General features: G+C 74.1%; 49 protein-coding genes and 1 pseudogene (1 of these 50 cut by a window edge). 30 read left to right on the forward strand and 20 right to left on the reverse strand.

Annotated elements, in window-relative coordinates:
• The 3 genes from ACZ4YY_RS17400 to ACZ4YY_RS17410 form a co-directional block, all read left to right on the forward strand.
• Positions 1-3595 (forward strand): HAMP domain-containing protein (locus tag ACZ4YY_RS17400; protein WP_468290250.1); only part of this gene is annotated, 3595 nt, incomplete at its 5' end.
• Positions 3596-3647: 52 nt separating this feature from the next.
• Entirely contained in the window at positions 3648-6131 is a 2484-nt protein-coding gene (locus tag ACZ4YY_RS17405; RefSeq protein WP_468290253.1) for a SpoIIE family protein phosphatase, read from the forward strand.
• Positions 6132-6564: 433 nt separating this feature from the next.
• Entirely contained in the window at positions 6565-6957 is a 393-nt protein-coding gene (locus ACZ4YY_RS17410) for an STAS domain-containing protein (RefSeq protein ID WP_468290255.1), read from the forward strand.
• Between the two features lie 157 nt (positions 6958-7114).
• Here ACZ4YY_RS17410 and ACZ4YY_RS17415 read toward each other — a convergent pair whose 3' ends face one another.
• Positions 7115-7543 carry a MarR family transcriptional regulator gene (locus ACZ4YY_RS17415; RefSeq protein ID WP_468290258.1) on the reverse strand — a complete coding sequence of 143 codons (429 nt, stop codon included), beginning with the start codon at positions 7541-7543 and terminating at the stop codon, positions 7115-7117.
• Positions 7544-7882: 339 nt separating this feature from the next.
• Between ACZ4YY_RS17415 and ACZ4YY_RS17420 the strand changes: the two genes are divergently transcribed.
• The 5 genes from ACZ4YY_RS17420 to ACZ4YY_RS17440 are packed head-to-tail and all read left to right on the forward strand — an operon-like array spanning position 7883 to position 12390.
• Positions 7883-8782, forward strand: a complete 900-nt coding sequence (locus tag ACZ4YY_RS17420) for an STAS domain-containing protein (RefSeq protein WP_468290261.1) — start codon at positions 7883-7885, stop codon at positions 8780-8782.
• On the forward strand, positions 8779-9198 hold the full coding sequence (locus ACZ4YY_RS17425) for an STAS domain-containing protein (RefSeq protein ID WP_468290264.1): 420 nt from the start codon (positions 8779-8781) through the stop codon (positions 9196-9198). Before ACZ4YY_RS17420 ends, ACZ4YY_RS17425 begins: the two co-directional genes overlap by 4 nt.
• Positions 9195-9638, forward strand: a complete 444-nt coding sequence (locus tag ACZ4YY_RS17430) for an anti-sigma regulatory factor (RefSeq protein ID WP_468290267.1) — start codon at positions 9195-9197, stop codon at positions 9636-9638. The genes ACZ4YY_RS17425 and ACZ4YY_RS17430 overlap by 4 nt, the downstream gene beginning before the upstream one ends.
• The gene (locus ACZ4YY_RS17435; RefSeq protein WP_468290270.1) at positions 9638-10684 is read left to right on the forward strand and encodes an anti-sigma regulatory factor; all 1047 of its coding nucleotides are present in this window, start codon (positions 9638-9640) and stop codon (positions 10682-10684) included. The genes ACZ4YY_RS17430 and ACZ4YY_RS17435 overlap by 1 nt, the downstream gene beginning before the upstream one ends.
• Positions 10681-12390 carry a PP2C family protein-serine/threonine phosphatase gene (locus ACZ4YY_RS17440; RefSeq protein WP_468290273.1) on the forward strand — a complete coding sequence of 570 codons (1710 nt, stop codon included), beginning with the start codon at positions 10681-10683 and terminating at the stop codon, positions 12388-12390. The genes ACZ4YY_RS17435 and ACZ4YY_RS17440 overlap by 4 nt, the downstream gene beginning before the upstream one ends.
• 7 nt (positions 12391-12397) lie before the next feature.
• On the opposite strand, the gene ACZ4YY_RS17445 is transcribed toward ACZ4YY_RS17440, so the two are convergent.
• Positions 12398-12886, reverse strand: coding sequence for a MarR family winged helix-turn-helix transcriptional regulator (locus tag ACZ4YY_RS17445; RefSeq protein WP_468290275.1), 489 nt, complete (start codon positions 12884-12886; stop codon positions 12398-12400).
• Positions 12887-13127: 241 nt separating this feature from the next.
• Between ACZ4YY_RS17445 and ACZ4YY_RS17450 the strand changes: the two genes are divergently transcribed.
• Both ACZ4YY_RS17450 and ACZ4YY_RS17455 read left to right on the forward strand, forming a co-directional pair.
• On the forward strand, positions 13128-14531 hold the full coding sequence (locus ACZ4YY_RS17450; protein WP_468290278.1) for an NAD(P)/FAD-dependent oxidoreductase: 1404 nt from the start codon (positions 13128-13130) through the stop codon (positions 14529-14531).
• 26 nt (positions 14532-14557) lie between these two features.
• The gene (locus ACZ4YY_RS17455) at positions 14558-16807 is read left to right on the forward strand and encodes an FUSC family protein (protein ID WP_468290279.1); all 2250 of its coding nucleotides are present in this window, start codon (positions 14558-14560) and stop codon (positions 16805-16807) included.
• A 21-nt stretch (positions 16808-16828) separates the two neighbouring features.
• Here the strand turns inward: ACZ4YY_RS17455 and ACZ4YY_RS17460 are convergent, their stop codons facing one another.
• The 5 genes from ACZ4YY_RS17460 to ACZ4YY_RS17480 form a co-directional block, all read right to left on the reverse strand.
• Complete coding sequence (locus ACZ4YY_RS17460) at positions 16829-17260, reverse strand: hypothetical protein (protein WP_468290281.1); 432 nt, start codon at positions 17258-17260, stop codon at positions 16829-16831.
• Between the two features lie 29 nt (positions 17261-17289).
• The gene (locus ACZ4YY_RS17465; RefSeq protein ID WP_468290284.1) at positions 17290-18129 is read right to left on the reverse strand and encodes a DUF1206 domain-containing protein; all 840 of its coding nucleotides are present in this window, start codon (positions 18127-18129) and stop codon (positions 17290-17292) included.
• Positions 18130-18486: 357 nt separating this feature from the next.
• The gene (locus tag ACZ4YY_RS17470) at positions 18487-18741 is read right to left on the reverse strand and encodes a DUF5133 domain-containing protein (protein ID WP_468290287.1); all 255 of its coding nucleotides are present in this window, start codon (positions 18739-18741) and stop codon (positions 18487-18489) included.
• Positions 18742-18804: 63 nt separating this feature from the next.
• Positions 18805-19644: a SigB/SigF/SigG family RNA polymerase sigma factor gene (locus ACZ4YY_RS17475; protein ID WP_468290289.1), complete on the reverse strand. Its 840-nt coding sequence runs from the start codon at positions 19642-19644 to the stop codon at positions 18805-18807.
• An 885-nt stretch (positions 19645-20529) separates the two neighbouring features.
• On the reverse strand, positions 20530-20973 hold the full coding sequence (locus ACZ4YY_RS17480) for an ATP-binding protein (RefSeq protein ID WP_468290291.1): 444 nt from the start codon (positions 20971-20973) through the stop codon (positions 20530-20532).
• A gap of 264 nt (positions 20974-21237) precedes the next feature.
• Here ACZ4YY_RS17480 and ACZ4YY_RS17485 point away from each other — a divergent pair, with 264 nt between their 5' ends.
• From ACZ4YY_RS17485 to ACZ4YY_RS17495, 3 genes are all read left to right on the forward strand, one after another.
• Positions 21238-21456, forward strand: a complete 219-nt coding sequence (locus ACZ4YY_RS17485; RefSeq protein WP_468290294.1) for a hypothetical protein — start codon at positions 21238-21240, stop codon at positions 21454-21456.
• Positions 21457-21524: 68 nt separating this feature from the next.
• Complete coding sequence (locus tag ACZ4YY_RS17490; RefSeq protein WP_468290297.1) at positions 21525-23003, forward strand: aminotransferase class I/II-fold pyridoxal phosphate-dependent enzyme; 1479 nt, start codon at positions 21525-21527, stop codon at positions 23001-23003.
• 345 nt (positions 23004-23348) lie between these two features.
• Complete coding sequence (locus ACZ4YY_RS17495) at positions 23349-23804, forward strand: cyclic nucleotide-binding domain-containing protein (protein WP_468290299.1); 456 nt, start codon at positions 23349-23351, stop codon at positions 23802-23804.
• A 477-nt stretch (positions 23805-24281) separates the two neighbouring features.
• Here the strand turns inward: ACZ4YY_RS17495 and ACZ4YY_RS17500 are convergent, their stop codons facing one another.
• Both ACZ4YY_RS17500 and ACZ4YY_RS17505 read right to left on the reverse strand, forming a co-directional pair.
• Positions 24282-25583, reverse strand: coding sequence for an MFS transporter (locus tag ACZ4YY_RS17500; RefSeq protein WP_468290302.1), 1302 nt, complete (start codon positions 25581-25583; stop codon positions 24282-24284).
• A 248-nt stretch (positions 25584-25831) separates the two neighbouring features.
• Positions 25832-26449: a LysE/ArgO family amino acid transporter gene (locus tag ACZ4YY_RS17505; protein ID WP_468290305.1), complete on the reverse strand. Its 618-nt coding sequence runs from the start codon at positions 26447-26449 to the stop codon at positions 25832-25834.
• A 69-nt stretch (positions 26450-26518) separates the two neighbouring features.
• Between ACZ4YY_RS17505 and ACZ4YY_RS17510 the strand changes: the two genes are divergently transcribed.
• The gene (locus ACZ4YY_RS17510; protein ID WP_468290917.1) at positions 26519-27421 is read left to right on the forward strand and encodes a LysR family transcriptional regulator ArgP; all 903 of its coding nucleotides are present in this window, start codon (positions 26519-26521) and stop codon (positions 27419-27421) included.
• Positions 27422-27425: 4 nt separating this feature from the next.
• Here ACZ4YY_RS17510 and ACZ4YY_RS17515 read toward each other — a convergent pair.
• Positions 27426-27668: pseudogene (locus tag ACZ4YY_RS17515) on the reverse strand (TetR/AcrR family transcriptional regulator); the annotation flags it as partial.
• Positions 27669-27772: 104 nt separating this feature from the next.
• On the opposite strand from ACZ4YY_RS17515, the gene ACZ4YY_RS17520 reads away from it, so the two are divergent.
• Positions 27773-27910, forward strand: coding sequence for a hypothetical protein (locus tag ACZ4YY_RS17520; RefSeq protein ID WP_468290955.1), 138 nt, complete (start codon positions 27773-27775; stop codon positions 27908-27910).
• A 108-nt stretch (positions 27911-28018) separates the two neighbouring features.
• Positions 28019-28270, forward strand: coding sequence for a WhiB family transcriptional regulator (locus ACZ4YY_RS17525; protein WP_468290308.1), 252 nt, complete (start codon positions 28019-28021; stop codon positions 28268-28270).
• A 33-nt stretch (positions 28271-28303) separates the two neighbouring features.
• Here the strand turns inward: ACZ4YY_RS17525 and ACZ4YY_RS17530 are convergent, their stop codons facing one another.
• The 4 genes from ACZ4YY_RS17530 to ACZ4YY_RS17545 all read right to left on the reverse strand — a co-directional run bounded on the left by ACZ4YY_RS17530 (position 28304) and on the right by ACZ4YY_RS17545 (position 32339).
• Positions 28304-28759, reverse strand: a complete 456-nt coding sequence (locus tag ACZ4YY_RS17530) for a DUF6098 family protein (protein ID WP_468290311.1) — start codon at positions 28757-28759, stop codon at positions 28304-28306.
• Between the two features lie 130 nt (positions 28760-28889).
• Entirely contained in the window at positions 28890-30740 is a 1851-nt protein-coding gene (locus tag ACZ4YY_RS17535) for a sensor histidine kinase (RefSeq protein WP_468290314.1), read from the reverse strand.
• Positions 30737-31435, reverse strand: a complete 699-nt coding sequence (locus ACZ4YY_RS17540; RefSeq protein ID WP_468290317.1) for a response regulator — start codon at positions 31433-31435, stop codon at positions 30737-30739. The genes ACZ4YY_RS17535 and ACZ4YY_RS17540 overlap by 4 nt, the downstream gene beginning before the upstream one ends.
• A 145-nt stretch (positions 31436-31580) precedes the next feature.
• A complete protein-coding gene (locus ACZ4YY_RS17545) occupies positions 31581-32339 on the reverse strand; it encodes a hypothetical protein (protein ID WP_468290320.1) in 759 nt (252 codons plus the stop codon).
• Positions 32340-32967: 628 nt separating this feature from the next.
• Here ACZ4YY_RS17545 and ACZ4YY_RS17550 point away from each other — a divergent pair.
• Positions 32968-33315 carry a DUF488 domain-containing protein gene (locus ACZ4YY_RS17550; protein ID WP_468290323.1) on the forward strand — a complete coding sequence of 116 codons (348 nt, stop codon included), beginning with the start codon at positions 32968-32970 and terminating at the stop codon, positions 33313-33315.
• 3 nt (positions 33316-33318) lie between these two features.
• On the opposite strand, the gene ACZ4YY_RS17555 is transcribed toward ACZ4YY_RS17550, so the two are convergent.
• On the reverse strand, positions 33319-34992 hold the full coding sequence (locus ACZ4YY_RS17555) for an FAD-binding dehydrogenase (RefSeq protein ID WP_468290920.1): 1674 nt from the start codon (positions 34990-34992) through the stop codon (positions 33319-33321).
• 47 nt (positions 34993-35039) lie between these two features.
• Positions 35040-35690, reverse strand: coding sequence for a TetR/AcrR family transcriptional regulator (locus ACZ4YY_RS17560; RefSeq protein ID WP_468290325.1), 651 nt, complete (start codon positions 35688-35690; stop codon positions 35040-35042).
• A 96-nt stretch (positions 35691-35786) separates the two neighbouring features.
• Here ACZ4YY_RS17560 and ACZ4YY_RS17565 point away from each other — a divergent pair, with 96 nt between their 5' ends.
• From ACZ4YY_RS17565 to ACZ4YY_RS17580, 4 genes are all read left to right on the forward strand, one after another.
• Complete coding sequence (locus ACZ4YY_RS17565) at positions 35787-36416, forward strand: alpha-ketoglutarate-dependent dioxygenase AlkB (protein WP_468290327.1); 630 nt, start codon at positions 35787-35789, stop codon at positions 36414-36416.
• 336 nt (positions 36417-36752) lie between these two features.
• Complete coding sequence (locus tag ACZ4YY_RS17570; protein ID WP_468290330.1) at positions 36753-37337, forward strand: hypothetical protein; 585 nt, start codon at positions 36753-36755, stop codon at positions 37335-37337.
• Positions 37338-37470: 133 nt separating this feature from the next.
• A complete protein-coding gene (locus ACZ4YY_RS17575) occupies positions 37471-38220 on the forward strand; it encodes an MBL fold metallo-hydrolase (RefSeq protein WP_468290332.1) in 750 nt (249 codons plus the stop codon).
• Positions 38221-38229: 9 nt separating this feature from the next.
• A complete protein-coding gene (locus ACZ4YY_RS17580; protein ID WP_468290335.1) occupies positions 38230-39465 on the forward strand; it encodes a DUF4032 domain-containing protein in 1236 nt (411 codons plus the stop codon).
• Between the two features lie 100 nt (positions 39466-39565).
• On the opposite strand, the gene ACZ4YY_RS17585 is transcribed toward ACZ4YY_RS17580, so the two are convergent.
• Complete coding sequence (locus ACZ4YY_RS17585; protein ID WP_468290337.1) at positions 39566-40438, reverse strand: universal stress protein; 873 nt, start codon at positions 40436-40438, stop codon at positions 39566-39568.
• 572 nt (positions 40439-41010) lie between these two features.
• On the opposite strand from ACZ4YY_RS17585, the gene ACZ4YY_RS17590 reads away from it, so the two are divergent.
• From ACZ4YY_RS17590 to ACZ4YY_RS17620, 7 genes are all read left to right on the forward strand, one after another.
• Positions 41011-42687 (forward strand): NAD(P)/FAD-dependent oxidoreductase, encoded by a 1677-nt coding sequence (locus ACZ4YY_RS17590; RefSeq protein ID WP_468290340.1) that lies wholly within the window; start codon positions 41011-41013, stop codon positions 42685-42687.
• Complete coding sequence (locus ACZ4YY_RS17595) at positions 42684-44153, forward strand: ATP-binding protein (RefSeq protein WP_468290343.1); 1470 nt, start codon at positions 42684-42686, stop codon at positions 44151-44153. Before ACZ4YY_RS17590 ends, ACZ4YY_RS17595 begins: the two co-directional genes overlap by 4 nt.
• Positions 44150-44503, forward strand: a complete 354-nt coding sequence (locus ACZ4YY_RS17600) for a UBP-type zinc finger domain-containing protein (RefSeq protein WP_468290346.1) — start codon at positions 44150-44152, stop codon at positions 44501-44503. The genes ACZ4YY_RS17595 and ACZ4YY_RS17600 overlap by 4 nt, the downstream gene beginning before the upstream one ends.
• Positions 44504-44660: 157 nt before the next feature.
• Positions 44661-47693: a helix-turn-helix transcriptional regulator gene (locus tag ACZ4YY_RS17605; RefSeq protein WP_468290349.1), complete on the forward strand. Its 3033-nt coding sequence runs from the start codon at positions 44661-44663 to the stop codon at positions 47691-47693.
• Positions 47694-47801: 108 nt separating this feature from the next.
• Entirely contained in the window at positions 47802-49166 is a 1365-nt protein-coding gene (locus ACZ4YY_RS17610; RefSeq protein WP_468290352.1) for a CAP domain-containing protein, read from the forward strand.
• Between the two features lie 344 nt (positions 49167-49510).
• A complete protein-coding gene (locus tag ACZ4YY_RS17615; RefSeq protein ID WP_468290354.1) occupies positions 49511-50470 on the forward strand; it encodes a threonine/serine dehydratase in 960 nt (319 codons plus the stop codon).
• A gap of 257 nt (positions 50471-50727) precedes the next feature.
• On the forward strand, positions 50728-52374 hold the full coding sequence (locus ACZ4YY_RS17620) for a protein kinase domain-containing protein (protein WP_468290923.1): 1647 nt from the start codon (positions 50728-50730) through the stop codon (positions 52372-52374).
• Positions 52375-52399: 25 nt separating this feature from the next.
• On the opposite strand, the gene ACZ4YY_RS17625 is transcribed toward ACZ4YY_RS17620, so the two are convergent.
• Positions 52400-53848: a serine hydrolase domain-containing protein gene (locus ACZ4YY_RS17625; RefSeq protein ID WP_468290357.1), complete on the reverse strand. Its 1449-nt coding sequence runs from the start codon at positions 53846-53848 to the stop codon at positions 52400-52402.
• A 75-nt stretch (positions 53849-53923) separates the two neighbouring features.
• Between ACZ4YY_RS17625 and ACZ4YY_RS17630 the strand changes: the two genes are divergently transcribed.
• The gene (locus ACZ4YY_RS17630) at positions 53924-54895 is read left to right on the forward strand and encodes an LLM class F420-dependent oxidoreductase (RefSeq protein ID WP_468290360.1); all 972 of its coding nucleotides are present in this window, start codon (positions 53924-53926) and stop codon (positions 54893-54895) included.
• Between the two features lie 81 nt (positions 54896-54976).
• Here the strand turns inward: ACZ4YY_RS17630 and ACZ4YY_RS17635 are convergent, their stop codons facing one another.
• Together ACZ4YY_RS17635 and ACZ4YY_RS17640 are read right to left on the reverse strand one after the other, a co-directional pair.
• Positions 54977-55474, reverse strand: a complete 498-nt coding sequence (locus ACZ4YY_RS17635) for a DUF6328 family protein (RefSeq protein WP_468290363.1) — start codon at positions 55472-55474, stop codon at positions 54977-54979.
• Between the two features lie 90 nt (positions 55475-55564).
• A complete protein-coding gene (locus ACZ4YY_RS17640; RefSeq protein ID WP_468290367.1) occupies positions 55565-56548 on the reverse strand; it encodes an aldo/keto reductase in 984 nt (327 codons plus the stop codon).
• A gap of 135 nt (positions 56549-56683) precedes the next feature.
• Here ACZ4YY_RS17640 and ACZ4YY_RS17645 point away from each other — a divergent pair, with 135 nt between their 5' ends.
• Positions 56684-56865, forward strand: the 5' end (the start) of a protein-coding gene (locus tag ACZ4YY_RS17645; RefSeq protein ID WP_468290370.1) for a cholesterol oxidase substrate-binding domain-containing protein. It continues 1540 nt past the right edge of the window; 182 of the gene's 1722 nt are visible here — the first part of the coding sequence; its start codon is at positions 56684-56686; the stop codon falls past the right edge of the window.

Consider the following 56865-nt stretch of genomic DNA (forward strand, 5'->3'; position numbering starts at 1 on the left):
CGAGATCCTCGAGCTGAAGAACACCATCAACACGATGGTCGACCAGCTCTCCGCCTTCGCCGACGAGGTCACCCGCGTCGCCCGCGAGGTCGGCACCGAGGGCCGCCTCGGCGGACAGGCCGACGTCAAGGGCGTCAAGGGCACCTGGCGGGACCTGACCGACTCGGTGAACTTCATGGCGGGCAACCTCACGGCGCAGGTCCGCAACGTCGCCCAGGTGGCGACCGCGGTGGCGCAGGGCGACCTGTCGCAGAAGATCACCGTGGACGCCCGGGGCGAGATCCTCGAGCTGAAGAACACCATCAACACGATGGTCGACCAGCTCTCCGCCTTCGCCGACGAGGTCACCCGCGTCGCCCGCGAGGTCGGCACGGCCGGCAACCTCGGCGGTCAGGCCACGGTCCGGGGTGTCTCGGGCACCTGGAAGGACCTCACCGACAACGTCAACGTGATGGCGTCGAACCTGACCGGCCAGGTGCGCTCCATCGCCCAGGTGGCCACGGCGGTGGCGCGCGGCGACCTGTCGCAGAAGATCACCGTCGAGGCCAAGGGCGAGGTCGCCGCACTGGCGGACGTCATCAACACGATGGTGGACACGCTGTCGGCGTTCGCCGACGAGGTCACCCGCGTCGCCCGCGAGGTCGGCACCGAGGGCCGCCTCGGCGGCCAGGCGCACGTGCCGAACGTGGCCGGCACCTGGAAGGACCTCACCGACAACGTCAACTCGATGGCGAACAACCTCACCGGCCAGGTCCGCAACATCGCGCTGGTGACGACAGCGGTGGCCAAGGGCGACCTGTCGAAGAAGATCGACGTCGACGCCCGGGGCGAGATCCTCGAGCTCAAGACGACCATCAACACGATGGTCGACCAGCTCTCCGCCTTCGCCGACGAGGTCACCCGCGTCGCCCGCGAGGTCGGCACCGAGGGCCGCCTCGGCGGCCAGGCCGAGGTGGAGGGCGTCTCGGGCACCTGGAAGCGGCTGACGGAGAACGTCAACGAGCTGGCCGGCAACCTGACCCGGCAGGTGCGGGCCATCGCCGAGGTCACGAGCGCGGTCGCCGAGGGCGACCTGACCCGGTCGATCAACGTGGAGGCCTCCGGGGAGGTCGCCGAGCTCAAGGACAACATCAACTCGATGGTGGAGTCCCTGCGCGAGACCACCCGGGCCAACCAGGAGCAGGACTGGCTCAAGACCAACCTCGCCCGGATCTCGGGCCTCATGCAGGGTCACCGTGACCTGCCGGTGGTGGCCGAGCTGATCATGGACGAGCTGGTGCCGCTGGTCTCCGCCCAGTACGGCGCCTTCTACCTCGCAGAGGACGGCGCGGACGGCCCGGAGCTGCGGCTCGTGGGCGCCTACGGCTTCCCCGACGGCGACTCCCGGCCCGCCCGGATCCCGTTCGGCCGTTCGCTGGTCGGTCAGGCCGCGAGAAGCCGCCGTACGATCACCGTCGACGATCTGCCCGCCGGGTACGTCGTCATCTCCTCCGGGCTCGGGCAGGTGGAGCCCGGAGCGCTGGTGCTGCTGCCGATCCTGTTCGAGGGGCAGGTGCTCGGGGTCATCGAGGTGGCGTCGGTGACCGCGTTCACGCAGATCCACCGGGACTTCCTGGAACAGTTGCGGGAGACCATCGGGGTCAACGTCAACACGATCGTGGCGAACGCCCGCACCGACGAACTGCTCGACGAGTCCCAGCGGCTGACCGCCGAACTCCAGGCCCGCTCGGCCGAGTTGCAGGCGCAGCAGGAGGAGTTGCAGCGCTCCAACGCCGAGCTGGAGGAGAAGGCCTCCCTGCTGGTGGCGCAGAACCGGGACATCGAGGCGAAGAACCTGCAGATCGAGCAGGCGCGGCAGGAGCTGGAGGCGCGGGCGCAGCAGCTGTCGCTCGCGTCGAAGTACAAGTCGGAGTTCCTGGCCAACATGAGCCACGAGCTGCGCACCCCGCTCAACAGCCTGCTGATCCTGGCCCAGCTGCTCGCCCAGAACCCCTCACGCAACCTGACCCCGAAGCAGGTCGAGTACGCGGGGATCATCCACTCCGCCGGCTCGGACCTGCTCCAGTTGATCAACGACATCCTGGACCTGTCGAAGGTCGAGGCGGGCAAGATGGACGTCTCGCCGGAGCGGGTGCCGCTGCGACAGCTCATCGAGTACGTCGAGGCGACGTTCCGTCCGATGACGACGCAGAAGAGCCTCGACTTCACGATCAGCACGGCCGCCGGGGCCCCCGCCGACCTGCTCACCGACGACTCCCGGCTGCGTCAGGTGCTGCGCAACCTGCTGTCCAACGCGGTGAAGTTCACCGAGCAGGGCAGTGTGGAGCTGCGCATCGAGCCGGTGGCGTCCGAGGAGGTGCCCCAGGGCGTGGTCCGGGGCGGCACGGTGGTCGCCTTCCGGGTCAAGGACACCGGCATCGGCATCCCGGAGCAGCAGCTGGAGACCATCTTCGGCGCCTTCCAGCAGGCGGACGGCACCACGAGCCGCAAGTACGGGGGCACCGGTCTCGGGCTGTCGATCACCCGGGAGATCGCGCAGTTGCTCGGCGGCGCGGTGACGGTGGACAGCACGCCCGGCCGGGGCAGCACCTTCACGCTCTTCCTGCCGGTCGCCCGCGGTGACTTCGAGGAGCTGATCGGCAGCGGACGGCAGGTGGATCGCGACCCGGACACCGAGGCCCTGCCGCTCACGGCGGCCTCCCCCGGACTGCCGCTGGCGACGGGCTCCTCCAGTCGGCGGCCCCGCCGGCTGCTGGTGGTGGAGGAACGGCCGCGCGGTCTGCTGACCCTGGTCGCCGAGAGCGTGGTCGCGGACATGGCGCGCGGCCGGGACGACGGCACCCCACCGCCGGTCGACATCGTCACCGCCGTCGGGGCGCAGGAGGCCGCGGGGGCACTGGCCGCCGAACCGTGCCACTGCGTGGTGCTGGAGCTCGGCATGCCCGACGCGGAGGCCTCCCGCTTCCTGGACGCGCTCCAGGGCGACTCGGCGCTGGCCGGCGTGCCGGTCCTCGTGCACAGCGGTCACCGCGCCGACCTCGCCCAGGAGCGGACGCTGCACTCGCGTGCGGCGGGCCGGCCGCTGGAGTTCCTGTCCAGCCTGGACGAGCTGCGCGAGCGCATCACGCTGCACCTGTCGGCCGAGCAGCCCGGCGACGTCCTCGCCCTGGTACGCGCGGACGAGCCGCGTCCGGTCGCGCCCCAGCCGGTCGACGACGCCGTCGTGGGCCGTACGGTCCTCGTCGTGGACGACGACGCGCGCAACCTCTTCGCGCTGAGCGGGATCCTGGAGCTGCACGGCATCCGGGTCCTGCACGCGGAGAACGGGCGGGAGGGCATCGAGACGCTGCGCACCCACCCGGACGTCGCACTCGTGCTGATGGATGTGATGATGCCGGAGATGGACGGGTACACGGCGACGGCGGAGATCCGCACCATGCCGCAGTACGCTGACCTGCCCATCATCGCGGTGACGGCGAAGGCGATGCCCGGAGACCGGGAGAAGAGTCTCGCCTCGGGGGCCAGCGACTACGTCACCAAGCCCGTCGACACCCAGGACCTGATGTCCTGTGTCCGCCGCTGGCTGACCGCGTGAGCGCGCCCGTCCCGGCGGTTGCCGGGCGGTCCTGCCGAGGAGTCGTCACACCGTGAGCATTCCCGAACAGCCGCACGACAGGACCGACGGTCCGCCCGACCGGGCGCCGGCGGTGCAGGACGTCCCCGACGTCCTGTCCGCCGTGCCCGGCGCTACCCTGGCGCCGCCCTCCGCACAGGATTCGGCGCCCGGGTCCTCCGCCGACTCCTCCTCCCCCGTGGGCCGTCTCGCGGCCACCGTGCAGCGTCTGCGGCGGGAGGTACGGGAGGCACAGGCCGAGGCCGAGGGGCGGGCGCTGGTCGAGCTGGCCAAGGGCATCCTGGTCGAGCGCCTGGGATGCGGGCCGGCCGAGGCGGCCCGGCAGCTCACCGAGCTGGCCCAGCAGGCCGGGGTGAGTCCGCTGGAGTTCGCGGTGGACGTCATCAACCAGGCCGCCAGGGACCGGCTGTCGGAGTTGACCGACGCGTTCCTCGCCACGGTCTCGGACTCCGGTACGTCGGCCGAGTCCTCGCCCGCGGTGCGGCTGCGCGCCGCCGAGAGCGCGGCGCTCGCGGCGCACGACACGCAGGCCGTCGCCGACTCGCTGCTGCAGCACGCGCTCGGCCCGCTGGGCGCGGTGGCCGTGGCGATCTGGGCGGCGGGTTCCGACGGATCGCTGACCCTGGCCGGCACTGCCGGCTTCGCCCCCACGGAGGCCTCGCGCTGGCGCTATGTTCCTCCGGACGTCGCCACGGTGGCGCGCCGCGGGCTGACCGAGCTCGCTGGGCAGTGGATCGGCTCCCTCGCCGAGACCGGGCTGCCCACCATCGGCCGGCACACCTATCCCGACGGCGGCCGGGTCGCCCTGCCCGCCGGGACCGGGGGGCGGGTGCACGGAGTGCTGGAGATCGCCTGGCCCGCTCCGCTGGAACCGCAGCCGCCGCAGGTGGTGCGTCAGGTGGAGGCGCTGGCGGAGCTGTGCGCGCACACGCTCCAGTCGTATCCCCTCGCCGAGGGGGCCGAGCAGGAGCCGCGGGTGCTGCCGGACGCCGCGGAGCTGATGGACCTGGCGGACGGGCTGCACGATCCGGCTCTCGTCCTCGTCCCGCACATCGACGCGTCGGGGCAGCTGGTGGACTTCCGCATCCAGCACGTCAACGACCGCTTCCTCGACCCGGCGGGCCGGCCGCGCGCGGTGGTGAACGGGGCGCTGCTGCTGGAGGCCTATCCGATGGCCGCCGGCGGCAGCGACCTGTTCCAGCGCATCGAGCGCGTCCACGCCACCGGGGAGCCGTTCCGGGCCCGCCGGATGAGCCTGACCGCGCTCGTCGACGAGGTGCCGTTGTCGGCGGTCGCGGACCTGAGCATCAGCCGGCACGGCAGCTGTGTGCTGCTGATCTGGCGCATCGAGGACGAGACGGCCCGGCTGGCGAGTCTGCTGCAGCACGCGCAGCGCCTCGGCCGGATCGGCGGCTTCGAGGAGAACGTCCTCACCGGCGAGATCACGTGGAACGGGCAGTTGTTCGCCCTCTACGGCCGGGCGCCGTCGAGCGCGCCGGTGCCGATCGAGGAGCTGGCGGCACACGCCCACCCCGACGACGGCGTCGCCATCGGGCGGTTCCTGCGCACGCTGATGCACCACCGGCGTCCGGCCTCGGCGGCCTTCCGGCTCCAGCGGCCCGACGGGGTGACCCGGCACATGCGGATCGTCTCCGAGCCGGTCCTGGACACCGACGGGCGGCTGGTCGCCGTCCGGGGGGCCTACCAGGACATCTCCGCGCAGCACTGGACGGAGGTCGCGCTCGCCGCCACCCGCGACCAGCTCGCGCAGACCGAACAGCACGCGAGTGAGCGGGGGCGGCTGGCGCTCCAGCTCCAGCAGGCGATCATGCCGCCCTCCCGGGCGCCGCTGGAGGTTCCCGGTCTGCAGGTGGCGGTGCGCTACCGGCCGGCCGAGGAGGAGCAGCTCGTGGGCGGCGACTGGTACGACGCCGTGGTGCTGCCGTCCGGGCTGGTGATGCTGTCGGTGGGCGACGTGGCCGGGCACGGCATCGAGGCGGCCACCAGCATGGTGGTGCTGCGCAACGCGCTGCGCGGGCTTGCGGTGACCGGCGCCGGGCCGGGCCAGCTGCTGTCGTGGCTCAACATCGTGGCGCACCACCTCACGGGCGCCGTCACCGCGACGGCGGTGTGCGGGCTGTACGACCCGGTGCGGCGCACCCTGCGCTGGGCGCGGGCAGGTCATCTGCCGCCCGTCCTGGTGCGCGAGTCGGGTGCCGCGCCGCTTCCGCTGCTGAGGGGACTGCTGCTGGGTGCGGTGCCGGAGACGGCGTACGAGGAGACCGAGATCCAGTTGGCGGCCGGGGACACGCTGCTGATGTACACCGACGGTCTGATCGAGCGGCGGGACCGGTCGGTGGAGGAGTCCCTGACGCATCTGCTGAGCCAGGCGAGCACCGTTCCGAAGTCGCTGGACCAGCAGCTGGACCGGCTGCTCACCTACAGCCGGTCCGACACGGACGACGACACCTGCATCGTGGGCATGAGGCTGGGTTAGCCGGTCTTCCGACGGGCCGGCACGCCGGGAGCCGGTTCTCCCGGCGGTCCGGCGCGCCGCCGTGGGCGGCTCTTCCGGCCGGCCCGGTGCGCCGGGCGGTGGTCTTCCGGTGGGCCGGTACGCGGGGCGGTCGGCTCCTCGGCCGGGCCCGGTGCGCCGGTCGGCCGTCGGCTCCTTCCGGTGAGCCCGGTGCGTCGGGCCGGTCGGCTCTTCCCGTGGGCCGGTGCGCAGGTCGGGCGGCTCTTCCCGTGGGCCGGTGCATGAGCTTCCGGTTCCGGGGTAGCCGCTCGGGCGCGGTGCGACGTTGCGGGCCGCGGGTGGAAGGGGGTGCCGACGTGACCAGGTGTCGTAGGCCCCCGCCGCCCGCGCCCGCGTCGTACCGCAGTCGCCCGCCGGGGTACGCAGCCCGGACCCTCAGTCTTCGGAGGTACTCGTGTCCATCGCCCAGAACCCGTTGTCCGTCGAGGTCACCCTTCCCCGTGAGGACGTGGCCCTGGTCACGGTCGAGGGGCATCTGGATCTCGACACCGCGACCGAGTTCCAGGCCCATCTGGCGAACCAGCTCCATCACGGCAGGCGGCACTTCCTGCTGGATCTCTCGGCGGTGCCGTTCATGGACTCGTCCGGGATGAACATCATCCTGCGGGTGTACCAGGAGGCGCGCGGTCTGCCCGGCAGCGTGCATGTGATCAATCCGACGCCCGCCGTGCGCCGGGTTCTGGACCTTACCGGAGTCAGCCTCACGGTCCCGGTCTCCGACAAGGTGGACGAGGCGCTGGCGCTGATCGACGGTTCACGGCAGGCACCGGGGGACGTGGAGGCCTGACCGGCCGCGCGCCGCGCCCGTGATCGCGCGAAGGCGCGGCCGTCCGCGCTCCAATACTTGTCATTTGACAACAGTACGGATGAGGAAACACAGTGTGGGTCGGTCAGCGGGGAGGGATCACGGAGGCAGGCGTGGGCGGGATGGGCGGGGAGAACCGTCAGGCCGTGCGGGCGTCCGGGGCGTCGGGTTCGTGGATCCGCGCGGCCGCGGCGTCGCAGAAGGCCTCCAGCCCTCGCAGCAGCGCCGTGCGACCCGCGGCCGGCATCTGCGCGAGGACGGCCTCCAGCGCGTTCTCGCGGCGCGAGCGCAGATCGGCGAGGAAAGCCCGGCCGGACCGGCTCAGGAACAACTGGAGTTCCCGGCGGCTGTCGGCGGGCCTGCGCTCGACGAAGCCCACGGCCTGGAGACGGTCGCACAGCCGGCTCGTGGACGGCGGTGTGGAGCCGAGCGACTCGGCGAGCGTGCGGAGGTTGATGCCCTCATGGTGTTCGAGGATGAAGAGCACGCGCAGTTGCGAGGCGGACACCGGCGCCGTGGAGGCGCGGCCCCACAGGACCTCCAGCAGCTCCGCGCTCTGTGCGGTCACCCGCGCCACCTCTCGGGGCCGCGGTCGCGGGGAGGGCGAGGAGGGGGACGTCACGGTCACACTCTCGCAGGCTTCCCGTCCGCTGTCAGCCCGCGCCCCCGCCGGGCGCGCCCCCGTACGCCGCGGCCCCGGTGCCCCTCCGGTCGCCTCGGTGATCGAACAGCGGTCGCCCCTTCGGGCGGCCGTCCCCTTCGGTGCCGCACGGGCGGGCCGACGGGGCGGAGCGGGGTGTCGCAGCCGAGCGGCCGGTGGTTAGGGTTGTCGTCCGGCAAGGGTCACAGGGCCGTCCCGTCGCCGCGGCGGAGTCGCGGCGCAGGACGCAGATGGAGGAGTGAAGCAGTGCCGGAGCACGAAGCGGCCGCGCAGCACGGAACGCCGACGGAGGAGGTCGGGGCCTTCCTGAGCCGCCGCCGTGAGCAGATCGCCCAGCGGTGGGCCGACGAACCCCTGTTCCGGACGGTGTTCACCGTCTCGCGGGACGAGGCGGTGGAGGCGGGCAGGAGCGTGGTGGACGCCCTCGCCCAGGTCGCCCTGGCGGGGCGGATGGAGGACTCCGACGGCGCCGGGTTCACGGTGGTGCGCGAGCAACTGGCCCGGATGACGGCCGCCCGCTCCCGTTCCGGCCTGAGCACCGCGCAGGTGTCCGGCGAGGTGGACGCCCTGCGGGCGCCGGTGGTCAACCTTCTGGTCGCCGACCTGCCCGACGCGCCGCCCGAGCACCTCCGGGAGTGTGCGACGGCTCTGACGGTCCTCATGGGCACGCTGCGGCTGGTGGTCATGGAGACCGCGCTGACCGAGGTGCAGGCCCTGATCGACCGGCAGCAGATGCAGTTGCTGGAGGTCGCCACGCCGGTCATCCGGCTGTGGGACGGCGTCGTCGCCGTGCCGCTCATCGGGACGCTCGACAGCGCCCGCAGCCAGGTCGTGATGGAGACGCTGCTCCAGGCGGTCGTCGACCAGCAGGCCCGGTACGCGATCCTCGACATCACCGGGGTGCCGACCGTCGACTCGCTGGTCGCGCAGCACCTGATGAAGACGGTCGCGGCCGTGCGGCTGATGGGCGCGGAGTGCGTGGTCTCCGGCATCCGGCCGGCGATCGCGCAGACCATCGTCCACCTCGGGCTGGACCTCGGCACCGTGGTCACCCGGGCCGGCCTCGCCGACGCCCTGGCGTACGCCCTGAACGGACTGGGCGCCGACATCGTCCAGACGACGCCCGGCGGTGCGGGTCCACGGTGAACGACGACTTCTACCGCGCCGGCGCGGCGAACCCCGTGCCGGTGCTCAGGCTGGGCGAAGTGTTGCTGATCACCCTCCAGGGCGACCTGCACGACGGCGCGGCGGAGCAGCTCCAGCAGGACGTCGTGGAGGCGATCGCGCACAGCCGGGTCACCGGTGTGGTGATCGACATCTCCGGGGTGGAGATCGTCGACTCCTTCCTCGGGCGCGTCCTGGCCGAGATCGCGGCGAACGCCCGGTTGCTGGCCGCCCAGACCGTGGTGGCCGGAATGCGGCCGGCGGTCGCGATCACCCTGGTGGAGCTGGGGCTGACGCTGCCGGGGCTGCGGACCGCGCTGAGCACGGAGGCCGCTCTCGGGCTTCTCGGGCAGGTGGCCGTGCCGCTCCCGGGCGGCCCACGCCGGGAGCCGCGGTGAGCGGCACGGCCGCGGGTGTCGAGGCCCGCCTGCCGATCCGTTCCGAGCTGGACCTGGTGTGGGTGCGCCAGCATGTGCGCCAGGCGGCCGCCGCCCTCGGCTTCGGCCTCGTGGACCAGACGAAGCTGGTCACCGCCGCCAGTGAACTGGCCCGCAACACGCTCGTGTACGGCCGGGGCGGAGAGGTGGAGACGACACGGGTGTCCGACGGGCGGTACCAGGGGCTGCGGCTGACCTTCACCGACCACGGGCCCGGCATCGCCGACGTGGAGCAGGCGCTGAGCGACGGCTTCACCTCCGGCGGCGGGCTCGGCATGGGGCTGGGCGGTGCGCGCCGGCTGGTGCACGACTTCGCCATCGACAGCACGCCCGGGTCCGGTACGACGGTCACGGTGACCTCGTGGGCGGCCCGGCCGCCCCGGCAGCGCGAGGAGTCCTGATGCCCCGCGTCTGGGACGTCCCGGTGCACGATTCGACGCGGGTGCGCGACGCGCGCGTGGCCGCGGAGGAGGCCGCGGCGCTCGCGGGTCTGGACGGGCCGCGTACGGCGTCCGCCGCGCTGGTGGCGACGGAGCTGGCCACCAACCTCCTCAAGCACGCGCGCGGCGGCCAGCTGCTGGTGGAGGCGGTCGCCCCGCCGTCCGGCCGGCCGGGCCCGACGGTCGTGCAGATCGCGGCCGTCGACCACGGCCCGGGCATGACCGACGTCCCGGCGGCGCTGGGCGACGGGTTCTCCACGGCCGGCTCGCTCGGCGCCGGTCTCGGCACCTGCCGGCGGGTCGCCGACGACTTCGACCTGCACAGCGCCCCGGGACGCGGCACGGTCGCCCTGGCCCGCATCGGCGCCCCGGCGAAGGCCGACGGAGCCGACCGGGCGCCCGCGCGGGCCGGCGGGGTGAACATCCCGTTCGCCGGCGCCGAGTGTTCCGGCGACGCCTGGACGTGGGTGCGCGACGACGACCGGCTGACGCTGATGCTCGCCGACGGGCTGGGACACGGCCCGGAGGCGGCCCGCGCCTCGACCGCGGCCGTCGAGGAGGTGCACCGCTCGGCGCGTCTGGGGCCCGCCGAGATACTGCGCCGCCTGGACGGCGCCCTGCGCGGCACACGGGGGGCGGCGGTCTCGCTGGCCCAGCTCGACGTGCGGGCCGGGCTGCTGCGGTTCGCCGGCGTGGGGAACGTGGGGGCGCGGGTGCGCGAGGGCGACTCCTGGCGCCATCTGCTGTCCCGGCCCGGCATAGTGGGCGTGCACCGGCCCGGCTCGCTGCCCGAGACCGTGCTGCCCTGGGGGGCGGACCGTCTGCTGGTGCTGCACAGCGACGGGCTGCCCAGCCGCTGGGTGCCGCCCTCCGACCCTCGTGTGCTGGCGTCCGACCCGGCGGTGGTCGCCGCCGTGACCGTCCGCGACACCAGCAGTTCCGCGCGCCCGGTGCGTGACGACACCGCCGTGGCCGTCCTGTCCCCGACCCCGCCGGACCGCCCATGATGCGCACCTGGCAGATCATCACCGTCACCGACGCGGCACGCGCCCGGATCGCGACCGCGCGCATGGCCGCCGCGTTCGGCGTCGCGCCGCTGGAGCGGACGCGGCTGGCGAGCGCCCTCAGCGGGCGGCTGCGTCAGTGCCTGACCAAGGGCGGCACCTGGCGGCTCACGCTGGAGACGGCCGAGGGGCGGCTGCGCGCCGAGGTGGCCGCCTGGCCGCCCGCCGCGGAAACGCCGTGGAGCGTGACCGTGCCCTGCCCCGAGCCGGGCGACGCCGCGGTCGACGCGGGTGTGGCGGAGGACCCGGGTGTGCTGGCGGAGGCCCTGCTCGGCGCCGACGAGGACACCACCGTCGTCCTGGACCGGCTCGCCGAGCAGGAGGAGCTGGTCGCCTTCCACCGGGAGGAGCTGCACCAGACCAACCAGGGCGTCCTGGCGCTGCACGCCGAGCTGGACGCGGCCGGGCGGGCCCAGCGCGAGGCGTTCGCGGCGGAGCGGGCGGCCCGGCAGGAGGCGGAGAGCGCACGGCGCCGGCTGACGTTCCTGGCGGATGCCAGCGCGGTGCTGACGGCGTCCCTGAACCACGAGGAGATCGTGCGCCGGCTGCCCGAGCTGCTGGTGCCGGAGTACGCCCGCTCGGTCGACGTCTGGCTCTTCGAGGACGAGGGCGACGACCGGCCCCCGCCCGCCCCGCACCCGGCGGCCGCGGTGGTCGCCGCGCGCACCGGTCGGCCGCAGTACGCGGCCGACCATCCCGGCGGGCTGCCGGGCGTGGACGACCAGCCGCCGTCGGCGCTGCACCCGACCAGACCGCTGCTGTGCGTGCCGCTGGCGACACGGCAGGCGCCGCTGGGCGTGCTGACGCTCGCCCCGCCGGGCGGGCGCTGGGACCCCGACGACGCGGTCATGCTGATCGAACTGACCCGGCGGGCCAGCATCGCCCTCGACAACGCGCGGCGCTTCGAGCACAACCGGGACATCGCCGAGACCCTCCAGCGCGCCCTGCTCACCGACCTGCCCACCCCGCCGGGCCTGAACCTGGCGGCCCGCTACCTGCCGGCGACGTACGGGCTGAACATCGGCGGCGACTGGTACGACGCCTTCCGCCAGCCCGACGGCAGCCTGATCGCCGTCGTCGGCGACGTGACCGGGCACGGGCTGCACGCGGCGGTGATGATGAGCCAGCTGCGCACGGCGCTGCGCGCGTACGCGGTCGACGGCGGCAGCCCCGGGGTGCTGCTGACGCGGCTGCACACGTTCCTGCACCACCTCCAGCCCGACCTGTACGCGACGGCGGTGATCGCCCGTTTCCAGCCGGGTGAGCCCGTGCTGACGTGGGCGGCCGCCGGGCATCCGCCGCCGGTGCTGCGCGGCCCGGACGGGCGGGTGCGCACCCTGGACGCCAAGCCGGGGGCGATGCTCGGCATCCCGTTGCGCCAGGAGATCGCCGACCACCGGGTGCCCCTCGAACCCGGTTCGACGCTGGCGCTGTACACGGACGGTCTGGTCGAACGGCGGGCCCAGGGCATAGACCCGGGCATCGAGCGGCTCTCGGCGTCGCTCGGCGCGTTCCGCACCGACGAGCTCGACGGCGACCTGGACGCCTCGGCGGACCGCATCCTGGACCCGATGCTGAGCGACTCCGAGCGCGACGACGACGTGTGTCTGCTGCTGTGCCACGTCGACAGCCGCGCCCTGCGGGCCTGACCGCCGGTCAGTCGTTCCGCGCCGTGCTCCCGGCAGCCGTCCCGTGGGCCTGGTGGAAGCCGAACAGACCCTGTTCCAGGGCGGTGCGCTGGGCCGGCGTCATGGCTTCGAACACGCCGGCCAGCCGGTGCACCCGCCGTTCGGTGACGTCCGTGAGGACCCGCTGCCCGTAGGCGGTGAGGGCGAGCTGCACCTCGCGCCGGTTGCCCGGCGGGACACTCCGCTCCAGCAGCCCCGCCGCCTCCAACCGGTCGCACAGCCGACTGGCCGTGGGCAGCCCGATGCCGAGATGGTCGGCGAGGGCGGTCAGGTTCAGCCGGGGCCGGCGGCGCACGGTACGCAGCGCGAGCAACTGCCGGGCGGGCAGCCGGGGTGCGCTCTCCTCGGCCGCGGCCAGCCAGCAGGTCACCAGGCTCTCCACCGCGTCGGCGACCCGTCGTGCCGTCGCCTCCCGGCATTCGCGCCGGCCGTCGTCGGAGCCCTCCGCGCACGCCACGCCCTCACCCTCCGGACACCACACTTGTCATGTACGTCGGCCTACCCGGACGGACCGGGCGTACACGGGCCCTTCGGCGGGTACGACGGTGGCCTCAGGAGAATCAGGAGAAACGTTCGTCTGCTTGCGCCGCCCGGCTGGCGGAACCGCTTCGCCCACGGTGGGATCGATGAGGTGCGAAGAGCCGCCCGGTGGGCACGCGCATGACGTCGGGGCAGACCGCTCGGAGCCGCAGAAAGGGATGGACATCGTGACACGACCCAGGATCCTGGTGGTGGGCGCGGGCTTCGCGGGAGTGGGGTGCGTTCGGCGTCTGGAACGCAGGCTCGCCCCCGGCGAGGCCGACGTCACCCTGGTGACGCCGTTCAGCTACCAGCTCTATCTGCCGCTGCTGCCGCAGGTCGCCTCCGGGGTGCTGACGCCCCAGTCGATCGCCCTGTCGCTGCGCCGCAGCCGCAAGTACCGCACCCGGATCATCCCCGGCGGCGCCATCGGCGTGGACCTGAAGGCGAAGGTCTGCGTCATCCGCACCATCACCGACGAGATCGTCGACGAGCCGTACGACTACATCGTGCTGGCGCCCGGCAGCATCACCCGCACCTTCGACATTCCCGGGCTGACCGACCACGCCTTCGGGATGAAGACGCTCGCCGAGGCCGCCTACATCCGCGACCACGTCATCTCGCAGCTCGATCTGGCCGACGCCAGCCAGGACCCCGCCGAGCGGGCCTCCCGGCTGCAGTTCGTGGTCGTCGGCGGCGGCTACGCCGGCACCGAGACGGCCGCCTGTCTGCAACTGCTCACCCACAACGCGGTCAAGCGCTACCCGCGCCTGGACCCCGGTCTGATCAAGTGGCATCTGATCGACATCGCGCCGAAGCTGATGCCGGAGCTGGGCGACAAGCTCGGCCGCAGCGCGCAGGAGGTGCTGCGGCGGCGCGGCATCGACATCTCGCTGGGCGTGTCCATCGCCAAGGCCGGGCCGGAGGAGGTCACCTTCACCGACGGGCGGGTGGTGCCGACGCGCACGCTGATCTGGACCGCGGGCGTCGTGGCGAGCCCGCTGATCGCCACGCTCGGAGCGGAGACCGTCCGAGGACGCCTGGCCGTCACCTCCGAGATGTGTCTGCCGGGCCACGACGGGGTGTTCGCGCTCGGCGACGCCGCCGCCGTGCCCGACGAGGCCAAGGGCGAGGAGGGCGCGGTGTGCCCGCCGACCGCGCAGCACGCGATGCGGCAGGGCCGGGCCGTCGCCGACAACGTCCTGGCGACGCTGCGCGGGCAGCCGAAGAAGCCGTACGTGCACAAGGACCTGGGGCTGGTCGTCGACCTGGGCGGCACCGACGCCGTCTCCAAGCCGCTCGGCGTGGAGCTGCGGGGGCTGCCCGCGCAGGCGGTGGCCCGCGGCTACCACTGGTCGGCGCTGCGCACGGGCGTGGCCAAGGCGCGGGTGCTGACGAACTGGACGCTGAACGCCCTCGCGGGCGACGACTTCGTGCGCACCGGTTTCCAGGCCCGCCGGCCCGCGAAGCTGAAGGACTTCGAGTACACCGACAGCTATCTGACTCCGGAGGAGGTCCGGGCCCGGGTGGAGGGCGCGGCGGGCCCGGACGGAACGCCGGGCGCGGGCCCCGGGCCCGCGTGAGGTGAGACGGGAGAGAGTACGGCGGCGTGAGGACGGCGACACGGTCGTGGGGGGCGCGGTGGCCGGATCGGGTCGCGGCGTCCGATCCGGGGCTGCTGCGGCTGGCCGCGGGGTTGCGGACGGTCGGCGCGATCTCCTTGACGCTGGCCGTGCTCGCCCTGCTCGGTGCGGACGTGCAGCACCTGGTGGCGGGGGCCATCGCGGCGATGGTCGCGACCTTCGCCGTCCGGGAGAAGCAGCGCGGGAAGCAGGCCGTCACCCTGGCGCTGGGACTGCCGGTGGCCCTCGCGTCGGTGTCGACGGCGTCGCTGCTCAGCGCGCACCGGGTCGCGGGTGACCTGTTCTTCGTCGTCCTGATCTTCTGCGCGGTCTACGGCCGCCGGTTCGGCGACCGGGGCACCGCGCTCGGGCTGATCGGTTTCCAGGTCTACTTCCTGTCCCTGTTCGTCGGCGCGACGCGAGCCAGTCTGCCGGGGTTCTGCGGGGCGATCGCCGTGGCGTTCGCGTGCGGCGCCGTGGCGCGGTTCGCGCTGGTGCCGCAGACGCCGACGGGGATCCTCCGGCGGTTGCGGCGCGCCTTCCGGGCGCGGCTCGCGCAGTTGCTGGACGCGCAGCGGGAGCTGTTCGAGGCCGGCCCGGACGAGGTGGAGAAGGCGCTCGCGCGGGTGCGCGAGGGCACGGCCCGGCTGCACGAGTCGGCCCTGATGATCCAGGGCCGGCTGGAGGAGGGCACCCCGGACGAGACGACGGCCCGGCTGGTGCAGCGCCGGATCGCGGACGCGGAGATCGCCGCCGAGCGGCTGGGCCTGCTGGTGCTGACCGCGCGCAGCACCGAGCGGGCGGACACCCTGACCCTGCACCTGCCGGGCGCCCAGATGCCCGCTTCGGTGCGGCTCCCGGTGCGCGACGGGGCGACCGACGCGCTGCGCCGGGACCTGGCCGCCCTCGGGCAGCTCGTGCGCCAGCCCGTCGCCGAGGTGACGGGGACGGGGCTGGCGCAGGTCCGCAACCGGCTGCTGGGGTACCGGGAGGAGGAGAACCTGCCGCAGGCCTCCCCGGCCGTGCAGGACGTGTTCCGGGGCATCGGTGAGGCGGCCCGGGCGGTGCTGGGGCTGCGGATGGCGCTGGGCGGGCCGCAGGACGAGTCGGACGACAGTCCCGAGACGGCCCGCTCCCGTGAGGAGCTGGACGCGGAGGACGCGGCGATCGGCGGGGCCGACGAGGAGCGGGACGAGAAGGACGAGGCCGGCGGACTGCGCCGGCCGACCACCCGGGCGGCCGTGCAGGTGGCGGTCGGGTCGTCGCTGGCCATCCTGGGCGGCGAGCTGCTGTCCGAGCACCGCTGGTACTGGGCGGTCCTGACCTGCTGGATCGTGTTCATCAACACCGCCTCGACCGGGGAGATCCTGGTCAAGGGCTACCGGCGGCTGCTGGGCACCGTCCTCGGGGTCGTCGCGGGCATCGCGCTCGCGGGGCTGGTCGGACACCACACGTGGACGGCGTTCGCGGTGGTGCTGCTGTGCGTGTTCGCGATGTTCTACACCGCGCCGCTGTCGTACACGCTGATGTCGTTCTTCGTGACCGCGGCGCTGGGGGTGCTCTACACGCTGCTGCACACCTACAGCCTGTCGGTGCTGGTGCTGCGGGTGGAGGAGACGGCGCTGGGGGCGGCCTGCGGGGTGGTCGCGGCGGCGCTGGTGCTGCCGGTGCGGACGGACCGGCGGACCGACGAACTGCTGACGACGGTGCTGGACCGGCTGACCGACGTCAGCGAGGGCGCGGTGGAGCAGCTCAGCGGCGGTCCGCCGTCCGATCTGCTGGACCGGGCCCGGGACCTGGACCAGGCGCTGGCGGATCTACGGGCGGCGACCCAGCCGCTGACGCATCCCGTGACGCCGCTACGGACCCGGCGGGACACGGCCCGCTATGTCGTGGCGCTCCTGGAGACCTGCGCCTATCACGCGCGGTCGCTGGCGGCGACGGCGGAGCTGCTGCCCACGCACCCCTCGATAGCGGCGGATCCGCGGCTGCGCGGGGCGGGACAGCGCATCCTGCACAACATCGGCGCGATCGCCGCGCGCGTGCAGGACGAGCACAGCCGGGCTCAGGTGCTGACCGGGCCCAGCATCGCCTCGCTGCTGAAGCCGCAGGTGCCGGGGGTGCCGCGGTACGGCCGGGTGACCGAGCGGGTGCTGCGGCATCTGCACCGTCTGGACGAGGCGGTGGTCGGTCTGGCCCGGCCGCTGGAGGTTCCGGTCGCTCCGCCGGCCCGGTGAGGCCCGAGGGCCTGCCCACGGTCAGAAGTCCGTGGGCAGACCGCTCGCGGCGGCGATGCCGCGCAGTTCCTCGGTGTCGCTCTGGCGTTGTCGGATGCAGCCGGCGATCTCGGCGAGACGCGCCGGGTCGGAGGCGGTGACCGCGTCGGTCACCACCCGTACCGGTCCGGTGCCGTCGACGTGGATCTCCACCAGCTGGTTGTCCAGCCGGCCGGTGACCGCCGTGGCGATGACCAGGGCGGCCTCGTCGCGGATCTCCTGGGGGAGGTCCTCGGTCTCCTGCGGATCCAGTGCGAAGTCGAGCGTGTCGGGGGCTTGTTCGTCCAGGGCGCGCAGCGCGGGCGCGACGACCTTGAGCAGCATCTCGAAGTCCTCGCTGTCCATGCGGACGCGCAGGAGATCGAGATACATGTCCACGGGCCGTCCGTCCTGCGGGAACTCGGATTCGTTCATCTCCCCCGGGTTCCCCGACCGGCGGGGGTTCAGACCTTGCGCCAGCGGGCCATGGCGAAGGAGAACAGTCCGAAGAGGACGAGGCCGGCCGCGACGCAGACCAGCAGCCCCGGACCGGCGGGGGTGTCGGCGAGGGAGCGGAGGGTGTCGTCCAGGCCCTTGGCCTGGTCGGGCCGGTAGTCGATCGCCGCCCGTACGGCGAAGGCCCCGGCGGCGGCGAACACCAGGCCGCGGGCCGCGCCGCCGGCCACGCCGGTGACGTCCACCAGCCGGCGGACGGCCGGGGACATCCGCCCCATCAGCATCTTGTCCCGGTACTTGCGCAGCACGGCCCGGCCGCCGATCCACACCCCGGCGACGACGATGCCGGCGCCGGCCACGCCCACGATCCACTGTCCGGCGGGTATCTCCAGCAGGCGGGCCGTGACGTCCCGGGACTGCTCGTCGCTCGATCCGCCTCCGCCGCCCGAACCCGCGGCGAACGCCAGGACGGAGTAGGCGACGAAGCTGTAGAACGCGCACCGGGCCAGCGCGAGCAGGCGTTTGCGGGCCGAGCGGCCCTCGGGTCCGACCGAGCCGAAGACGACCTCGGACAGCCGCCACAGCGCCATGCCGACCAGCCCGATCCCCAGAGCCCACAGCAGGACGGAGCCGAAGGGCCGGTCGGAGAGTTCGGCGAGGGCGCCCTGCCGGTCGGCCTGCTGCCGCTTGTTCTCACCGAAGGCGATCTGCAGGGCCAGCGCTCCCACCAGCAGGTAGATGACACCGCGGGCGGCCAGCCCGGCCCGAGCGGCCCCCCTGGTGACCGAACCCCGCGCCGCGCGCTCGGCTTCCAGTCTGCCGTTGCGCGCCACGGCTCCTGCATTCATCTGGACCTCCTGTGAGGATGTCGGGGAGAGGCTGGGGTCGGACACCGGATGCCCCGGCTGCGGCCCCGCACACGGGCGCGTCGGGAGCGGACGGGCCGTGCGGGCGGCGAGGGGCCGCAGCTCACGGTGGTGGCGGACGGTGTGGGCGCGGGCGGGCCGTGCGGACAGGGGCGGTGGGCGGTGCGGGCGGTGTGACGGGGGCGGGCCGTCCGCTGAAGGTGGTGGCGGGCGGTGGGGGCGTGGGCCGGACATGCGGACGGGGGTGGTGGGCGCACCACGGCGCAGCCCGGGTGTCCCGGGCTGCGCCGTGGTGCGTCGGCGTCGGCCGCGGGCCCGAGGCGGCCCGCGGTCCGTCGGTCATGCGTAGACGTGAGGTCCGTCGTCGGTGCGCGAACCCCGTGCCGCGACGGCACCGGCGTCGACGTCCGACGCGGCGGCGAGCCAGCGGCGCGCGGTTTCCAGAGCGAGTGCGATGTCGCGGGTCCCGGTGGACACGCACAGGGTGTAGGCGAGGTCCTGCGCCCGCGGATTGCCCTGGGCGGACCCGTTCGCCGTCACGGCCTCGTACTCGTCGACGAGGGTGCGCAGGACGGCGGGATGGGGCATCAGCATTCGGTCTGCTCCTTGTCCGTACGTAACGGTGGGTGGGTGCTGCGCCGGTCGTCGGCGCCGGCCTCAGCGGCGGCCGTCGTGGCTCCGTCCCAGGGCCTCCTCGCGGACCTGGGCGCAGCTGCGGCTGATGAGCCGGGAGACGTGCATCTGCGAGATGCCGAGCCGGTCGGCGATGCGGCTCTGCGTCATGTCCTCGAAGAAGCGCATGTAGAGGATGGCCCGCTCGCGCTCCGGCAGGCGGCGCAGGCTCTCCTTGGCGGACTCGCGGTCGACGACGACGTCGTAGGAGGCGTCGGGGCCGCCGAGGGTGTCCGCGAGGCTGTAGCCGTCGTCGCCGGCGGGCAGCTCGGCGTCCAGCGAGAGCGTGCTGAAGCTCTCGAGGGCCTCCAGGCCTGCGGCGACCTCCTCCTCGGTGAGCCCCGTGTGGGCGGCGAGGTCGGCGACCGAGGGCTCGGGGGCTCCGGGGCTCTGCGCGAGCTCGCGGCGGGCGACCCGCACCTTGTTGCGCAGTTCCTGCACCCGGCGGGGGACGCGCAGCGCCCACATGCGGTCCCGGAAGTGCCGCTTGATCTCGCCGGTGATGGTGGGGACGGCGTAGCTCTCGAAGGCGCCGCGTTCGGGGTCGAAGCGGTCGACGGCCTTCACCAGGCCGAGTGCCGCGACCTGCCGAAGGTCCTCGATCGCCTCTCCCCGGTCGCGGAAGCGGCCGGCGATGCGGTGGGCCATGGGCAGCCAGGCCGTGACGATCTCGTCTCGTACGGCGTCGCGCTCGGGCCCTTCCTCCATGGTGGAGAGCCGGACGAACTGGCTGGCGGTGTCGGGAGCGTCGTCGTGGGACCGCCGTGACTGCGTGGGGGCGGGGGCAGACGTGGCAGAACGGCTTGTCGACATGTCGATGAGCATGCGGAATCGCTCCTGAACGGTGGTTTCAGGTGACTGTCATAGGGAGGTTCGACCCGTCCGGGGCACCTGGAGCGCCCGGAGCGGTCGGTACACATCTCCCGCTGGCGCGCCTCCGGTCCGAAGCACGAACCTCCGTCTGCCCTACGCCCGGACGAACAAACTCCGCCCCTGAGAAAGGAATGCACGGGGAGAGGGCCCGGAGGGGCGAGGGCGGAGCCGAGGTGGGGATCGAAGGGGTGTCGTGGGGGGTGGTGGGGTGACGAGCAGAGGGCCGGAAGGGCTGGTCGCGGGGCGGGGTCCGGCCGGGAGGGGGAAGGGGTGGCCCGGACGGGGCGGAAGGCGGCCGCCTGGAGCAGGACGCTCGGAGTGACGGAAACGGAGCGCGGGTGCCCGGTCGGGCGGCGGGCGAGGCGCGACGGGGCGGCGGGCACGGGCCGGCGGGGTGAGTCTCGGACGTCGCAGGGACGGCCAGGAGTGCCCGGCGGGGCGTCGGGGTGGTGCCCCGGCCGTGCGAGGGCGCGGCCCCCTGCGTCATCAAGCCCGGCTGCCGTCACCCTCACCGCGCCAGTGGCCGCCGGGACGCACGCGCAGGGCCGGCGGGGGCGTCGAAGGGCGGTGGGGGCGTGCCCGCCGTGATGGGGGCGCGGCGCGGAGTGTTCTGCCTGACGGGTCGGTGACCCCGCGCCGGAGGTCGGCCCGCGTCGTAGAGGCAGGGCAGCGGAACCCTCGTGCGGGACGCCGGAAGCCTCCGTGCGGGACGCCGGAAGCCTCCGTGCGGGACGCCGGAAGCCTGTTGCGGGGCTTCCCACGGCGGTGGATCGGGGTCGGGTGGGCTCGCGAGTCGTCGCGGTGGCGCGCGTGGCCCGCGAAGCCGCCCGCCCCCTGTCAGAAGACCGGCACGACGGCCGTGATGCGCTTGCCGCCGGACGGCAGGTCCGATACGCGGACGTCCCGTGAGAGCCGGCAGACGATGGGCCAGCCGCGACCGCCGGTGCGGTGGCGTCCCTCCGCGTCGAAGGGGTCGGCGACCACCGGCATCCGGTCGCTGCGGTCGCTGACGGAGACCCGCACGGCCCGTTCCTCGACGTCGACGTCGAAGTCGGTGATGCCGCCGCCGTGCAGGATCGCGTTGGTGGTGAGTTCCGAGGCGACGAGAAGGGCGTCGGAGAGGGCCTCCTCGTCGTAGGGGCAGCCGGTGGCGCCGCAGCGCCCGGCGACCGCGCGCCGGACGGCGCCCCGCACGTCGGCCGGGCGGCACGGCCCCGGCCAGTCGCGCCGGACCCGGCGGTCCGGTGCGCCCATGGGGTCGGTCGAGTGGTTGGTACGCATCCTTTCGCTCCCCTGGTGGTTTCCAGCCAATGGTGGACGGGGCGGCCGTCGACACGGGGCGGGTGCCCCGGCCGGCGGTCCTCCCGGCTGTGCGTGTGCGGATGAGGGGCGCGGGTCGTAGGTACCGGCCGCGCCGTCGCGCCCGGCCCTCTCCCTGCCGACGGCGCGACTCCTACAGTCCGGCTGGCCCCCTGGCGCCGGGCCAAACCTGCACCGGGCACCCTTCCGGGTCATCGACACGCCACACCTGGGTAGGCGGAACGCATGACGGATGTTGTGGACTCGGACGAACTGCTGCGCCGCATCCAGCGGGCCAGGGCCCGCGCGCGCGACGAACTGCGCACCTGGCGGACGAAGAGCGAGGACCTCGGGCGGACCGACCCGGAAGCGGCGCGGGAGGCGCACATACGAGGTCTGGCGTACGAGGCGGTGGTCGGCGTGCTGGACGAGATCGTGACGCCGGGACACCACACGGAGCCCTGACCAGGGCTTCCGTCCCGGCCCCTCGGACCGGCGGGATTGCGTGCGGGCCCGGCGGGCACCCGGATCACATGTCGGTCGATCACACCAGCGCACCCGTACTGGAAGCCCTCGTCGAATATCACCGCCGGGGTCGGCTGGCGTTCTCGCCGCCCGGTCACAAGCAGGCGCGCGGCGCCGATCCCGACGTGCGGGAGGTCCTGGGCGACGCCGTGTTCCTCGGTGACGTGCTGGCGTCGGGCGGTCTCGACGACCGGCTCACCCGAGGGCGCGTCCTGGAGCGCGCCGAGGAACTGATGGCGGACGCGGTCCACGCCGACCACACCTTCTTCTCGACGTGCGGGAGTTCGCTGTCCGTCAAGGCGGCGATGCTGTCGGTGGCCGGTCCGCACGAGAAGCTGCTGATCGGGCGGGACGCGCACAAGTCGGTGGTGTCCGGGCTGATCCTGTCCGGGATCGAGCCGGTCTGGGTGGAGCCGCGGTGGGACGCCGAGCGGCATCTGGCCCATCCCCCGTCGGCGGAGATGTTCGAGAAGGCCTTCGAAGCCCACCCCGACGCCAAGGGCGCACTGGTCACGAGTCCGACGCCGTACGGCGCCTGCGCGGACCTGCGGGCCATCGCCGACGTCTGCCACCGCCGCTCGGTGCCGCTCATCGTGGACGAGGCGTGGGGGGCGCACCTGCCCTTCTGCCCGGACCTGCCGTCCTGGGCGATGGACGCCGGCGCCGACATCTGCGTGACCAGCATCCACAAGATGGGCAGCGGCCTGGAGCAGGGATCCGTCTTCCACCTCCAGGGTGACCTGGTGCCGGCGGAGCTGCTGAAGATGCGCTCGGACCTGCTGAGCACCACCAGCCCCTCGGTACTGCTGTACGCGGGGCTCGACGGATGGCGGCGCCAGATGGCCCTGCACGGCCGGGAGCTGATCGGCGGCGCCCTGGAGCTGGCGGCCGAGGTGCGGTCCGCGATCGAGCAGATCGACGGGATGCACGTCAACGGCAGGGACGACTTCTGTGGTCCGGAGCTGGCCGACGCCTTCGATCCGCTGCCCGTCGTGATCGACCTCAGCGGGCTCGGCATCTCCGGTTTCCAGGCCGGCGACTGGCTGCGCGAGCACCACGCGATCGACATGCACCTGTCCGACCATCGCCGCGTCGGCGCCCAGATCACCCACGGCGACGACCGGGAGACGGTCGGGGAGCTGCTGACCGGGCTGAAGGACCTCGCGCACGCCGCGCCGGGCCTGCGGCCCGCGCCCACGATGGAGGTACCGCCGCCGGCCGAGCTGCGGATGGCGCAGGGAATGCTGCCGCGGGACGCGTTCTTCGGGCCGGCCGAGCGCGTGCCGGTGGCGAAGGCCGCCGGCCGGGTCGCCGCCGAGATGATCACGCCGTATCCGCCCGGGATCCCCGCGGTGCTGCCGGGCGAGCGGCTGACCGAGCCCGTGCTGCGGTATCTGCGCACCGGGCTGGAGGGCGGGATGAACCTGCCCGATCCGACCGATCCGAAGTTCGAGACGATCAGGGTCGTGCAGCGGGACGCGGAGTGAACCGGAGGCGCTCCCGCGCCCCGAAACGGCCGGGCCCGAGCATGAGTCGGGCGTTCCCAGGGCGTGTCCCAGGGCCTGCCTCGGAGTGAAACAGGTCACGTGACCGGGTTTTGGCTACACCGGACACCCCAAAATGGTTTACGATTCATTCATACGTGGTGGCGGGGTGGAGCCTACTCCCCCGCGCACCACCTGAGCGGCCCTGGCTGGTTTCCCCCGTCCAGCCAGGGCTTTCTCATGCCGTCGTCGGGAAGTCCCGTCCGCCGAGGTGCCCGGGCGGTCGGCAGCGGCTGAAATGGGCATAGGGAAAACCCCGGACCCATCGCCGGCGAGGAGCCCCGCGCCATGACCAGAGCGACGAAACTGCTGACCGCCCTCCCCCCGCCCCAGCGCCAGCGCCTGATGGCCCTCGGCCGGGAGGTGTCCTTCCCGGAGGACACCCGGATCTTCGAGGCCGGCGGGACGGCCGACCGGTTCTGGGTGATCCGCTCCGGCGCGGTCTCCCTCACCCAGCAGGTCACCACGGTTCAGCGGGTCACCGTCGCCACCCTCGGCGCCGGCGACCTGCTCGGCTGGTCCTGGCTGTTCCCGCCGTACCGGTGGGACTTCGGCGCGGAGGCCTTCAGCCCGGTGCGCTCCTACGAGTTCGAGGCGCGGCCGGTGCTCAAACTCTGCGAGGAGGACCCGGCGCTGGGACTCACCCTGGTCCGCATCGTGGCCGAGATCCTCGCCCACCGGCTGGAGATGACCCGAGGCAGGCTGATGGAGCAGTACGGCGGGAAGCGGCGGGGGGTGTTCTAGGGGGGTTTTGAAAGTCCCGCACAGCACCCACGGCGCCCGGCACGCCCTCTCGCCGCACCGGCCGAAAGCCCGAGTACATCCAGTACGAGCGCTTTCGTCCGGCACGCCGAGAGCACGCACCGGACACCGCGGGCACCGCACAGGACTTTCGAAACACCCCCTAGGGGGTCCTTGCACGATGAATGCCTGATCAGGGCGGCGTGGTCCGGTGCCGTGCATCGCAAGGCACCGGAGAGCCCTTGTCGCGGAGCCGGCAGGGCTTTCCGGCAACGCGGCGGGGTGCTGTACCGGGCCGCGCGGCCCGGGCGGGCACAGTGCAAGGACTCCTGAGGCCTGTCGTCCGGGTCATGCCGCGACGCCGGGGTGGTACGCGCCCGTGCCGCGCCGTCGCCGGCTGCCGGGACACGGCACGCCGGTCCGGCGGGGGTGGCGCACGAGTGATCACCTCCGGCCCCCGCGGGCCCGCCGCAGGTTCCGTCACACCCGGTACCGCCGCAGCGCCGGCGCCCCCGCCGTCAGCACCAGCATCGCCCCGACGACCAGGAGGCCGCCGCCCGCGACCGCCGCGCGGGGGCCGAAGGCGGCGCCCGCGGTGCCGTGGAGGGCGTCTGCCAGACGGGGACCGCCGGCCACGACGACCGTGAAGAGGCCCTGCATACGGCCGCGCATCTCGTCGGTGGCGGCGGAGAGCAGGATCGCCCCGCGGAAGACCATGGAGACCATGTCGGCCACGCCGGCGGCCGCGAGGAAGACCACGGCCGGCCAGAGACCGGTGCTCAGCCCGAAGCCCGCGATCGCCACGCCCCAGGCGACGACCCCGCCGACGACCATCCAGCCGTGCCGGCGGACCCGGGAGAACGTGCCGGAGAACAGGCCGCCCAGCACCGCGCCGATGGGGATCGCCGCGAACAGCAGGCCGAGGGCGAACCCCTCGCCGTAGGGGGCGTAGGTCTCGGCGGCGAGCTGGGGGAAGAGCGCCCGGGGCATGCCGAGGACCATGGCGATGACGTCGGCGACCAGGGACAGCAGCAGCACCTTGTGCCCGGCGACGTACCGGAAGCCCTCTGCGATCTGCCGTACCCCGGCGCGCCGGGCGCCGGTGCCGGCCGGCGGCGGCAGCGGAGGCAGGCGGACGACGGCCCACAGCGTCACGCACAGCGCGAGGGCGTCGATGAGGTACAGCTCGGGCAGGCCGACGACCGGGATCAGCACACCCGCCAGCAGCGGTCCGGCGACCAGACCGGTCTGCATGACCGTCGAGCCGAGGGCGCCGGCCGCCGCCAGTTCCTCCGCGGGGACGAGGCGGGCGACGGAGGCGTTGCGGGCGGGCGCGTTCAGACCGAAGAAGGCCTGCTGGGCGGCGAGCAGCACCATCAGCACGGCCACCGAGTCCAGCCCGGCGGCGGCCTGGATCCAGAACAGCACCGAGGTGACGGCGATACCGCTGTTGGTGATCAACAGCAGTCTGCGCCGGTCCACGGTGTCGGCGACCGCGCCGCCCCACAGCGCGAAGGCCACCATGGGCAGCAGTCCGGCGAGGCTCGCGTAACCGACCCAGGCCGAGGAGCCGGTGATGTCGTAGACCTGCTTGGGGACGGCGACCGCCGTGAGCTGGCTTCCGACGGCCGTGACGACCGTCGACGACCACAGGCGGCGGTAGGCGGGCCGGCGCAGCGGGCGGGTGTCCATCGCCCAGCGGCGCCAGCCGCGCCGGGACCGCCCGGGCGGGCTCGGATCCGCGTCGGCCTCGGGTGCGGTACTGCTCTCGCCGGTGTCCACGGGCTTCCTGGTTGCTCGTTACATCTTTCGTGTCCGGGGGTCACTATCGCAGTACCTTCCGTGGTTTCGCGGCCCCTGCGGACAAGTGATCTCACACTTCGGACACGGCAGCTTTGGACACGTGCCGCGGACGCGAAGGGTTCGGACGCGAGGGCCGGGGCGCGACGGTCGCGGGCGCGGGGACCGGCGGACACGAAGCTGCGGACACGAAGGCCGGGCACGAAGGCCGGCGGGCGCGAGGGCCGCTCTCAGGCTCCCGCGACGAGCAGCCCGCCGAGGACGAGCATCGTGGCGGCGACCAGGCCGTCCAGGACGCGCCAGGCGGCCGGCCGGGTCAGGAACCGGCCGAGGAAGCGGGCGCCGAAGCCCAGCGCCGCGAACCAGCACAGGCTGGCCAGCGCGGCTCCGAGACCGAAGGTCCAGCGCAGCGGGCCCCGGTCGGCGGCGACGGAGCCGAGCAGGAAGACGGTGTCGAGGTAGACGTGCGGGTTGAGCCAGGTCAGCGCCAAACAGGTGAGCACGGCCCGCCGTCGTGAGCCCGCCGCCTCGCCGTCCGCGCGCAGCGCCTCCCGTGCGGGCCGCAGGACCCGGCGGGCGGCGAGGGCGCCGTAGCCGAGCAGGAAGGCGCCCCCGATCCAGCCGACCGCGGTCAGCGCTCCCGGCCACGCCACCACGAGCGCCCCCACCCCGCCCACCCCGAGGGCGATGAGGGCGACGTCGGACAGGGCGCAGATGCCGACGACGGCGAGGACGGCGTCCCGTCGGATCCCCTGACGCAGGACGAAGGCGTTCTGGGCCCCGATGGCGACGATGAGCGACAGGCCGGTGCCGAATCCGGCGGCCGCGGCGGCGAGAGCGTTGGACATGCCGTCCAACCTAGGGAGCCGATCACTGGACGTACAGCTAAAGATTCTTACGTATCATTAGCTGTCGTGATGAAAGATCTCCCCCTCGACCAGGTCCGGACGCTGCTCGCGGTCGTCGACGAGGGAACCTTCGACGCGGCGGCGGCCGCCCTGCACGTGACGCCGTCGGCGGTCAGCCAGCGGGTGAAGGCACTGGAGCAGCGCACCGGACGGGTCCTGCTGCTGCGCACCAAGCCGGTGCGGCCCACGGAGTCCGGGGAGATCGTCGTGCGGTTCGCCCGGCAACTGGCCCGGTTGGAACGCGACACGCGGTCCGAGCTGGGCATGAGCGGCGCCGACGAGCCGACGCGCGTGACCGTCGCGGTCAACGCGGACTCGCTCGCCACCTGGTTCCTGCCGGCCCTGACCCGCGTCCCGCAGGAGCCTCAGCTGCTCTTCGAACTGCACCGCGAGGACGAGACCCGCACGGCGGAGCTGCTCCGGGAGGGGCGGGTGATGGCGGCCGTCACCTCCTCGCCCGACGCCGTGACCGGGTGCTCGGTGCGCCCCCTCGGCCTGATGCGGTACGTCGCAGCGGCCAGCCCCGGGTTCGCCGCCCGCCACCTGGACGGCGGTCCGCTCTCCGAGACGCTGACCCGGGCCCCCACGGTGGTCTTCGACCGCAGCGACGACCTCCAGGACGCCTTCGTGCGCGGGCTGCGGCGCGACGACACCGGCGCGGGGCCCGTCCGGCACGCCGTGCCGACGTCGGAGGGGTTCCTGGACGCGGTCACGGCCGGGCTCGGCTGGGGAATGGTGCCCGAGGTGCAGGCCGAGGCGCTGCTGGCGGACGGACGTCTGATCCCACTGGCCCCGCGGCGCCCCTTGGACGTCCCGCTGTACTGGCAGCAGTGGAGGCTCGACTCGCCGGCGCTGGCCGCGGTGGCGGCGGCCGTGGCACGGACGGCTGCGGGGACCCTGCGCGCCTGGTGAACCGTCAGCGCGCGTGCAGGACGGCCCGCCGGGCGGCCGCGCTGTCCAGCAGCATCTCCAGAGCCGTCGGACAGGCACTGGTGACCATCCGCGCCGACAGCAGCGGCGCCGCCTCGGCGATCCCGGAATGGGTGGTGGCGGGCAGCCGGGCGTAGGTGGAGCGCCACACGGCGTCGTCGGCGCGCTGCGCGGCCTGCGGGAGGGCGGGGGAGGCCGCGTCCAGGGCGGCGAAGGCCAGGGTCTGGTCGCGCCGGTGGCGGGCAGCTCGAGCGCCGCGACCGGGTTGACCGCCGTCTGCCACACCACGGCCTGGCTGCCGTACTCGGCCATGGGCCACTCGTCGTCGACCACTTGGCGGGCCGACCGCACGCCATCGGACTGCGCACCTGGACCAGCGCGGGCGTGCCCGGTCCCGAGGCGTTCCCGGCCCGCCCGTTCCCGGACCTGCTGACGGAGTACGGCTCGCCGTGGGGCGCCCGGGAGCAGTGAAGCGGCCTTCGTCCCGTCCGGGGCGGTTTCACTCCCGTCTCTCCGGTGACCCGACCGGGAGCAACTCATCCGGAAGAGCACATACGACTCGGATCGCAGGTGACTTCGATGGACGACTGGCGACAGCGTGCCGCGTGCCGCCAAGAGGACCCGGAACTCTTCTTCCCGATCGGCTCCTCGGGGCCGGCGCTGCTGCAGACGGAACAGGCGAAGTCGGTCTGCCGACGCTGCCCGGTGCGGGAGCCGTGTCTGGACTGGGCGATGGAGACCGATCAGGCCCTCGGGGTGTGGGGCGGGACGAGCGAGACCGAACGGCGGGCGCTCAAGCGCCGCATCAAGGCGGCCCGCCGCAGTTCCTGACCCGGGTGGGGGCCGGCCCGGACCGGTCGGCCCTCACCGGCCCGTCCGGCGCAGCGGCCCCCAACGGGCCTCCTGCCGGGCCACCTCGGTGCGGGCCTCCTCGATCACCCGGGGGTCGATCCAGGACAGCGGCCGCACGTCGACGACGAGCGGTTCGTTGTCCGGGCCCCGGCCCGTCTCCCGGCCCGTGAGGACCCAGGGGCGGACGCCGGGGCCCTTCTCGTGCGGCAGGTGGGCGTAGTCGTAGAGCCGCCGGGCGACCCACAGGGTGCGCGAGCGGTCCTCCCACCAGCCCTCCACGTCGAGGGGGTTGGCGGACAGGCCGGGCAGCGCGACGCCGGTGAGGTCGTCGGTGCTGGAGAGCGCGCCGAGGTCCGTCCCGGGACCGCGGGACCAGCGGACGAACAGACCTCGGCGCCGCTCGACCAGGTCGGCCAGTTCACTCAGGGACAGCGTGACCGGCAGGTCGTCCCAGTCCCACGGACGCATGGCATGACCTCCCTCTTCGTCGTCAGGTCACCGGGGTACCCGCCGGACCGCGACGGAACCTGCCCCTTCGGTCCCGGGCGTCACGCGGGCCCTGCGGGACGCCCCGTCCGGCCGTCCCCGTGCGGCAGGCTCAGCCCTCGCGGGGTTCCGCGGTGGCGGGCAGCCGCAGGGTGAACTCGCTTCCCTTGCCCGGATCGCTCACGGCTCGGGCCGTGCCGCCGTGGGCGGCCGTCAGGTGACGGACGATGGGCAGGCCGAGTCCGCTGCCGCCGGTGCGGCGGCTGCGGGACTTCTCCGCACGCCAGAACCGTTCGAAGACGTGCGGCAGGTCCTCCGGTTCGATGCCGGTTCCGGTGTCCGCGACGGCCAGGACGACCTGCTCCCCCTCGCGCCGCGCGGTCAGGGTGACCGTGCCCGCGGGCGGGGTGTGGCGGACCGCGTTGGTGACGAGGTTGCCGAGGGCCTGCCGCAGCCGCACCGGGTCGGCGTCCAGCCAGGGGGCGCCCTCGGTCCGGGTGCGCAGGGCGACGCCGGCCGTGTCGGCGGCGACGCGGTGGGCCGCGGCCACCTGGGCGAGGAGTTCGTCGGCGGACACGGGTTCGCGGTGCAGGCGCAGCGTCCCGGCGTCGGCGGCGGCGAGGTCGCTCAGGTCGTCGATGACGCGCTGGAGGAGGACGGCCTCCTCGTGCAGGGCGGAGAGCAGTTCGGTGTCGGGCTCGACGAGACCGTCGCGGGTGACCTCCAGCCAGCCCCGGATGTTGGTGAGCGGGCTGCGCAGTTCGTGTGCGACGTCGGCGACCAGTGCCTTGCGCTGGGCCTGCAGCCGCTCACGCCGCTCGGCGAGGTCGTTGAAGGCCTCGGCGAGGATCCCGGTCTCGTCCCGGGTGGTGACGGGGACCCGCACATGCCGGTCGGGGGGCTGCTGGGCGGCGGCGGTGAGGGCGCGCAGGGGCCGCACCAGGCGGGTGGCGACGACCGCGGTCACGGCGACGGTGACGGCGAGCACCAGCCCGGCCGCGCCCACGACCTTCGCCTTGTTGGCCGGGGAGAGGTCCCAGCGGGGCACCGCCGCACTGCCCCCGCCGCCCAGGAACAGTTCCGCGACGGGGGCGACGTACGGGGCGAGCTGGGCGAGGCGGGCCTCGTCGAGGCAGGTACGGGCGGCGCGCGCACTCTTGTCGTCCTTGACGAGGAACTCGGCCATGGGTGTCGCGTCGCGCGTGTCGACGCCGTGGAGGCCGCCGAGGGCCAGTGGTGTGTCGGGGTGCAGGCCCGCCCGCGACAGACAGGGCCGCGCGCTCTGCCGGAGCGCGGTCAGCGCCTTCTCCTCCGTGGGGACCGGGGTGTGGAGCAGCCCGTCGGCACAGGGCTCGGGCACGTGGTCGGGCTCGACGCCCTGGTCGGTCCCGTCGGCATGGCGCAGGACGGGGCGGCCGGCCGGCGTGCGGGCGATCGTCGTGTCGATGCCGTTGCGGGCGAAGCAGAGCTGCCGTTTGCGGGCCAGGGCGTCCAGTCGGGTGCGCTCCGCCGCCGTGAGCCGGTAGGGCCCGACCACCCGCGGGTCGGTGCCGGCGAGCTGGGCGCCGGGCTCGCTGGAGGTGTCGGTGCGCAGGGGGTCGACGGTGGCGGCGGCTCGCGGGGGCAGGGAGGTGCCGCGCGGCGCGGAGTCGGCGAGGAGGGTGCGGTCGGCGGTGGTCAGGGCGATGCGCCGGCCGGTCCGCTCGGACAGGGCGCGCACGGTGGCCCGGACACCGGTCCAGTCGGGGTGCGTGGCCGCGTAGCCGCTGAGCTGCGCGAGGATGTCCATGTCGTCGGCGAGGGCCTGGCCCTGTTCCTCGCGCAGGGCGCGGGTGGTGGTCGCCACCGCCAGCCACGCCGTCGCGGCCACCGAGCACACGGCGATCAGCGCGGAGGCGATGAGCAGCCGCACCAGCAGACGCTTGCGCAGGGGTATGCGGACGCGGGTCGGGGTGCCGGTCACGGGCGGCCGCCGCTGAGTTTGTAGCCGACGCCGTAGACGGTCAGCAGCCGTACGGGGCTGCGCGGGTCGGGCTCGATCTTGCGGCGCAGGTTCATGATGTGCACGTCGACGGCCCGTTCGGTGGAGGAGCGGTCGAAGCCCCGGGTGCAGTGCAGCAACTGGCGGCGGGTGAAGACCCGTTCGGGCTCACCGGCCATGGCGAGCAGGATCTGGAACTCGGCGGGCGTGCACTCCACGGCCGCCCCGTCGCAGCGAACCTCGTGCCGCTCCGGATCGACGGCTATCCCCGCGGCCCGTACGACGGGATCCTCCCGTCGCTCGCCGCCGGCCCGTCCGCTGCGCCGCAGGACGGTGCGGATGCGGGCCATCAGCTCGCGCGGGCTGTACGGCTTGGTCATGTAGTCGTCGGCGCCCAGTTCCAGGCCGAGCAGCACGTCGTCCTCGGCGGCGCGGGCGGTCAGCATCAGCACGGGGACGTCGTCGTCCCGGCGCAGCACCCGGCAGACGCCGAAGCCGTCGATGACGGGCAGCATCAGGTCGAGCACCACGAGGTCCGGCCGGTCGCGCCGGACCGCGTCCAGCGCGGCGGAGCCGTCGTGCACGACGGTGGCGGTGTGGCCCTCTGCGAGCAGGGAGCGGCGGATGAGTTCGGCCTGCATCGCGTCGTCCTCGGCGACCAGTACGTGTGCGCACACGCGGGCGGCTCCTCAGCGGTCGGCGGGTCCGGGCGGCGGATGTCGGCGGCGGATCCGGGCGGCGGACGGTCGGGGTTGTTCGGTCGGGGTTGTTCGGTCGTTGCCGGGTCGGTGCTGTCGGGTCGGCGTCCGGCCGGCGGTCCGGTCAGCGGGCCAGGGCGGCGCGGTCGCCCATGGCGACGACCGGGCGGAGGGCGGGGTCGAGCGCGCGCAGCAGTTCCCTCATGTGCTGTTCGGAGATGCTGACACAACCCTGGGTCGGGCCGCCGTGGTCGACGTGGAACCAGATGCCGCCGCCGCGCCGCGCGCCCAGCGGGCGGGTCCAGTCGAGCGGTGAGGTACCCGGCTCGCGGTTGTAGTCGATGGCGACGACGTAGTCGAAGGACCCGGCCAGCGGCTCGCCCTCGAAGCCGGTGCCGCCCACGGTGAAGACGTCGGAGCGGTCGTAGGGCAGCCGGGTGCCGGGGTCGCGCAGCCGGCCGCCCGCGTCGGTGAGGCCGAAGACGCCGACGGGCGAGCGCAGGTCGCCGAGCGTGTGGTGGTCGGTCCAGCCGCGGAGGGCGTTGTGGGCGGGCCAGGCGGGACCGGGCTGCCAGCCGGCCCCGGTGCGCCGGTACAGCACGACCTCGGAGAGCGGGGAGTCACGTCCGCGTCCGGTCACCACGACCACCTGGCGCGTCCCGGGCGGCAGGGCGGCCCGCGTCTTCGGGCCGAGGCCCGGTATGTCGCGCGGCGCCGTGTGCGCGGACACCTGCGGCGCGGGGGCGATCGGCGGCGCGGAGGACGCGGGGCCGGACGGCGCGGCGCCGTCCTGGTGGTCGGGTGAGGCCGCCGCGCCCGCCCCGCATCCGGTGAGCAGGAGGGACGCGGCGAGCAGCGCGGCGCGTGTGTGGTGCTTGATCATGAGTCGACTCTGGCCGGGTGGTGTGAGGAACTGGTGAGCTTCGCGGGCGTGTTCGGCTTTCCCCGGGGTGTGCGGCCGGGTCCGGGACAGCCCGCCGAGCTCTTTCCCCGACACCCGCTCCGCCAGACGTTCGAATTTCGCGGTGGTGCCGTGGCGGTGCCCGGTCGCCCAGGCGCGCAGACACGACGGTCACGCGGAAGGTCGAAGCGGCCGAGGTCGCCGGTGGCGCGGGCGGTGAGGACGGCCCGTCCGCCGAGGTGGCGCCTCGCGGGGTCGTGACGCAGGGTCAGGTCGTAGTGGTCGACGGGGTAGCCGCCGTTGCCGACGGGCGGGGAGCAGGGGTCGCCGACGCCGGGGGCGCCCGCCGGGCCGGCGGCCGGGGCCGGGTCGGCCGCGGTGGGCAGCGCGACGACGGCGACGGGCACGGCCACGGGGCGGGCGGGGCGTCTGCGGAGGTGTGTCACGTGCGCTCCTCGGAGGGTGGCGTGTGATGAAACGTCCTCAGGCCGGGCGACGGGCGTCGGGGATCACCCTCGTTCAGGCCGCGCCGCGCGGCGCGGCCCAGGCGGGAACAGTGCAAGGGCCCCTTAGGCTCGGCTCGACCGACCGCCCCGTGGAGAGGCCGCCCATGAGTGTCCGCGTGCGCCGCGTCTACGATCCGCCCGAGCCCGGGGACGGCGTGCGCGTCCTGGTCGACCGGCTGTGGCCGCGTGGCCTGTCCAAGGACGCGGCGCGGGTCGACGAGTGGCCGAAGGCCCTCACGCCCTCCACCGAGCTGCGCCGCTGGTACCACGCGGGGGAGGGCGGGTTCGAGGACTTCGCCGGCCGGTACGAGGCGGAGCTCGCCGCGCCGGAGGCGGCCGAACTCATGGAGCGGGTGCGCGCCACGGCCCGCGAGGGGCCGGTGACGCTGCTGACGGCGGCGAAGGAGCCGGAGCGCAGTCACGCGCAGGTGCTGCTCCGGCTCCTGGGCTGAGGATCAGCCGGTCTGTCGCGCCGCCGCCCGTCCCGCCGCGCGCCCGGAGAAGAGGCAGCCGCCGAGGAAGGTGCCCTCGAGGGCGTTGTAGCCGTGGACGCCGCCGCCGCCGAAGCCGGCCACCTCGCCCGCCGCGTACAGGCCTTCGACGGGGGTGCCGTCGGCGCCCAGGGCGCGCGAGTCGAGGTCGGTCTGGATGCCGCCGAGGGTCTTGCGGGTGAGGACGTGCAGTTTGACGGCGATCAACGGCCCGGCCTGGGGGTCGAGGATGCGGTGCGGGGTGGCGACCCGGCCGAGGCGGTCGCCGATGTAGCGGCGGGCGTTGCGGATGCCCTGGACCTGCGCGTCCTTGGCGTACGGGTTGGCGATCTGCAGGTCGCGGGCGCGGATCTGGCGGCGCAGGGTGTCCGCGTCGAGCAGCGGCTCGTCGGTCAGGGCGTTCATCTTGTCGACGAGCCGGTCGAGGGTGTCGGCGACGACGAAGTCGGCGCCCTTGTCCAGGAACGCCTGCACCGGTGCCGGGGCTCCCTTGCCGAGCAGCCGGTCGCGCAGGACGGCCTTGCGGTCCTTGGCGGTGATGTCGGGGTTCTGCTCGGAGCCGGAGAGCGCGAACTCCTTCTCGACGATCCTGCGGGTGAGGACGAACCAGGAGTGGTCGTGTCCGGCGATGTCCTCGGTGGTGCGCAGGTGCCGGAGCGTGCCGAGGGTGTCGTAGCCCGGCAGGCAGGGGTCGGGCAGGCGGCGGCCGAGGGCGTCGAACCACATCGAGGACGGGCCGGGCAGGATGCGGATGCCGTGGCCGGGCCAGACGGAGTCCCAGTTCTGGACGCCCTCGGTGTAGTGCCACATGCGGTCGCGGTTGACCAGGCGGACGCCGGCCTGGGCGCTGATGTCGAGCATGCGGCCGTCGACGTAGGCGGGGACGCCGGTGACCATCCGGGCCGGGGGCGTGCCGAGCCGCTCCGGCCAGTAGCGGCGGACGATGTCGTGGTCGGCGCCGATGCCTCCGCTGGTGACGATCACCGCCCGGGCGGTCAGTTCGAAGTCGCCGATCGGGTCGCGGTTGGTGGCGACACCGCGCGGGGAGTCGTCGGGGGCGAGGACCGTACCGCGCACCCCGCGCGCGGCGCCGTCCCGCAGGACGAGTCCGTCGACGCGGTGGCGGTGGTGGAAGGTCAGCAGCCCGTCCTTGGCGGCCTGCCGGGCGTACCGCGCGAACGGTTCGACGACACCGGTGCCTGTGCCCCAGGCGACGTGGAAGCGGGGGACGGAGTTGCCGTGTCCGTCGGCGCGCAGGTCGCCGCGCTCGGCCCAGCCCACGGTCGGTACGAAGGAGATGCCGTGCCCGGTGAGCCAGGAGCGCTTCTCCCCCGCCGCCCACTCCACGTAGGCGCGCGCCCAGCGCACCGCCCAGGAGTCCTCGTCGTCGGTGCGGTCGAACTGTGCGCTGCCCTGCCAGTCGCTCCAGGCGAGGTCGAGGGAGTCCTTGATGCCGAGGCGCCGCTGCTCGGGCGAGTCGACGAGGAAGAGCCCGCCGAACGACCAGAACGCCTGGCCGCCGAGGTTGGCGGCGTTCTCCTGGTCGACAAGGGCGACCCGTCTGCCCCTGCTGGTGAGTTCGTGCGCCGCGACCAGGCCGGCGAGGCCCGCTCCGACGACGATGACGTCCGCGTCCATGCCGTCCGTTCCCTTTCTCCTGCGGGTGCTTCTCATGCGGGTGCTTCTCATGCGGGGGTGCCGCCGCCGTCGGTCAGCAGTGCGGTGAGCAGCTGCTTGAGCCAGGCGCGGGCGCCGTCCACGTCCTTGTCGAGCAACAGCTGGGTGGTGACTCCGTCGTACGCGGCGACCACCGCGTGGGCCGCGGAGTCGGCGTCGCCGAGGACGGCGGGCAGAGAGGTGTGGCCGCGGGCCCGGGCGAGCCGGTCGGCGATGGCCCCGCGCAGTCTGGCCCGGTGTTCGAGCAGGGTCTGCGCCACGGCCGGGTCGCGGGCGGCGTGCACCAGGAAGTCCGTCTTGACCAGCAGCCAGTTCAGGTCGAGCAGGAGCACGTCGGCGACGCGGTCCACGGAGGCGGGGACGTCGAGATCCGGCCCGTCCCCGGCGAGCGCATCGGCGACCTGCCGGGCGATCAGGTCCGCGCGCTGCCGGTAGAGCGCGAAGAACAGTTCGTCCAGGCTTGCGAAGTTGGAGTAGAAGGCGCCCCGGCTGTAGCCGGCGGCCTCGCAGACCTCCTCGATGGAGACCCGGCCGAACCCCTTCGCGGCGAACACCGCGAAGGCGGCGTCGAGCAGGTTGGCCCGCGTGCGGACGCGCCGTCTGGTGACGCGCCCGCTGCTCTCCCGTGCCGCGCCCATACCGACCTCCGTTCGATACATGAATGTATCGAATACATGAATGTATGCAAAGCGACAGGCGCTCGGCGTGGCCGATCTTGAGGGAACAAATTTTCGAATGAGAGTAGGCTGAGTGCCATGACCAGGCACCTCCAGGGCTCCCTGTTCGACCAGACCGACGAACTGCGGCTCGGCCCCCTCGACGGGATGCGCCGGACCGTGCTCGGCTCGGGCGCCTGGATCGACGTGCTGCCCGGCTGGCTGACCGGCTCGGACGCCTTGTTCGAGCATCTGGCGGCGGAGGTTCCCTGGCGGGCGGAGCGCCGGCAGATGTACGACCACATGGTGGACGTCCCCCGGCTGCTCGCCTTCTACGGCCCGGACCGCACGCTGCCCCATCCGGTGCTCGACGAGGCGCGTGACGCCCTCAGCGCGCACTACGCGGAGGAACTGGGCGAGCCCTTCGTCACCGCCGGCCTGTGCCACTACCGCGACGGCCGCGACAGCGTGGCCTGGCACGGTGACCGGATCGGCCGGGGCGCCCGCGAGGACACGATGGTGGCGATCGTCTCCGTGGGCTCCCCGCGCGACCTGCTCCTGCGTCCGGCGCACGGCGGAGGCGAGACCGTGCGCCGCCCGCTCGGACACGGCGACCTGATCGTGATGGGCGGCTCCTGCCAGCGGGCCTGGGAGCACTGCATCCCCAAGTCGACCCGCGCCACGGGCCCGCGGATCAGCATCCAGTTCCGCCCCCGCGGCGTGCAGTAGACCCGAGAACGGTCCGGGTGCACAGGAGAACCCGGCCCCGGCTCGGGGCGGGCAGCCGAAACCGCAGCGGCGGTCCGGGGCATGCAGCAGAGCCCGAAGAGCCGGCCCGGGGCGGACAGCAGGAACCGAAGAGCCGGCCCTCGGTGGGCAGCAGAACCGCAGGGGCGGTCCGGGCGGGCGGTGAAGCCCGAAGGGCCGACCCGGGGTGTGCAGCAGATCGCTGAAGGTCGGCCCGGGGGCGGGCGGCGAGGCCCGAGGGGCTGGGAGGCCAGGGACACAAGAGAGGGGCGGCATTCCGCGTTTACATACCCCTCGGGGGTATGTACGTTGAGGTTCATGACGCCTCAACCGCAGCACGTCACGTCCCCCGGCCCCCGCTCAGCCGTCCTGCGCCACTGGCCCGCCTGGGCGGCGGCCGGGCTGACCCTGCTGATCGCGTTCGACATGTCCGACGGCGTCGACCTCGCCCCCGCCCTGGCCGCCTCCGCGCTCGTCTACTTCGGCGCCGCCGTGCTCGGCCGGCCCTCCACGGCGTGGGCGCTCTTCCTCGGGTCCTTCGTCGTGATCTTCGCGACCGAGCTGGTCGGCGGCGGCGCCGTCGACCCGACCTGGGTCGTGCTCGCCCTGGCCCTGCCGTTGCTCGGGTACGCCCTGCGGCCCGCCGCACTGCGCGCCGCGGGCGGCCTGGCGCCGTTGCAGGTGGCCGCGCTGCTCGCCTTCGGCGGCGCGGCCGCGCTCGCCCTGGGCGCCGGCGGTGACGCGGGCGCGTACCTGGTGGCGGCCGGGCTGTTCGGCCACGCGCTCTGGGACGCCCACCACTACCGCATCGACAAGGTGGTCGTGCGCCCGTTCGCGGAGCTGTGCCTGGTGCTGGACGCCCTCCTCGCCGTGATCATCGTGGCCGTGACGGTCACCGGCTGAACACCCGCCGCGCGAGCTGCCGGTGTGCCGGGTCCCGGCCGCCCGGCCGGCACACCGCCCCGCCGTCGGCACCCGGCCGGTGATCTGCTTTGCTGTCCCCCGTCGGGCACGACCTCACCCCCACGGGACGGACATGCGGGCAGACGTACGGCAAGTGGCGGACGGCATCCACCTGGTGCACGGCAGCAACACCAACTGGGTGATCCTCACCGAGGGCGACGCCGTCACCCTCATCGACACCGGCTACCCGGCCGACCGGCGCCAGCTCCTGGACTCCCTGGCCGCGGTGGGCGCTTCGCCGCAGGCCGTGACGGCCGTCCTGATCACCCACGCCCACAACGACCACCTGGGCTCCGCCGAGCACCTGCGCGCCGCCTACGGCATCCCCGTCCTCCTCCACGAGGCCGAGGTCCCCCACGCGCGGCGGGAGTTCCTCCAGCAGGTGTCGGTCGGCGAGGTGCTGCGCAACGCCTGGCGACCCGGTGTCCTGCCCTGGATGGTGCACGCCCTGCGCTCGGGCGGCACGGAACAGCACCCGGTCACCGCGCCCGAGGCCTTCCCGGTCGCCGACGGCCCGTTGGACCTGCCCGGCCGGCCCGTGCCCGTGCACACCCCCGGTCACACCGACGGCCACACCGTCTTCCACCTCCCGCACGCCGGGGCCGTCGTCTCGGGCGACGCCCTGGTCAGCGGTCACGCGACCTCCCGCGTCGACGGTCCGCAGCTCCTGCCCGACATGTTCCACCACGAGCGCGCCCGCGCCGTGGCCTCCCTGGACCTGATAGAGGCGCTGGAGGCGGACGTGCTGCTGCCCGGGCACGGGCCGGTGCACCGCGGCCCCGTACGGGAGGCGGCTCGCCGGGCACGCGAGCGGGCCGTCTAAGGTCGGGCCATGGCTTTGCAGATCAGCGCCACCAACCCGGAGCACCCGGCACTCCTGCTGGAGCTGCCCTGGCACCTGCCGCTGGAGCAGTGGCCCGACGAGGTCCTCGTGCCGCTGCCGCGCGGCATCTCCCGGCACGTGGTGCGCTACGCCCGGGCCGGCGACGAGGTGATCGCCGTCAAGGAGCTCGCCGAGCGGCCGGCGTTGCGCGAGTACGAGCTGCTGCGCGACCTGGACCGGCTGGGGATCCCGGCCGTCGACCCGCTGGCCGTGGTCACCGGACGCACCGACGACGCCGCGGATCCGCTGGAGTCGGTGCTGGTCACCCGGCACCTGGGCGGCTCGATGCCGTACCGGTCGATGTTCGAGACGACCATGCGGCCGGCCACCATGCACCGGCTGATGGACGCCCTCGCTGTGCTGCTGGTGCGGCTGCACCTGGCCGGGTTCGCCTGGGGCGACTGCTCGCTGTCGAACACCCTGTTCCGGCGGGACGCGGGCGCCTACGCCGCCTATCTCGTCGACGCCGAGACCGGCGACCTGCACCCGCAGCTGAGCCCGGGGCAACGCGAGTACGACCTCGACCTGGCCCGGGTGAACATCAGCGGCGAGCTGCTCGACCTGGAGGCCTCGGGGGCGCTGCACCCCTCGGTGGACCCCATCGAGTTCGGCACGGAGATCTGCGCCCGCTACGGCGCGCTGTGGAAGGAGCTGACCCGCACCTCGGTGTACCCGGCCGGCAAGTACCACTACATCGAGCGCCGCATCCGCCGTCTGAACGACCTCGGCTTCGACGTCGCCGAGATGCAGATCGAGCACTCGTCCAACGGCGACACCGTCACCTTCGTGCCGAAGGTCGTCGACGCGGGTCACCACCAGCGGCAGTTGCTGCGCCTGACCGGCCTGGACACCGAGGAGAACCAGGCGAGACGGCTGCTGACCGACCTGGAGAGCTGGATGGCCACCCAGGACGACTACGCGCCGGGCGACCCCCTCGCCGCCCGCCCGGAGGTCCTCGCGCACCGCTGGGTGCGCGACATGTTCCGGCCCACCGTGCGGGCGGTGCCCGTCGAGCTGCGCGGCTCGATGGACCCGGCGGAGATCTACCACGAACTCCTCGAACACCGCTGGTACCTGTCGGAGCGGGCGCAGCACGACATCGGCCTCGACACGGCCGTCGAGGACTACATCGCGAAGATCCTGCCCAAGGCGCGGGAGACGCTGGAGCCGACCACGCCCGAGTGAGGGGTCCGTGCACCTGCCTTCCTGAGCAGAGTGCACGAACCCATAAGAGCTCCGAACAGAAGGGCGAGCTGATCGGCCTCCCTCTGTTCGGAGCTCTACGTCAGGCGTGCGGCACCACCGCGACCGGGCAGTCGGCGTGGTGCAGGACCCCGTGCGCCACCGAGCCGATGCGGGCGCCGACCGCCGTGCGGTGGGCGCGGCGGCCGACGACCATCAACTGGGCCCGGCCGGACACCGACAGCAGCACCTGCCCGGCGCTGCCGATCTCGACGTGCTCCACCACCGGCACGTCCGGGAAGCGCTCGCGCCACGGCTCCAGGGCCGCCGCGAGGGCCTTCTTCTCGTACGGCTCCAAGCCGCCCGCCTCGTCGAGGAGCCTGAGCGAGGCGGGGCTGTAGGAGAACACCGGCGGCAGGGTCCAGGCGCGGACGGCACGGACGGTGGCGCCGCGGGCGGCGGCCGTCTCGAACGCGAACCGCAGCGCGGGTGCGCTGTCCTCTGGGGCACCGTGCTGGCCGACGACGATCTCGTGCCCGGCGACCTCGTCGCTGGGTCTGGCTCCGGCGCGGACCAGGACGACCGGGCGGGTGGCCCCGGCGATCACCTGCTGGCCCACCGAGCCCAGCAGGAACCCGACCAGGGGGCCGTGTCCGCGCGAGCCCAGCACGAGGAGCTCCGCCTGCGCCGCGGCGGCGGCCAGGGTCTCGACCTCGTCGCCCTCCACGACGTCGGTGGTCACCGGCAGACCCGGGTGGCGGGCGGCGACCTCCTCGACGGCCCGCCCGACGCCGTCGCGCACCCACCGCTCCTGCGTGTCCCGGTCGGCGCCCTCGGCCTCCGCGGCCGGCTGGTGCCGCCAGGCGTGCACCACCCGCAGCGCCAGGTCCCGCCGGACGGCCTCCCGGGCCGCCCAGGCGAGCGCCGCGAGGCTCTCGTCCGTCCCGTCGACCCCTGCCGTGATCGGGCCCGTCATTCCCGCTGCCTCCCCAGTCGTGTCCGATGCGTCGGCCCCAGTCTTCACCAAGCCGGCCCGACAGGACCTCGGCAGGGGGCGGCTCGTCGTCGACGCGGCCGGTCCGGTCGCCCCGGGGCGCCGTGGGCCGCGGCCCCGAGCCGGGCCGGGGCCGGCGAGGCGGCCGACGAGACACGGATCCGGTCGGCGCCGGACCGGCTGCCCGGCCCGCTCCTCGCGCCCGCCCCGGAGCCCAGGACGATCAGGAACGGTCCGCCTCCCGGACGTCCGTCCGGACGTCCGGGAGGCGGACGTGAGCGGCTCCCGGCGCCGGGCGCCCGGCACGCGGACATGGGCCGCGGCGAGCGGACAAGGGCGGACGCCGGCCGACCCCGAGGGCGACGCGTCCGACGTCCTGCGCGCCCACCGGGGCCGGCACGCCCCTCGCCTTGCCCGTGCGCGCCCCGCGGTGTGCCGGGAGCGCACCGTCTTCCGCCCGCCGGGGCGCACGGAGCGGATCGACCATACGATGGCCACAGCCGGCGCGGGGTTTCGCCGTGCCGCGAGTCCTGACCACTCGGGGTGGGAGACGTATGGCACAGGCCGCCGAGACAGCGCGGACCGTCATCCTGACCGTGGACGACGACCCGGGGGTCTCCCGCGCCGTCGCCCGTGACCTGCGGCGCCGCTACGGCGCCGCGTACCGGATCGTGCGCGCGGAGTCCGGGGAGTCCGCACTGGAGGCGCTGCGCGAGCTGAAGCTGCGCGGGGACCTGGTGGCGGTGATCCTCGCCGACTACCGCATGCCGAAGATGAACGGCATCGAGTTCCTCGAACAGGCCCTGGACGTGTACCCGGGCGCGCGGCGGGTGCTGCTGACCGCGTACGCCGACACGAACGCGGCGATCGACGCGATCAACGTCGTCGACCTCGACCACTACCTGCTCAAGCCGTGGGACCCGCCGGAGGAGAAGCTCTACCCGGTCCTCGACGACCTGCTGGCGGCCTGGCGCACCAGCGACCACCGGCCCGTGCCCAGCACGAAGGTGGTCGGACACCGCTGGTCGGCCCGCTCCTCGAACGTGCGGGAGTTCCTGGCCCGCAACCAGGTGCCCTACCGCTGGTACTCCGCCGACGAGCCCGAGGGGCGGCGGCTGCTGGCCGCGGCCGGGGCGGACGGGCAGCGGCTGCCGTTGGTGATCACCCCGGAGGGGGAGCCACTGGTGGAGCCGGACGCGCCCGAGCTCGCGGCCCGCGTGGGGCTGGCGACGACACCGACGGCCGACTTCTACGACCTTGTGGTGATCGGCGGCGGCCCGGCAGGGCTCGGCGCGGCCGTGTACGGGGCGTCGGAGGGGCTGCGCACCGTGCTCGTGGAGCGGTCGGCGACCGGCGGGCAGGCCGGACAGAGCTCGCGGATCGAGAACTACCTGGGCTTTCCCGACGGCGTGTCCGGGGCGCAGCTCACCGACCGGGCCCGGCGCCAGGCCGCCAAGTTCGGCGCGGAGATCCTCACCGCGCGCGAGGTGACCGGGCTGGAGGTCAACGGGGCCGCGCGGGTGGTGCGGTTCTCCGACGGATCGGCGGTCGCCGCGCACAGCGTGATCCTGGCGACCGGCGTGTCGTACCGGCAGTTGCGGGCGCCGGGCTGCGAGGACCTGACCGGCTGCGGGGTGTTCTACGGGTCCGCGCTCACCGAGGCGGCCTCCTGCCAGGGGCAGGACGTGTACATCGTCGGGGGCGCCAACTCGGCCGGGCAGGCGGCGATGTACCTCGCGCGGGGCGCCAAGTCCGTGACGCTGCTGGTGCGCGGCGCTGACCTGTCGGCGTCCATGTCGCACTACCTGATCCAGCAGATCGAGGAGGCGCCCAACATCTCGGTGCGCTGTCACACGGTCGTCGAGGCCGCGCACGGCGACGGGCGCCTGGAGCGGCTCACGCTGCGGGACGTGGTCAGCGGGGAGAGCGAACGCGTGGACGCCCAGTGGATGTTCGTGTTCATCGGCGCGGCCCCGCTGACCGACTGGCTGGACGACACCGTGCTGCGCGACGAGCGCGGGTTCATCCTGGCCGGGCCCGACCTCACCCCGGACGGGCGGCCGCCGGCCGGCTGGGAGCTGGACCGGCCGCCGTACCACCTGGAGACCAACGTGCCCGGTGTGTTCGTGGCGGGCGACGCCCGCGCCGAGTCCGCCAAGAGGGTCGCGTCCGCCGTCGGAGAGGGAGCCATGGCCGTGATGCTCGTCCACCGGTACCTGGAGCAGTCGTGAGCGGACAGCCGATGCCGTGCAGCCCCGGCGAGATCAGCTCGCTGTTCCTGTTCGAGAAGCTCACCCCCGAGCAGCTCGGACGGCTGTGCGCCGAGGGGCGGGTGGAGCGCTTCGACGCCGGTCCGGTGTACACCGAGGGCGATCCGGCGACCTGCTTCTACGTGATGATCGAGGGCACGGTGGTGCTGTACCGCCGGGTCGGCGGCGACGACGTCGAGGTCAGCCGGACCTCCCAGCGCGGGGTGTACTCGGGTGCCATGCAGGCCTACCTGGGCGACCGGGTGCCGCAGGTGTACACCAACTCGATGCGGGTGACGGAGCCGACGCGGTTCTTCGTGCTGCCCGCGCAGTCGTTCGCGGACATCATGCGGGAGTGGTTCCCGATGGCCGCCCATCTGCTGGAGGGGCTCTTCTTCGGCTCGAAGAACGCCCAGCGGGCCATCGGGCAGCGGGAACGGCTGCTGGCGCTGGGCTCGTTGTCCGCGGGGCTCACGCACGAGCTGAACAACCCCGCGGCGGCGGCCGTGCGGGCGACGGCGACGCTGCGGGAGCGGGTGGCGAAGATGCGGCACAAGCTCGCCGTGATCGCGCAGGGCCCCTACTCGCGGGAGGCTCTCGCGGACCTCATCGAGATCCAGGAGCGCACCGCCGAACGGGTCGCGAAGGCCCCGGTGCTCAGCCCGCTCGAGGCGTCCGACCGCGAGGACGAGCTGACCGACTGGCTCGACGACCACGGCATCCAGGAGGGCTGGCGGCTCGCGCCGACGTTCGTGCAGGCCGGGCTGGACGTGGACTGGCTGGAGCGGGTCGCGGCCGCCGTCGACGAGGACATCCTGCCGGGGGCGGTCGGCTGGCTCAACTACACCGTCGAGACCGAGCTGTTGATGGACGAGATCGACGACTCCACCACCCGCATCTCGCACCTCGTCGACGCCGCCAAGCAGTACTCGCAGCTCGACCGCGCCCCCTTCCGGGTCGTCGACGTGCACGAACTCCTCGACAGCACCCTGCTGATGCTGTCCGGGAAGATCGGGCAGCGCATCCGCGTCGTCAAGGACTACGACCGTACGGTGCCGGACGTGCCGGCCTATCCGGCGGAGCTCAACCAAGTGTGGACGAACCTCGTCGACAACGCCGTCCACGCGATGGGCGGCACCGGCGGGGAGGGCACCCTGACCGTGCGGACGGCACGGGAGGGCGACCGGCTGCTGGTGGAGTTCCGCGACACCGGTCCGGGCATTCCGCCGGACGTCCGGGGCCGCATCTTCGACCCCTTCTTCACCACCAAGCCGGTCGGCGAGGGCACCGGCCTCGGGCTGGACATCTCGTGGCGGATCGTCGTCAACAAGCACCACGGCAGCCTCCAGGCCGAGTCCGTGCCCGGCGACACCCGCTTCCAGGTCCTCCTGCCGCTGACCGTCCCCGGGTCCGCCGGGGAAACCGATCCCGTCGAGGAGCCCGTATGACCGACGTCCACGCGATCGACCCGAGCGTCCCGCCCAGCGGCACCGGCTGCGTCGAGTGCGACGCGGCGGGCGGCTGGTGGTTCCACCTGCGGCGCTGCGCGACCTGCGGTCATGTCGGCTGCTGCGACTCCTCCCCCGCCCAGCACGCCACCGCCCACTGGAAGGCCACCGGGCATCCGGTGGTGCGCAGTTTCGAGCCGGGCGAGGAGTGGTTCTGGGACTACGACGGCGACGAGCTGTACGAGTCGGGGCCGCAGCTCGCGCCGCCGGCCAGCCGGCCGGCGGACCAGCCGGCGCCGGGCCCGGCGGGACGGGTGCCCGCGGACTGGGCGCGCTCCCTGCACCGCTGACCCCCGCCCGGGCACGGCCGACACACCGCCGGCCCCCGCCACGGGCACGGCCGACACACCGCCGGCCCCCGGGCCGCGGCCGCTGCACCGCTGACCCACCCCCCGGGAACACCCCACCGCACCACCGGCCCGTGCCCGGGTCACGGCCGCACCCCAGGTGGCGGGCCGCGTCGTCGGTGCCGCGTGCCAGGATGGGGCCGTGCCCCAGACAGCGTTCGCCACTGTGTTCATCGGCCGGGACGAGGAAGTCGCCCGGCTCACCGGCGTGCTGGAGCGCGCCCGGCCCGGGGAGGCGCGCGCGGTGCTGCTCGCCGGTGACGCCGGCGTCGGCAAGACACGGGTGCTGGACGAGGCCGCCGCGCGGGCCGCGCGCTCCGGGGCGGCCGTGTTCACCGGCCACTGCGTCGACCTCGGTGACGTCGGCCTGCCCTACCTGCCGTTCACGGAGATCCTCGGCGCGCTCGCCGGGGACGAGCGGTTCGCGGCCGTCCTCGCCGCGCATCCCGTGGCGGACCGGCTGCTCGGCGGCGGCGCGGACGACGCGCCCGACGCGGAGGGCCCCTCGACGCCGTCCGCCGGTGCGGGAGGGCGGCTGAGGCTGTTCGAGGGGATGGCGGGCCTGCTCGCCGACCTGGCGGACATCGCGCCGCTCCTGCTGGTGCTGGAGGACCTGCACTGGGCCGACCAGTCCTCCCGGGACCTGTTGAGGTTCCTGCTCAGCCGGGGCGTGCTGCAGCGCTCCTCGGGCGGTGCGCCCGCCCACCGGCTCGCGGTGCTGGCCTCCTACCGCGCCGACGACCTGCACCGCCGGCACCCGCTGCGCCCGCTGCTGGCCGAGCTGGTGCGCCTGCCGGGTGTGGAGCGGCTGGAGCTGCGGCCACTGGCGGACGCCGAGGTGGCCCGGCTGGTGCGGGCGTTGGAGGACCGCCCGCTGCCGGAGGCCACGGTGCGCCGGATCGTGGAGCGTGCCGAGGGCAACGCCTTCTACGCGGAGGAACTCCTCGCGGCGACCGACCCGGAGGCCGGCGGGGTGCCCAGCGGGCTCGTCGACGTGCTGCTGATCCGGGTGGAGCAGTTGTCCGACACCGCCCAGCAGGTGCTGCGCACCGCGGCCGTGGCCGGCCGGCGCGTGGAGCACGACCTGCTGCGGGACGCCGTCGGGCTGCCGGAGGACGAGCTGGAGTCGGCGCTGCGCGAGGCCGTCGGCCGGCAACTGCTGGTGCCCGGCGACCGCGACACGTACGCCTTCCGGCACGCCCTCGCCCGCGAGGCGGTGTACGCGGACCTCCTCCCGGGTGAACGGGCCCGGCTGCACGGCGCGTTCGCGCGGCTGCTGGCCGGCCGGGGGCAGCGGGCCGAGACCGCCGCGGAGCGCGCCCACCACCACCGCGAGAGCCATGACCCGGCAGCGGCGCTCGCGGCCTCCCTGGAGGCCGCCGACCACGCCCAGCGGGTGGGGGCGCCCGCGGAGGAGCTGCGCCATCTGGAGGCCGTGCTGGACCTGTGGGACGCGGTGGACGCCTCCGCCCGCCCGTCGGCCGGGGGGACGGGCCGGGTCACGCTGATGCTGCGCGCCTCGGCGGCGGCCGCCCACGCCGGGGAGGCGCACCGAGCGGTCTCGCTGACCCGGGCCGCGCTCGCCGGGGTGGACCAGGACGCCGACTCCGAACTCGCCGCGCGGGTGCGTTACACGCTCGCCGGGAACCTCCTGGGGGTGGACAGTCTCACGGCCGCGTTCGGCTACAGCAGCGAGGCGCTGGCGATGATCCCCGCCGAGCCGCCCTCGCCGACCTGGGTGTGGGCGGCGGCCACGCACGTCCTGGCGGCCCGTCACGTCGGGGAGTCGCGGACCGCGCTGCTGGTGGCCCGGCGGGCGCTGCGCGTCGCCGAGGAACTGAGGGTGACCGACGCCCAGGCGGACCTGTTGATCTCGCTGGCCCTGCTGGAGGGGGACGGCCGCCGTTCTCCCGAGGGCCGGGAGCGGCTGAGGGAGGCCCGGGAGCTGGCCCGGCGCTCGGGCAACGCCCCGGTGGAGATGCGGGCCCTGTTCAACCTGGCCATCGGCTGCTACGAGGCGGGCGAGCCGGAGGAGTGCCTGCCGTGGCTGGCCGAGGGCCTGGAGCGCGCCCGCCGGGCGGGACTGCTGTCGTCGCCGTACCCCATGGAGATGCGGTACCTCCAGGTGCTGCTGCTGCACACGCTGGGCCACTGGGACGAGTGCGTGGCGACGGCTGCCGCGGAACGGGCCGAACTGCCCTCCGACGGCGGGTACACGACCGGGCCCGCGCTGTACGTCGCGCTGGCGCGCGGTGAGGCGGGGGCCGTCGAGCGGGCCCGGGCGCTGCTGGAGGGGCCCTTCGACTGGATGGCGACGCTCGTCGCGGGCATCGTGCTGACCGACGCGGCGGGTCTGCGCGGCGACGCCGAGGCGGCGGTGGCGCAGGTGCGGTCCTCGGTCGAGGCGCTCACCGACGACGCCGGCACCCGTCCGGACGTGACGGTGCGGCTGTGCGCGCTGGGCCTCGCGCCCGTCGCCGACGCGGCCGTTCGGGCGCGGGGCGCCGGGGACGAGGACACCGCCCGCCACTGGACGGTCGTCGCGACCGAACTCCTGGACCTGGCGCGGGTGTCGGCCGAGCGGGGCCAGACAGGTGTGCCGCAGGGCCCGGAGGGACGCGCCTGGCTCGCCCGTGCCGAGGCGGAGCGGGCGCGTGCCGCCGGTGAGCCGGACGTGACGGCGTGGGAGCGGGCGGTGGCCGGGTTCGACCACGGTGACGTGTACGAACGGGCGCGCTGCCGACTGCGCCTGGCCGAGGGCCTGTTGGCGGCCGACCGGCGCGAGGAGGCCGCCGTCGAGGCCCGCGCGGCCCGCGAAGCGGCGGTACGGCTGGGTGCCGGGCCGCTGGTGCAGCGGGTGGACGACCTGATACGGCGGGGCCGCCTCGCGGACGGCGCGTCCGGCCGGGAGGGGCCGGCGGTCCTCACGGCCCGCGAGCGGGACGTGCTGCGGCTGCTCGCCCTCGGCCGCAGCAACCGGCAGATCGGCGAGGAGTTGTTCATCAGCGGCAAGACGGCGAGCGTCCACGTGTCCAACATCCTCGCCAAGCTGGGGGCTGCCAGCCGTACGGAGGCGGTGGCGATCGCCTATCGCGAGGGACTGACTCCAGCGGGCGGCGGAGCGTCGGCCTGAGGGGACCGGGGGTGGTGCGCCGCGGTGGCCGCGGGAACCCGGCGTCGCCGCCGGGCGTTGTCCGGGAGAGGCGGCCGTGAGGGCCGGCGGCGACACCAGGGCGGCAGGATGAGCGAGTTGGTCCCCGGGGGCAATGTGCCCCTCCCGGGCGGCGCCCTGACCGTCCGGGTACCCGGGCCCTTCGACGTCTGCGCGCTGGTCACCGACGACAGCGGCCGCGTCGGCGGCGACGGCGACTTCGTGTTCTACAACCAGCCGTCGGCCCCGGGGGCCCGGCTGCGGGGCGACATCCTCACGCTGGATCCCGCCCGGCTGCGGGCCGGCGCCACCCGGGTGACGGTGATCGTCAGCGCCGCCGAGCTCGGCACCCCCCTGGCCCGTCTCCCCGCCCTTGCCCTGCACGTCACCGACGCTCGGGGCCGCCCGCTGGCCCGGTTCGCGCCGCCGCCCGCGCGGCAGGAGACGGTCCTGCTGCTCGCGGAGGTCTACCGGCGCGGCGGAGGGTGGAAGCTGCGGGCGCTCGGGCAGGGCTACGCGGACGGACTGGCGGGCCTGGTCCGGGACTTCGGGGTGGACGTCGTCGCGGACGGGGACGGCCCGGCGCCCGTGCCGACCCGGAGACGCGCCGCCGGCCACGCCGTGCCTGCCGCCCCCACCTCCCTGCCCGCCGGGCCTCCCGCCCACTCCCCCGCCCCTGACCCGGACGGCTTCCTCGCGCTGGTCAACCCCGCCCGGGCCGCGGCGGGTTCGCCGCCCGTCGCCCTGGACGCCCGCCTGGCCGCCGCGGCACGCGAGCACGCCGCCGCCATGGCCGCGGCCGGACGGCTCGGCGGTGAGGGCGCGGACGGCGTCTCGGTGCACCAACGGGTCACGGCCGCCGGCTACGCCTACCTGAGCGTGGGCGAGCACCTGGTCTCCGGGCCGCGCACGCCCGCCGAGTTCGTCGCGTACTGTCTGCGCACCGATCAGGCCGGTCGCACCCTGCGCGACGCGTCGTTCACCCACACCGGTCTGGGGCACGGCACCGACCCGCGCACCGGCGACACCTACTGGACCGCGGTGTGGGCGAGACCGCTCACCCCGGACGGCCTGGCGCGGACGGAGGGGCGGGTGGTCGAGCTGACCAACCGTGAGCGGGCGCGGGCCGGGCTGCGTCCGCTCGCCCCGGACCCGCTGCTCGCCACGGCCGCGCGGGCGCACTGCGCCGACATGGTGGCGCGGCGCTTCTACTCCCACACCTCCCCCGAGGGCGGTCAGCCCTGGGACCGGGCGGCCGCGGCCGGCTCGACGCGGCGGACCATCGGCGAGAACATCGCGTGCGGCCAGCGCTCCCCCGCCGAGGTGGTGGAGGGCTGGATGAACAGCCCCGGCCACCGCGCCAACATCCTCAAGCCCGCCTTCACCCACATCGGCGTCGGCTTCGCGGGCGGCGGCCCGGCGGGTACGTACTGGACGCAGCTCTTCGGCGCCTGAGACCTCCGAACAGAAGGGGAGGCCGGGTCGCGGCGTCCGGCACGCGCGCTCAGCGCGTCGCCGAAAGCCCCTGGTAGCTCCGCTACGAGGAGCTTCCCGCGCCTTGCGATCGCACGCACCGGACGCCGCGACCCGGTCGGCCTCCGGAGCTCCGAGCGGGTGCGGCCGTCGGCGTGCCGGGGGACGGCCGCTGGTGCGGCGGGGTCTGGGACGCGGAGCCGCCACCCCGGCGGCCCTGGCCGCCCACGCGTCGGGTGCGCGCGGAACGCGGTTGACCTGGGCGCGCGCGGCAGGACAGGGTCGAGGCGGCGCGTCGGGGCCGGCGTGCCGGAAAGGTGGTCACTGTGATCGGCATCTCGGACATCGAAGGCGCGGCGGAGCGGATCGCCGGGCACGTCGTCCGTACCCCCACCCTCCCGAGCCCGGGGCTGTCGGGGCTGCTCGGTGTCCCGGTCACCGTGAAGCTGGAGCTGTTGCAGCGCACCGGTTCCTTCAAGGCGCGCGGGGCGACGGCGAAGCTGCTGTCGCTCGGGGAGGCCGAGCGGGCGGCCGGGGTGGTGGCGGTCAGCGGGGGCAACCACGGGATCGCCGTCGCGGTCATGGCCGCCGCCCTCGAGGTCAAGGCCACGGTGGTGATGCCGCGTTCGGCGCCCGCCCGCGCGGTGGAGATCGCCGAGGAGGCGGGCGCGTCGGTGCGGGTGACGGACGACATGGACGGCGCGTTCTCGCTCGTCACCCGGCTGCGGGACGAGGGTCTGACGCTGGTCCACCCCTTCGACGACCCGGTGGTCGTCGCCGGGCAGGGCACGGTCGGACTGGAGTTCGCCGAGGACGCGGGCGAGGTGACGGACGTCCTGGTCAGCATCGGCGGCGGTGGGCTGATCGCCGGGGTGGCGGCGGCCCTGCGCGCCCGGCGGCCGGACGTGCGGATCTGGGGCGTGGAGACGGAGGGCGCCGAGGCGATGTCCGAGGCGCTGACGGCGGGCGGTCCGGTGCCGGTGCGGTTGTCGTCCGTCGTCTCCACGCTGAGCGCGCCCGCCGTCGCGCCGCTGACCTACGAGCACGTCCGCGCACAGGTGACCGAGGTGCTGGTGGTGCCGGACCGGGAGGCCGTGCGGGGTTGTCTGGAACTCGCCGAGCACGCGAAGGTGTGGACGGAGCCGGCCGCCGGGTGTCTCCTCCCGGCCGCCCGGCGGGTCGTCGACCAGGTGGGCGCCGAGGTCCGGCTGGGTCTGGTGGTCTGCGGCGGCAATGCGACGAGCGTGGACATGATGTCGTGGGTGGAACGCTTCGGGCTGCGCTGAGTGAAGGAAAAGGCCGAGGGGGCGGTTCACGCACGGAATGGACCGCCCTCCGGCGGGGCTTTCCGGCCACCCCCGCGGAGATGTTTACCGCTGGTTACACCCCCGGTCGGCCCGACGTCATTTCTTTTGGTCGCACATTTGCTCGGCATTTCTTGAATGAAAGACAGGAATCGCACCGGAGTTGCGGTTCCCTTGAACGGACCCCCTCACGCCGGTCGTACCACTGGGAAAGGTGAGTTCCGGTGGTTCAACGAGGGATGACCATGGTCAAGGCGCACGTCTCCACAAACGAGTTGGTCGCCGGACGCTACCGGCTCCTCGACGTCGTCCACCAAGAGACCAACCGCGTCAGCTGGTACGGCGAGTACGCCGAGGAGGCGCTGGGGGTGCGGCCCTGTCTCGTCACCCGGATCGGTCTGCCCGCCGGCCTCACCGCGGAGGACGCCGGACAGACCGCCGACCGCGTGGTGCGGATGTCGGAGACGATGGCCCAGGTGTGTCCCGGCCGGGTCGCCACCGTCCTCGACGCCGTCGCGGAGGACGGCTTCCTGTGGACCGTCACCGAGTGGATAGACGGGCTGGCGCTGGGTCAGCTGCTCGAACAGAAGGGGTGGTTCCGGCCCGACCGGGCGGCGGCGATCGCGCTGGAGCTGCTCGACGTGCTGGAGGCAGCGCACGGCGAGGGCATCACCCACGCCGAACTGAGCCCGGGTCAGGTGTTCGTCCGAGCGCGCGGGCCCGTCGTCGTCACCGGGTTCGGACTGGCCGGCGCGACGCTCGCGCCCCGTCTGGCGGCGCCGTCGTACGCCTCCCCCGAGCAGGCGCGCGACGAGCGCATCGGGCCCGCCGCCGACCTGTGGGCGCTGGGCGCGATCCTCTACACGATGGTCGAGGGCCGGCCGCCGTACCGGGACCGCGACCGGCCCGAGGCCACGCTGAGGGGGGTGGACCGGCTGCCGCTGCGCACGCCCGTGCGCACCGGTGCGCTCACCGCGACCGTGCAGGGGCTGCTGCGCAAGGACTCGCGCGAGCGCCTCACCCGGCCGGTGGTGCGCCAGGCCCTCACCCGTGCCCTGGACGGGGATCCGCACGCGGCGGCGACGCACCCGACGCGGCGCACGTACGCCCTCGCCCGGCTCGTCGGCCCGCGGTGGAGCGGCCGGGCGATGGCCGCCGGTACGGCTCTGGCCGTCGTCACCGTGGCCGTCGCCGCGCTGGCCGCGACGGGCCAGCTGCCCGGCACGGACGACACGGCGTCCGAGGGCGCCCAGGCCCGGCCCTCCGCGTCCCCGACCCCGCCCGGCGACGACGTCGGCGACAGAGTGCCCGTCACGCCGACACCGGCCGTGACGCCGACCCCCACCCCCACCCCGCCGGCCTCCTTCTCGCCGCCCGCCGCGTCCCCCTCGCCCTCCCCCACGGCCTCCTCCGGCGCCCTGCCGGCCGGGTTCCGCCGCTACGCGGCTCCCGAGGGCTTCTCCGTCGCCCTGCCCGAGGGCTGGGAGCGGCTGGAGACCTCACGGGGTGCCGACGGCTCGTACCGCGTCACCTTCGGTGCGGACGACGACCCGCGCACCCTCGCGGTGACCTACAGCGAACGCGTCGGTCCCGACCCGGTGACCGTGTGGCGGGACGACGTCGAGCCCCATCTGCGCCGGCTGGACGGCTTCCGGCGTGTCGGCGCCATCGAGGCGACCACGTACCAGGGGTACGAGGCCGCCGACATGGAGTGGCTCGTGGGCGTCGGCGACGAGCGGGTGCGCACCTTCGGCCGCGGATTCCTCCTCGGTGACCACCGCGGCTTCTCGCTGCGCTGGACGACACCGGCCGCGGACGCGGACGACGCCGGCAACCGGCAGGCCCTCGCCACCTTCCTGCACACCTTCCGGCCGGGCACCGGCTGACGGGCGCGCGCCCGCGGCCGTGGGTTCAGGTCCGCGGTGCCCGGGGCGCGCGCAGGGAGCGCAGCGGGCCGCCGTGCAGCGGCTCGGTGTCCCAGCGCGCGGTGAACGTCCGGTCGGGGAGCGAGCACGTCACCCGCAGCCGGTGCGGGGTCTCCAGGAACACCACGTCCACGGCGAGAGTGTCGCGGTCGGTCCAGCCGCCGCTGACCGCGGTGGGCACCGGCTCCTCGGTCACCCGCCAGCCCCCGGTGCCCGGCCGCAGGGCCAGCGGCCGGCCGTCGTCGGTGAGGGTCAGGGCCCAGCCGTCGGCGTCGGCCGTGACCGCCGCGCCGGTCAGCGTCGGCAGGCCGGGCCGGACGCCGCCCCGCGGAGTGAACTCCGCCGCCGACCACGGTGCGGTCCGCCCGGGTGGCGCGGGGGCGCCGGTGGCCGGCGGCAGGGCGAGGTGTGCCAGGCGCTCGGCGAGGACCGTCTCGGCGTCGTCCGGGCCGGTCGGCGCGGCGGGGCGGAAGGCGGGCAGCAGGTGCCGCCAGACGAGGTCCAGCAGCGCCTGCATGTCATCGGTCGCGGCGGTCAGGGCGATCACCGCGTCCTGCTCGGGCAGAACCAGGCAGAACTGGCCGTAGGCGCCGTCGCCGCGGTAGCCGTGGCGGGAACGCCAGAACTGGAAACCGTAGCCGCGGTCCCAGTCCTGCCGGTCGGCCTCGTCCATGGCGCCGGCGGTCGGGACGTGGGCGCGGGTCGCGTCGGCGATCCACTCCCGCGCCAGCAGCCGCTCGCCCTCCCAGACCCCCTCGGCCAGGAGGAAAGCGCCGAGGCGGGCGATCGCGCCGGTGGTGGCGTGCAGACCGCTGAAGCCCAGTTCGCGGCCGCGACGGTCGGTCAGCCAGCCGACGGCGCCGACGCCGAGCGGGTCCAGCAGGCGGGGCCGCAGGTAGGCGCTGAGCGGCAGGCCGGTGACGCGCTGGAGGATCGCGGCGAGAGTGTAGGTGGCGGGCTGGTTGTAGGCGAACACCGTGCCCGGGTCGCGGTCCGGCGGCACCAGCAGGAAGCCCCGGACGAGTTCCTCCGGGTCGAGCGCCCATGCCCGCTCGTAGGTCTCCGCCTCGTGTCCGCTGGCCATGGCCGCCACGTCGCGCACGCGCATCGCCCGGCTGCGCGGGTCGGTGATGTCGGCCCGGAACTCCGGGAAGTACGAGACCACGGGATCGTCGAGCCGGATCAGTCCCTCGGCGACGGCGAACCCGGCGGCCGTCGAGGTGAAACTCTTGCTGAGCGAGTACAGCAGCTGGGGCCGCTCGGCGGTGTAGGGAGCCCACCAGCCGGCGGCGACGACGTGACCGTGGCGCAGCACCATCAGGCTGTGCGGCTCGATGGTCCCCGCCGCTTCGACGGCGTCGAGGAAGGCGAGGACACCCGAGGCGTCGACGCCCTGGGCGGACGGGGTGCTCGTGGGCAGCGGACGCGCGTTCATGCCCCGCATCTTTCCCCACCGGCGGCGGATCGCGGCGGCCTGTTTCCGGCGCCGCTCGTCGGGGACTCGGGCAACATGGTGCGAATCGGATACACGATGATGACCGAACAAGCCGGCCCTCGTGACCTGGTCGGCCATCTGGTGGGCGCCGAGGCCGCCGGCTTCGACTTCTCGGTGACGTCGGACCACTACTCGCCGTGGCTGCGCTCCCAGGGCCACTCGCCGTACGCGTGGAGCGTGCTCGGCGCCGCCGCCCAGGCGACGTCGCGCATTCCGCTGATGACCTATGTGACGTGTCCTACCTTCCGCTACCACCCGGCGGTGGTGGCGCAGAAGGCCGCGACGATGCAACTGCTGTCCGAAGGGCGGTTCCGGCTCGGCCTCGGGTCGGGCGAGAACCTCAACGAGCATGTCGTGGGCGGCGGCTGGCCGTCCGTGGACGTGCGGCACGAGATGCTCCAGGAGGCGGTCGAGATCATCCGCGCCCTGTTCGAGGGCGGCCATGTGAACCACCGGGGCCGGCACTTCGACGTCGAGTCGGCCCGGTTGTGGGACCTCCCCGACCAGCCGCCTCCCCTCGGCATCGCCGTCTCCGGCGAGCAGTCCTGCAAGCTCGCGGGCCATCTCGCCGACCTGGTCATCGCCACCGAGCCCAAGGCGGGCCTCCTCGAGGCGTTCGACCGGCACGGCGGCGAGGGCAAGCCGCGCGTGGGGCAGTTGCCGGTGTGCTACGACCCCGACCGGGACACGGCCGTGAAGCGGGCGCACTCCCAGTTCCGCTGGTTCGGCAGCGGCTGGAAGGTCAACTCCGAACTCCCGCATCCCGACGCCTTCGAGGCGGCCACCCAGTTCGTGACCCCCGACGACGTCTCCGCCTCGATCCCGTGCGGCGACGACCCGGACGACTTCGTCGAGGCCGTACGCCCCTACGCGGAGGCCGGGTTCACCGAGATCGCCCTCGTGCAGATCGGCGGCGAGTCGCAGGACGCGTACCTGGACTGGGCGAAGTCCACCCTGCTGCCGGCGCTGCGCGAGGCGTTCGCGTGACCCCGGCGCCGCCGCCCGCCCCGGCCGACGGCGGCCGGGGCGGGCGGCGGTGTCACGGGTCGCCGGCCGGGACGCTCGGCGTCACCGGGACGTGTAGCGGTGGCGGGTCCACAGCGGGACACCGAACCAGAACAGCAGGTACCAGGCGACCACGCAGGCGACGAGGTAGGGCACGTAGCCGTCGTGGGTCGCCACCCGCAGGATCAGCAGCAGGGCCGAGGTCATGGTCGCGAGCAGCAGGACCAGACCGATGAAGGTCATCCGGGAGGCCCAGGTGACCGCCTGCGGTTTCACCCACCGCCCGGAGACCAGCCGATGCAGGGACACGGGACCTATCAGGGCTCCGGTGGCGCAGGCGCCCAGGACGACGGTGATGATGTAGATCACCTGGTCGGTGTCCGTGAGCTCCGCGTAGCGCGGTGTGAACACGACGGTGAGGAGGAAACCGAAGAGGATCTGCACGCCCGTCTGCGCGACGCGGACCTCCTGGATGAGCTCCCCCCACATCCGGTCGGCTCTCTCCTCCTCGGTCTCGTTGCGCCCTCTGCGCCGCTCGACCCCCGCTGCCGTCTCTGCCACCTGTCCTCCCCGGTTCGAGTGAGTGTGCGATCTACTCCCCGGCGAGTACCCCGTGATCGGCGTTTTTCTCCGCCGGCCGCGGGGACGGCACTACCAGCGTCCCTCGACCTGCTCCTTGATCCGCCGCTCGTACAGGTCCCCGATCGCCGCCAGCGTCTCCTCGGAGAGGTCCGGCAGTCTTGCCGCGGCCGCGTTGGCGCGGGCCTGCTCGGGCGAGCGGGCGCCGGGGATCACGGTGGTCACGCCGGGCTGCTGGATGATCCAGCGCAGCGCCAACTGGGCCGGGGTGTACCCCTCGGGGGCGAGGGCGGCGAACTCGACGGCGGCGTCGACGCCGGTGGCGTAGTCGACGCCGGAGAACGTCTCGCCCTGGTCGAAGGACTCACCGTGCCGGTTGTAGGTGCGGTGGTCGTTCTCGGGGAAGACGGTGTCCTTGGTGTACTTGCCGGACAGCAGACCGGAGGCGAGCGGGACCCGGGCGATGATGCCGACGCCGGCCTCGCGCGCCGCTGGGAGCACCTCGGCCAGGGGCTTCATGCGGAAGGGGTTGAGGATGATCTGCACGCTCGCCACGCCGGGGCGGGCGATCGCGGTGAGGGCCTCGGCGCAGGTCTCCACGCTGACGCCGTAGTGGGCGACGCGCTCCTCCTCGACCAGGGTGTCGAGGGCGTCGAAGACCTCGTCGCTGGAGTAGACGGGGGTGGGCGGGCAGTGCAGCTGCACCAGGTCGAGGCGGTCGACGCCGAGGTTGCGGCGCGAGCGGTCGTTCCAGGCGCGGAAGTGGTCGAGGACGTAGTTCTCGGGGATCTGTTCGACGCGGCGGCCCATCTTGGTGGCGACCATGACGTGCAGGTCGGGCCTGCTGCTGAGGAAGGTGGCGATGGTCTGCTCGCTGCGTCCGTCGCCGTAGACGTCGGCGGTGTCGAAGAAGGTCACTCCCGACTCGGCCGCCGCCTCCAGAACCGTCAGTGCCCGCTTGTCGTCGACGTCTCCCCAGTCGGCGCCCAGTTGCCAGGTGCCGAGGCCGACGACCGATGCGTGCTGACCAGACCTACCGAATTCGCGCTCGTCCATGGTGTCAGTCTGTCATTCGCCGCCCCCGCGCGCGGAGCCGGACCCTCCGACCCGGTACGGCCCCGCGTTCACCCGCACGGGTGATCGTGTTCGACTGTCGCGCCACCGCCGTCGGCGGGCGCCTAGCGTGGAGCCGTGACCGATCGTTCAGTGAGCAACTTTCCGTCGGAAGCGTCCGCCTGGTCCCGTCGCGGGTTCCTGCGCACCGCGGCCGCGCTGGCCGCCGTGCCCTGTCTGGTCGCCGCGGATCCGGCCGTCGCGGCGGCGGAGCTGCCGGACTTCCCGGACGGGGTGCCCCTCTCCCGTACTGCGTACCG

Source organism: Streptomyces sp. NPDC030143 (genome assembly GCF_055573695.1).

Coding starts and splice junctions, on each gene's coding strand:
- ACZ4YY_RS17435 (WP_468290270.1), top strand. CDS start 9,638: ATGCCCCGCGTCTGGGACGTCCCGGTGCACGATTCGACGCGGGTGCGC.
- ACZ4YY_RS17440 (WP_468290273.1), top strand. CDS start 10,681: ATGATGCGCACCTGGCAGATCATCACCGTCACCGACGCGGCACGCGCC.
- ACZ4YY_RS17450 (WP_468290278.1), top strand. CDS start 13,128: ATGGACATCGTGACACGACCCAGGATCCTGGTGGTGGGCGCGGGCTTC.
- ACZ4YY_RS17460 (WP_468290281.1), bottom strand. CDS start 17,260: ATGAACGAATCCGAGTTCCCGCAGGACGGACGGCCCGTGGACATGTAT.
- ACZ4YY_RS17465 (WP_468290284.1), bottom strand. CDS start 18,129: ATGAATGCAGGAGCCGTGGCGCGCAACGGCAGACTGGAAGCCGAGCGC.
- ACZ4YY_RS17470 (WP_468290287.1), bottom strand. CDS start 18,741: ATGCTGATGCCCCATCCCGCCGTCCTGCGCACCCTCGTCGACGAGTAC.
- ACZ4YY_RS17475 (WP_468290289.1), bottom strand. CDS start 19,644: ATGCTCATCGACATGTCGACAAGCCGTTCTGCCACGTCTGCCCCCGCC.
- ACZ4YY_RS17480 (WP_468290291.1), bottom strand. CDS start 20,973: ATGCGTACCAACCACTCGACCGACCCCATGGGCGCACCGGACCGCCGG.
- ACZ4YY_RS17485 (WP_468290294.1), top strand. CDS start 21,238: ATGACGGATGTTGTGGACTCGGACGAACTGCTGCGCCGCATCCAGCGG.
- ACZ4YY_RS17490 (WP_468290297.1), top strand. CDS start 21,525: ATGTCGGTCGATCACACCAGCGCACCCGTACTGGAAGCCCTCGTCGAA.
- ACZ4YY_RS17495 (WP_468290299.1), top strand. CDS start 23,349: ATGACCAGAGCGACGAAACTGCTGACCGCCCTCCCCCCGCCCCAGCGC.
- ACZ4YY_RS17505 (WP_468290305.1), bottom strand. CDS start 26,449: ATGTCCAACGCTCTCGCCGCCGCGGCCGCCGGATTCGGCACCGGCCTG.
- ACZ4YY_RS17510 (WP_468290917.1), top strand. CDS start 26,519: ATGAAAGATCTCCCCCTCGACCAGGTCCGGACGCTGCTCGCGGTCGTC.
- ACZ4YY_RS17525 (WP_468290308.1), top strand. CDS start 28,019: ATGGACGACTGGCGACAGCGTGCCGCGTGCCGCCAAGAGGACCCGGAA.
- ACZ4YY_RS17530 (WP_468290311.1), bottom strand. CDS start 28,759: ATGCGTCCGTGGGACTGGGACGACCTGCCGGTCACGCTGTCCCTGAGT.
- ACZ4YY_RS17545 (WP_468290320.1), bottom strand. CDS start 32,339: ATGATCAAGCACCACACACGCGCCGCGCTGCTCGCCGCGTCCCTCCTG.
- ACZ4YY_RS17550 (WP_468290323.1), top strand. CDS start 32,968: ATGAGTGTCCGCGTGCGCCGCGTCTACGATCCGCCCGAGCCCGGGGAC.
- ACZ4YY_RS17555 (WP_468290920.1), bottom strand. CDS start 34,992: ATGGACGCGGACGTCATCGTCGTCGGAGCGGGCCTCGCCGGCCTGGTC.
- ACZ4YY_RS17560 (WP_468290325.1), bottom strand. CDS start 35,690: ATGTATCGAACGGAGGTCGGTATGGGCGCGGCACGGGAGAGCAGCGGG.
- ACZ4YY_RS17565 (WP_468290327.1), top strand. CDS start 35,787: ATGACCAGGCACCTCCAGGGCTCCCTGTTCGACCAGACCGACGAACTG.
- ACZ4YY_RS17570 (WP_468290330.1), top strand. CDS start 36,753: ATGACGCCTCAACCGCAGCACGTCACGTCCCCCGGCCCCCGCTCAGCC.
- ACZ4YY_RS17575 (WP_468290332.1), top strand. CDS start 37,471: ATGCGGGCAGACGTACGGCAAGTGGCGGACGGCATCCACCTGGTGCAC.
- ACZ4YY_RS17580 (WP_468290335.1), top strand. CDS start 38,230: ATGGCTTTGCAGATCAGCGCCACCAACCCGGAGCACCCGGCACTCCTG.
- ACZ4YY_RS17585 (WP_468290337.1), bottom strand. CDS start 40,438: ATGACGGGCCCGATCACGGCAGGGGTCGACGGGACGGACGAGAGCCTC.
- ACZ4YY_RS17590 (WP_468290340.1), top strand. CDS start 41,011: ATGGCACAGGCCGCCGAGACAGCGCGGACCGTCATCCTGACCGTGGAC.
- ACZ4YY_RS17600 (WP_468290346.1), top strand. CDS start 44,150: ATGACCGACGTCCACGCGATCGACCCGAGCGTCCCGCCCAGCGGCACC.
- ACZ4YY_RS17610 (WP_468290352.1), top strand. CDS start 47,802: ATGAGCGAGTTGGTCCCCGGGGGCAATGTGCCCCTCCCGGGCGGCGCC.
- ACZ4YY_RS17620 (WP_468290923.1), top strand. CDS start 50,728: ATGACCATGGTCAAGGCGCACGTCTCCACAAACGAGTTGGTCGCCGGA.
- ACZ4YY_RS17625 (WP_468290357.1), bottom strand. CDS start 53,848: ATGAACGCGCGTCCGCTGCCCACGAGCACCCCGTCCGCCCAGGGCGTC.
- ACZ4YY_RS17630 (WP_468290360.1), top strand. CDS start 53,924: ATGGTGCGAATCGGATACACGATGATGACCGAACAAGCCGGCCCTCGT.
- ACZ4YY_RS17640 (WP_468290367.1), bottom strand. CDS start 56,548: ATGGACGAGCGCGAATTCGGTAGGTCTGGTCAGCACGCATCGGTCGTC.